Annotated in this window: 52 protein-coding genes and 2 pseudogenes (1 of these 54 running past the window's edge); 18 read left to right on the plus strand and 36 right to left on the minus strand. The window is 37.7% G+C overall.

Going from position 1 to position 57,671, the window contains the following annotated elements:
• Positions 1 to 439: 439 nt before the first annotated feature.
• Positions 440 to 2,167, minus strand: coding sequence for an ABC transporter ATP-binding protein (locus ACX5JI_RS22380; RefSeq protein WP_459503221.1), 1,728 nt, complete (start codon positions 2,165 to 2,167; stop codon positions 440 to 442).
• Positions 2,168 to 2,294: 127 nt separating this feature from the next.
• On the opposite strand from ACX5JI_RS22380, the gene ACX5JI_RS22385 reads away from it, so the two are divergent.
• Genes ACX5JI_RS22385 through ACX5JI_RS22395 form a run of 3 tightly spaced genes read left to right on the plus strand, consistent with a single transcriptional unit; the run spans position 2,295 to position 7,139 of the window.
• Complete coding sequence (locus ACX5JI_RS22385; protein ID WP_459503222.1) at positions 2,295 to 3,755, plus strand: ABC transporter permease; 1,461 nt, start codon at positions 2,295 to 2,297, stop codon at positions 3,753 to 3,755.
• Positions 3,756 to 3,777: 22 nt separating this feature from the next.
• Positions 3,778 to 5,283 (plus strand): ABC transporter permease, encoded by a 1,506-nt coding sequence (locus ACX5JI_RS22390; RefSeq protein WP_459503326.1) that lies wholly within the window; start codon positions 3,778 to 3,780, stop codon positions 5,281 to 5,283.
• Positions 5,284 to 5,315: 32 nt separating this feature from the next.
• Positions 5,316 to 7,139, plus strand: coding sequence for an ABC transporter substrate-binding protein (locus ACX5JI_RS22395; RefSeq protein ID WP_459503223.1), 1,824 nt, complete (start codon positions 5,316 to 5,318; stop codon positions 7,137 to 7,139).
• Between the two features lie 47 nt (positions 7,140 to 7,186).
• On the opposite strand, the gene ytxJ is transcribed toward ACX5JI_RS22395, so the two are convergent.
• Both ytxJ and ACX5JI_RS22405 read right to left on the minus strand, forming a co-directional pair.
• Positions 7,187 to 7,513 (minus strand): bacillithiol system redox-active protein YtxJ, encoded by a 327-nt coding sequence (ytxJ, locus tag ACX5JI_RS22400; protein WP_459503224.1) that lies wholly within the window; start codon positions 7,511 to 7,513, stop codon positions 7,187 to 7,189.
• Position 7,514: 1 nt separating this feature from the next.
• Positions 7,515 to 8,009: a DUF948 domain-containing protein gene (locus ACX5JI_RS22405; RefSeq protein ID WP_459503225.1), complete on the minus strand. Its 495-nt coding sequence runs from the start codon at positions 8,007 to 8,009 to the stop codon at positions 7,515 to 7,517.
• Positions 8,010 to 8,197: 188 nt separating this feature from the next.
• Between ACX5JI_RS22405 and ACX5JI_RS22410 the strand changes: the two genes are divergently transcribed.
• Positions 8,198 to 9,313, plus strand: coding sequence for an aminopeptidase (locus ACX5JI_RS22410; RefSeq protein WP_459503226.1), 1,116 nt, complete (start codon positions 8,198 to 8,200; stop codon positions 9,311 to 9,313).
• Between the two features lie 288 nt (positions 9,314 to 9,601).
• On the opposite strand, the gene ACX5JI_RS22415 is transcribed toward ACX5JI_RS22410, so the two are convergent.
• The 13 genes and pseudogenes from ACX5JI_RS22415 to ACX5JI_RS22475 all read right to left on the minus strand — a co-directional run bounded on the left by ACX5JI_RS22415 (position 9,602) and on the right by ACX5JI_RS22475 (position 23,993).
• Positions 9,602 to 11,272 carry an IS200/IS605 family accessory protein TnpB-related protein gene (locus ACX5JI_RS22415; protein ID WP_459503227.1) on the minus strand — a complete coding sequence of 557 codons (1,671 nt, stop codon included), beginning with the start codon at positions 11,270 to 11,272 and terminating at the stop codon, positions 9,602 to 9,604.
• Positions 11,273 to 11,425: 153 nt separating this feature from the next.
• Positions 11,426 to 11,779, minus strand: a pseudogene (locus ACX5JI_RS22420) (GNAT family N-acetyltransferase); the annotation flags it as partial.
• A complete protein-coding gene (locus tag ACX5JI_RS22425; protein ID WP_459503228.1) occupies positions 11,776 to 12,324 on the minus strand; it encodes a GNAT family N-acetyltransferase in 549 nt (182 codons plus the stop codon). The pseudogene ACX5JI_RS22420 and the gene ACX5JI_RS22425, both read right to left, overlap by 4 nt.
• A gap of 45 nt (positions 12,325 to 12,369) precedes the next feature.
• Positions 12,370 to 13,278 carry a DMT family transporter gene (locus ACX5JI_RS22430; protein ID WP_459503229.1) on the minus strand — a complete coding sequence of 303 codons (909 nt, stop codon included), beginning with the start codon at positions 13,276 to 13,278 and terminating at the stop codon, positions 12,370 to 12,372.
• Positions 13,268 to 13,681 carry a MerR family transcriptional regulator gene (locus ACX5JI_RS22435; protein ID WP_459503230.1) on the minus strand — a complete coding sequence of 138 codons (414 nt, stop codon included), beginning with the start codon at positions 13,679 to 13,681 and terminating at the stop codon, positions 13,268 to 13,270. The genes ACX5JI_RS22430 and ACX5JI_RS22435 overlap by 11 nt, the downstream gene beginning before the upstream one ends.
• Before the next feature lie 163 nt (positions 13,682 to 13,844).
• The gene (gene murC / locus ACX5JI_RS22440; RefSeq protein ID WP_459503231.1) at positions 13,845 to 15,155 is read right to left on the minus strand and encodes a UDP-N-acetylmuramate--L-alanine ligase; all 1,311 of its coding nucleotides are present in this window, start codon (positions 15,153 to 15,155) and stop codon (positions 13,845 to 13,847) included.
• 251 nt (positions 15,156 to 15,406) lie between these two features.
• Positions 15,407 to 16,525: a nicotinate phosphoribosyltransferase gene (locus ACX5JI_RS22445; protein WP_459503232.1), complete on the minus strand. Its 1,119-nt coding sequence runs from the start codon at positions 16,523 to 16,525 to the stop codon at positions 15,407 to 15,409.
• Between the two features lie 60 nt (positions 16,526 to 16,585).
• Positions 16,586 to 19,996, minus strand: a complete 3,411-nt coding sequence (locus ACX5JI_RS22450) for a DNA translocase FtsK (protein ID WP_459503233.1) — start codon at positions 19,994 to 19,996, stop codon at positions 16,586 to 16,588.
• A gap of 327 nt (positions 19,997 to 20,323) precedes the next feature.
• On the minus strand, positions 20,324 to 20,938 hold the full coding sequence (gene ytpR, locus ACX5JI_RS22455; protein ID WP_459503234.1) for a YtpR family tRNA-binding protein: 615 nt from the start codon (positions 20,936 to 20,938) through the stop codon (positions 20,324 to 20,326).
• On the minus strand, positions 20,935 to 21,747 hold the full coding sequence (locus ACX5JI_RS22460) for a DUF1444 domain-containing protein (protein ID WP_459503235.1): 813 nt from the start codon (positions 21,745 to 21,747) through the stop codon (positions 20,935 to 20,937). The genes ytpR and ACX5JI_RS22460 overlap by 4 nt, the downstream gene beginning before the upstream one ends.
• Before the next feature lie 78 nt (positions 21,748 to 21,825).
• Positions 21,826 to 22,140, minus strand: coding sequence for a thioredoxin family protein (locus ACX5JI_RS22465; protein ID WP_459503236.1), 315 nt, complete (start codon positions 22,138 to 22,140; stop codon positions 21,826 to 21,828).
• 83 nt (positions 22,141 to 22,223) lie between these two features.
• Complete coding sequence (locus ACX5JI_RS22470) at positions 22,224 to 22,733, minus strand: DUF84 family protein (RefSeq protein ID WP_459503237.1); 510 nt, start codon at positions 22,731 to 22,733, stop codon at positions 22,224 to 22,226.
• A 186-nt stretch (positions 22,734 to 22,919) separates the two neighbouring features.
• Entirely contained in the window at positions 22,920 to 23,993 is a 1,074-nt protein-coding gene (locus ACX5JI_RS22475) for a M42 family metallopeptidase (RefSeq protein ID WP_459503238.1), read from the minus strand.
• Positions 23,994 to 24,135: 142 nt separating this feature from the next.
• Between ACX5JI_RS22475 and ACX5JI_RS22480 the strand changes: the two genes are divergently transcribed.
• The gene (locus tag ACX5JI_RS22480; RefSeq protein ID WP_459503239.1) at positions 24,136 to 24,447 is read left to right on the plus strand and encodes a PepSY domain-containing protein; all 312 of its coding nucleotides are present in this window, start codon (positions 24,136 to 24,138) and stop codon (positions 24,445 to 24,447) included.
• Positions 24,448 to 24,880: 433 nt separating this feature from the next.
• Here the strand turns inward: ACX5JI_RS22480 and ACX5JI_RS22485 are convergent, their stop codons facing one another.
• Both ACX5JI_RS22485 and trmB read right to left on the minus strand, forming a co-directional pair.
• On the minus strand, positions 24,881 to 25,735 hold the full coding sequence (locus tag ACX5JI_RS22485; RefSeq protein ID WP_459503240.1) for a YtnP family quorum-quenching lactonase: 855 nt from the start codon (positions 25,733 to 25,735) through the stop codon (positions 24,881 to 24,883).
• Positions 25,736 to 25,807: 72 nt separating this feature from the next.
• Positions 25,808 to 26,461: a tRNA (guanosine(46)-N7)-methyltransferase TrmB gene (gene trmB / locus ACX5JI_RS22490; protein WP_459503241.1), complete on the minus strand. Its 654-nt coding sequence runs from the start codon at positions 26,459 to 26,461 to the stop codon at positions 25,808 to 25,810.
• Between the two features lie 275 nt (positions 26,462 to 26,736).
• Between trmB and ACX5JI_RS22495 the strand changes: the two genes are divergently transcribed.
• A complete protein-coding gene (locus ACX5JI_RS22495; protein ID WP_459503242.1) occupies positions 26,737 to 27,015 on the plus strand; it encodes a YtzH-like family protein in 279 nt (92 codons plus the stop codon).
• Positions 27,016 to 27,023: 8 nt separating this feature from the next.
• On the opposite strand, the gene ACX5JI_RS22500 is transcribed toward ACX5JI_RS22495, so the two are convergent.
• The 4 genes from ACX5JI_RS22500 to pepV all read right to left on the minus strand — a co-directional run bounded on the left by ACX5JI_RS22500 (position 27,024) and on the right by pepV (position 32,677).
• Positions 27,024 to 27,821: a phosphotransferase gene (locus ACX5JI_RS22500; RefSeq protein WP_459503243.1), complete on the minus strand. Its 798-nt coding sequence runs from the start codon at positions 27,819 to 27,821 to the stop codon at positions 27,024 to 27,026.
• 460 nt (positions 27,822 to 28,281) lie between these two features.
• Positions 28,282 to 30,423: a type I pullulanase gene (gene pulA, locus ACX5JI_RS22505; RefSeq protein ID WP_459503244.1), complete on the minus strand. Its 2,142-nt coding sequence runs from the start codon at positions 30,421 to 30,423 to the stop codon at positions 28,282 to 28,284.
• A 133-nt stretch (positions 30,424 to 30,556) separates the two neighbouring features.
• Positions 30,557 to 31,111 (minus strand): RNA 2',3'-cyclic phosphodiesterase, encoded by a 555-nt coding sequence (gene thpR, locus ACX5JI_RS22510; protein ID WP_459503245.1) that lies wholly within the window; start codon positions 31,109 to 31,111, stop codon positions 30,557 to 30,559.
• A gap of 159 nt (positions 31,112 to 31,270) precedes the next feature.
• The gene (pepV, locus tag ACX5JI_RS22515) at positions 31,271 to 32,677 is read right to left on the minus strand and encodes a dipeptidase PepV (RefSeq protein ID WP_459503246.1); all 1,407 of its coding nucleotides are present in this window, start codon (positions 32,675 to 32,677) and stop codon (positions 31,271 to 31,273) included.
• Between the two features lie 358 nt (positions 32,678 to 33,035).
• On the opposite strand from pepV, the gene ACX5JI_RS22520 reads away from it, so the two are divergent.
• Positions 33,036 to 33,257, plus strand: a complete 222-nt coding sequence (locus ACX5JI_RS22520) for a DeoR family transcriptional regulator (protein WP_459503247.1) — start codon at positions 33,036 to 33,038, stop codon at positions 33,255 to 33,257.
• Positions 33,258 to 33,339: 82 nt separating this feature from the next.
• Here the strand turns inward: ACX5JI_RS22520 and ACX5JI_RS22525 are convergent, their stop codons facing one another.
• A complete protein-coding gene (locus ACX5JI_RS22525; RefSeq protein WP_459503248.1) occupies positions 33,340 to 34,074 on the minus strand; it encodes a pseudouridine synthase in 735 nt (244 codons plus the stop codon).
• Positions 34,075 to 34,115: 41 nt separating this feature from the next.
• Positions 34,116 to 35,762, minus strand: a complete 1,647-nt coding sequence (locus tag ACX5JI_RS22530; RefSeq protein ID WP_459503249.1) for a putative polysaccharide biosynthesis protein — start codon at positions 35,760 to 35,762, stop codon at positions 34,116 to 34,118.
• A 152-nt stretch (positions 35,763 to 35,914) separates the two neighbouring features.
• Between ACX5JI_RS22530 and ACX5JI_RS22535 the strand changes: the two genes are divergently transcribed.
• The 4 genes and pseudogenes from ACX5JI_RS22535 to ACX5JI_RS22550 form a co-directional block, all read left to right on the plus strand.
• A partial coding sequence (locus tag ACX5JI_RS22535; protein ID WP_459503250.1) for an aminoacetone oxidase family FAD-binding enzyme occupies positions 35,915 to 36,823 on the plus strand: 909 nt, incomplete at its 3' end.
• Position 36,824: 1 nt separating this feature from the next.
• Positions 36,825 to 37,404 (plus strand): annotated as a pseudogene (locus ACX5JI_RS22540) (aminoacetone oxidase family FAD-binding enzyme); the annotation flags it as partial.
• Positions 37,405 to 37,510: 106 nt separating this feature from the next.
• Entirely contained in the window at positions 37,511 to 38,941 is a 1,431-nt protein-coding gene (locus ACX5JI_RS22545; RefSeq protein ID WP_459503251.1) for an MDR family MFS transporter, read from the plus strand.
• 297 nt (positions 38,942 to 39,238) lie between these two features.
• Positions 39,239 to 41,506, plus strand: coding sequence for a leucine-rich repeat domain-containing protein (locus ACX5JI_RS22550; protein ID WP_459503252.1), 2,268 nt, complete (start codon positions 39,239 to 39,241; stop codon positions 41,504 to 41,506).
• A gap of 253 nt (positions 41,507 to 41,759) precedes the next feature.
• Here ACX5JI_RS22550 and ACX5JI_RS22555 read toward each other — a convergent pair whose 3' ends face one another.
• Together ACX5JI_RS22555 and ACX5JI_RS22560 are read right to left on the minus strand one after the other, a co-directional pair.
• Entirely contained in the window at positions 41,760 to 42,083 is a 324-nt protein-coding gene (locus ACX5JI_RS22555; protein ID WP_459503253.1) for an ArsR/SmtB family transcription factor, read from the minus strand.
• Positions 42,084 to 42,515, minus strand: coding sequence for an SRPBCC family protein (locus tag ACX5JI_RS22560; protein WP_459503254.1), 432 nt, complete (start codon positions 42,513 to 42,515; stop codon positions 42,084 to 42,086).
• 367 nt (positions 42,516 to 42,882) lie between these two features.
• On the opposite strand from ACX5JI_RS22560, the gene ACX5JI_RS22565 reads away from it, so the two are divergent.
• Entirely contained in the window at positions 42,883 to 43,101 is a 219-nt protein-coding gene (locus ACX5JI_RS22565) for a DUF3973 domain-containing protein (protein ID WP_459503255.1), read from the plus strand.
• A gap of 34 nt (positions 43,102 to 43,135) precedes the next feature.
• Here ACX5JI_RS22565 and ACX5JI_RS22570 read toward each other — a convergent pair whose 3' ends face one another.
• Together ACX5JI_RS22570 and ACX5JI_RS22575 are read right to left on the minus strand one after the other, a co-directional pair.
• Positions 43,136 to 43,318: a sporulation protein Cse60 gene (locus ACX5JI_RS22570; RefSeq protein ID WP_459503256.1), complete on the minus strand. Its 183-nt coding sequence runs from the start codon at positions 43,316 to 43,318 to the stop codon at positions 43,136 to 43,138.
• A 1-nt stretch (position 43,319) separates the two neighbouring features.
• On the minus strand, positions 43,320 to 43,556 hold the full coding sequence (locus ACX5JI_RS22575) for a DUF2553 family protein (RefSeq protein ID WP_459503257.1): 237 nt from the start codon (positions 43,554 to 43,556) through the stop codon (positions 43,320 to 43,322).
• A gap of 251 nt (positions 43,557 to 43,807) precedes the next feature.
• On the opposite strand from ACX5JI_RS22575, the gene ACX5JI_RS22580 reads away from it, so the two are divergent.
• A complete protein-coding gene (locus tag ACX5JI_RS22580; protein ID WP_459503258.1) occupies positions 43,808 to 44,302 on the plus strand; it encodes a CarD family transcriptional regulator in 495 nt (164 codons plus the stop codon).
• 98 nt (positions 44,303 to 44,400) lie between these two features.
• Here the strand turns inward: ACX5JI_RS22580 and ACX5JI_RS22585 are convergent, their stop codons facing one another.
• From ACX5JI_RS22585 to ACX5JI_RS22605, 5 genes are all read right to left on the minus strand, one after another.
• A complete protein-coding gene (locus tag ACX5JI_RS22585; RefSeq protein ID WP_459503259.1) occupies positions 44,401 to 45,570 on the minus strand; it encodes a nitrate/nitrite transporter in 1,170 nt (389 codons plus the stop codon).
• Positions 45,571 to 45,661: 91 nt separating this feature from the next.
• Positions 45,662 to 45,895, minus strand: coding sequence for a molybdopterin converting factor subunit 1 (moaD, locus tag ACX5JI_RS22590; RefSeq protein WP_459503260.1), 234 nt, complete (start codon positions 45,893 to 45,895; stop codon positions 45,662 to 45,664).
• Entirely contained in the window at positions 45,892 to 46,362 is a 471-nt protein-coding gene (locus ACX5JI_RS22595) for a molybdenum cofactor biosynthesis protein MoaE (protein WP_459503261.1), read from the minus strand. The genes moaD and ACX5JI_RS22595 overlap by 4 nt, the downstream gene beginning before the upstream one ends.
• Complete coding sequence (gene mobB, locus ACX5JI_RS22600) at positions 46,359 to 46,874, minus strand: molybdopterin-guanine dinucleotide biosynthesis protein B (RefSeq protein ID WP_459503262.1); 516 nt, start codon at positions 46,872 to 46,874, stop codon at positions 46,359 to 46,361. The genes ACX5JI_RS22595 and mobB overlap by 4 nt, the downstream gene beginning before the upstream one ends.
• Entirely contained in the window at positions 46,844 to 48,133 is a 1,290-nt protein-coding gene (locus ACX5JI_RS22605; protein ID WP_459503263.1) for a molybdopterin molybdotransferase MoeA, read from the minus strand. The genes mobB and ACX5JI_RS22605 overlap by 31 nt, the downstream gene beginning before the upstream one ends.
• 95 nt (positions 48,134 to 48,228) lie before the next feature.
• Between ACX5JI_RS22605 and moaC the strand changes: the two genes are divergently transcribed.
• Complete coding sequence (gene moaC / locus ACX5JI_RS22610; protein WP_459503264.1) at positions 48,229 to 48,717, plus strand: cyclic pyranopterin monophosphate synthase MoaC; 489 nt, start codon at positions 48,229 to 48,231, stop codon at positions 48,715 to 48,717.
• 30 nt (positions 48,718 to 48,747) lie between these two features.
• Here moaC and ACX5JI_RS22615 read toward each other — a convergent pair whose 3' ends face one another.
• From ACX5JI_RS22615 to ACX5JI_RS22625, 3 genes are all read right to left on the minus strand, one after another.
• Positions 48,748 to 49,761 carry a molybdopterin-synthase adenylyltransferase MoeB gene (locus tag ACX5JI_RS22615; protein ID WP_459503265.1) on the minus strand — a complete coding sequence of 338 codons (1,014 nt, stop codon included), beginning with the start codon at positions 49,759 to 49,761 and terminating at the stop codon, positions 48,748 to 48,750.
• A gap of 16 nt (positions 49,762 to 49,777) precedes the next feature.
• On the minus strand, positions 49,778 to 50,791 hold the full coding sequence (gene moaA, locus ACX5JI_RS22620) for a GTP 3',8-cyclase MoaA (RefSeq protein ID WP_459503266.1): 1,014 nt from the start codon (positions 50,789 to 50,791) through the stop codon (positions 49,778 to 49,780).
• Between the two features lie 225 nt (positions 50,792 to 51,016).
• On the minus strand, positions 51,017 to 51,343 hold the full coding sequence (locus tag ACX5JI_RS22625) for a winged helix-turn-helix transcriptional regulator (protein WP_459503267.1): 327 nt from the start codon (positions 51,341 to 51,343) through the stop codon (positions 51,017 to 51,019).
• Positions 51,344 to 51,482: 139 nt separating this feature from the next.
• On the opposite strand from ACX5JI_RS22625, the gene ACX5JI_RS22630 reads away from it, so the two are divergent.
• The 4 genes from ACX5JI_RS22630 to narH all read left to right on the plus strand — a co-directional run.
• Positions 51,483 to 52,154 (plus strand): NAD(P)H-dependent oxidoreductase, encoded by a 672-nt coding sequence (locus ACX5JI_RS22630; RefSeq protein WP_459503268.1) that lies wholly within the window; start codon positions 51,483 to 51,485, stop codon positions 52,152 to 52,154.
• 386 nt (positions 52,155 to 52,540) lie between these two features.
• Positions 52,541 to 53,233: a Crp/Fnr family transcriptional regulator gene (locus ACX5JI_RS22635; protein WP_459503269.1), complete on the plus strand. Its 693-nt coding sequence runs from the start codon at positions 52,541 to 52,543 to the stop codon at positions 53,231 to 53,233.
• 213 nt (positions 53,234 to 53,446) lie between these two features.
• Entirely contained in the window at positions 53,447 to 57,130 is a 3,684-nt protein-coding gene (locus tag ACX5JI_RS22640; protein WP_459503270.1) for a nitrate reductase subunit alpha, read from the plus strand.
• A protein-coding gene (gene narH / locus ACX5JI_RS22645) for a nitrate reductase subunit beta (protein ID WP_459503271.1) crosses the window boundary here: on the plus strand, positions 57,120 to 57,671 show its beginning. Its footprint extends 924 nt past the window's final position; 552 of the gene's 1,476 nt are visible here — the first part of the coding sequence; it begins with the start codon at positions 57,120 to 57,122; the stop codon falls past the right edge of the window. Before ACX5JI_RS22640 ends, narH begins: the two co-directional genes overlap by 11 nt.

Here is a 57,671-nt window from a genome sequence, read left to right on the forward strand (position 1 = left end):
AGTTTGTCGTGTTGTACATATTCTTCGCGTTTTGGCAAGATTCTTGAAAATAAGAATACATACGATGTCCTTTTTTAATCCAAATTTGAAGCGTTTTATAATTCCTTTGCTTTTCCGTTGTCATTTTTTCACCTCCATGTTAAGGATATTATACCAAAACAAGAACATACGTTTCCATTGTTTTATTTGAACAGAAAATATTTTTTCGATTCACCTCACCACCTTCACATATGTTTAGAGGTAGGAGTCCTCTCGAAAGATATGATAGAAACTACAGATTCTCCATTCGTTCTAACTACATGAAAAAGGGACTATTAAGTTTTTGACTTAGCAGCTAAGAAAAAATCTCCATCACCGCCAAATTAAGACTTTATAACCAAAAAACAATATCCTTCCATCATTTTATATTTGCATTCATTCTCTTACATGTAGCCTATTTTTATTGCATTGGTACAGCAACCCAATGTCCTTTCGATACCTCTATGAGCTTGGATTCCTGCAAAGAATATTTGTCCTCTTCATGTATTTCTTCTATTGCCATTCTCTTTTTGTTTGCTTCAATTTTAGGATCCGGTATGGGAATTGCAAATAACAGGGACTTTGTATATTCATGTTTAGGATTCGTATAGAGCTCTTCACTTTCAGCAATCTCCACAATTTTCCCACCATACATGACAGCTACTCGATCACTAATGTGCTTCACCATCGATAAGTCATGTGCAATAAATAAATACGTGAGTCCTAATCGCTGTTGCAATTCCTCTAACAACTTTACAATTTGTGATTGGATTGACACATCCAGCGCAGATAGTGGTTCATCACATACGATAAACTTCGGTTCTACTGCAAGTGCACGCGCAATTCCAATACGTTGCCGCTGTCCACCAGAAAATTCATGTGGATAGCGCATTATATATGCAGGATCAAGTCCAACCATATCAAGTAGTTCTTCAACCTTTCGTGTCCTTTCTTTTTTACTCACACTCATCCTATGTACATCCAGTACTTCACCGATAATATCGATGACTTTAAAACGAGGATTAAGAGATGCATAAGGGTCTTGAAAAATCATTTGCATATGCCGGCGCATCATTTTCATTTCACTTTTGGAAAAGCGATTCACCGTCATCCCTTTATATAATATATCCCCGCCTGTTGGCTCATGAAGGCGTAGTATCGTACGTCCTGTTGTGGACTTTCCTGAACCAGATTCTCCCACAAGCCCTAGTGTCTCTCCTTCCCTAATATGAAAGCTAATATCATCTACTGCTTTTAAAGTGTTACCTTTTCCTAAATCAAAATATTGCTTCAACGATTTTACTTCAACTAAAGGTTTGTCAAGAGGCTTACTATGCAAAAATTTCGTTTTCCTTTTTTCATGTAAACGAGGCAATGCATGCAAGAGCTTTAATGTATACGGGTGCTTAGCATTTTCAAAAATCTCTTCTGTCGTTCCAGTTTCGACAATCTCTCCCTCTTTCATAACAACAACCCGATCGCACATACTTGCTACAACTCCTAGGTCATGTGTGATTAATATAATTGAAATTCCGAAACGAGCTTGCATATCTCTCATTACATTCAAAATTTGTGCCTGAATCGTCACATCAAGCGCAGTAGTTGGTTCATCAGCAATTAATAAAGTAGGACGACAAGCAAGTGCCATAGCGATCATAACACGCTGCCGCATTCCTCCAGAAAACTCATGTGGATATTGATTATAACGAATTTCGCTCTTCCTAATGCCTACAAGTTCAAGCATTTCAATCGCTTGTTCCTTAGCTGCTTTTTTCGATAAACCTTGATGTTTCATCAAAGTCTCTGATATTTGTTTCCCAATTCGAATCGTTGGATTAAGGGAAGTCATGGGGTCTTGAAAGATCATTCCAATTTCCTTGCCACGTATACTTTCCATTTCCTTTTCCGTTTTGTAAGCAAGGTTTTCTCCTAAAAAGACGATTTCGCCTTCTTTCATATGAGACGTAGCTGCTGGAAGAAGGCGCATAATAGAGCGAGCCGTTACACTTTTACCACTTCCTGATTCTCCCACAATCCCTAGTGTCTCTCCCTTTTTCACCTCAAAACTCACACCTCGAACAGCTTCAAATTCTCGATCTCTTACTTGAAAAGACACACGTAAATTTTTAACTTCCAAAATAGCTTCCATCCTCCCTAACCTCCCTTTTATATTCATTTTTAAAATAATCCGAATATTGACTTTTTAATTCCCTTAAAATAAAATATACTATACACATCGGAATAATTCAAATTAATTAAAAAGGAGGTACAATCCATTGGAAGTTACCCAAATACAAAAAACAAGTACCATCTATGGAATTTTCAATCTATCCAATATCATTAACCGTACTTATGAAAAAATGCAGCTACGTCTCCCCTACAAATATTTGATCCTTATACTTGGTTTGCCAGTTAACATCGTTGTCTTTCTTATCTATCTATATCGAAAAAGGAGAGATTCATATTTTTCTATTTTAGAAGAAACAAAGAACTCTTTACTTAAAACTGGATATCGTGAAAATGTAAGGCTCGAATTATTGGATCAAACTTTACGAAAACAAACCTTTTTTAATGAAAAGACAAGTATGCAAAAGACAAATCAATTAGTAGAAAAGTTGACAAATGAACAATTCCATAACATTTTGATTGAAACAGCGAACCAAACGCTTAAGCACCAAGGTAAACAAAGAATCACATTTGAAAATACGTTTCAATCTCTGATCTCACATCCAGTTTTTTTAACCTTATCATTCATTCCAGGTTTACTTATGTATGTACTCCTACTTCTCTATAGTAATTCCTATCTAAAATATATTTTCGAAAGACTCATTATGAGTGCATTTGTCATTTTTGGAGTTTCAATTCTCGTGTTTACCATCCTATATTTGTCACCTTTTGATCCAGCTTCAAACATCCTCGGGGAAACAGCAACAAAAGAACAGATTGCTGCATTTAATCATTTGTATGGTCTCGATCAACCATACTTTCAACAGCTTTGGGATACCCTTAAAGGCATTGCAACTTTTGACCTAGGTATATCTTTCTCAGGTAATGAAGAAGTCATTACAAGTATAGCTAAAAAATTCCCTATCACTCTCGCACTAGCCGTTATCTCATTATTTATGGCCATCATAATCGCAATCCCAATCGGTATCATTTCAGCAACAAAACCGAATTCATTTTTCGATTATACCTTTATGTTCATCGCTCTAATTGGATTATCTATTCCAAATTTTTGGCAAGGTCTCATCTTTATTTTGAATTTCTCTATCAAATTACATTGGTTACCAGCTACATTTACCCCTGAGAATTTACTTTCTATTATTATGCCCATTACTGTACTAGGAACTGGATTTACAGCCTCAATTGCCAGAATGACACGCTCAGCAACACTCGAAGTGATTCATGAAGATTACATTATGACAGCGAAAGCAAAAGGTTTAAGTCAACAGCACATTCTTTGGAAACACGCTATCGGCAACGCTATGATTCCGATTATTACTGTGATTGGTCTCTTATTCGGAGGAATGCTTGGCGGAGCTGCTGTTACTGAAAAAGTATTTAACATAAGCGGCATTGGAAGTTACATCGTTGATAAGCAATTTATCCCTGATATTCCAAGCATTATGGGCGGGGTGATCTATGTAGCGATTACAATTTCCTTAGTTAATGTATGCATTGACATCTTGTATGCATTTTTCGATCCTCGCATCCGTTCGAAAATGAAACAATATTAAAGAAGGTGTATTCATGCTCAATATGATAAAGACAATCAAAAATCAACAAAAAACAAAAGCGCTAGTTTTACTCCCAGAATATACACAAGCTAAATTCACATGTATTCTTTCTCTAGCAATCATTTTTATTCTCGGTCTAAATAGCTATGACTTTGATTCCAAAACATTAAACATATATATATTCGGGACATTTGTAGTCTACACGCTCTTTACATGCTTACAATTCATTATCACATTAAAAATGAAACGTGATCTGCTTCAGTTAGGATATGTACAAAACAAAACGAGACGACTAGGTTACATACAACTCTTAAGTATTTTTGCCGGTCATATCTTTATTACGATCTCTTCATTTCATGTAATAAAAAAGCGAAAAACACTTGAATATATATTTGCTGTATATACGCTACTTACACAGCTCCTTATTATTGTTTTATCAGCACTTAACTTGTTTAAACCTTATGTTGCAGATACCTTTCTTCCATCGATGTTTATACTACTGGCCATCTTACTATTTCAACTCATCACGCTGTTACTCATAGCAATGCATGGACAGAATAATAAAGTTGCACCTTGGTTCATATATATAGCCGTTCCTCTTTTACTGACATCTATAACAGGTAATCTGTTTGCTTTCATACTAGGGATTAATTTAATTATGAAAATTTACAGTAACAATGTAGAGATGATCATGCAATGGGATAGTATTTTGAAAAAAATTACGCAAAATACAACGGCTATGTTAGGTCTATTCTTTATCGTTTTTATATTCTCTCTTTCTATATGTAGCTATGTAACATTCGACTATAGTATGGCTGTCGAAAATAATTATAATGTCATTCTGCATGCTCCAAGTCTTGCTTATCCATTCGGAACAGATAATTTCGGAAGAGATTTGTTTTCTAGAATCATATTCGGAGCTCGCATTTCACTCGTTGTCGGTTTCATTTCTACAATAATCCCTGTCGTTATCGGTGGTATTTTAGGAGCAGTATCTGGTTATTACGGCCGTCGTACCGACAATATTATTATGAGGCTCTTAGATATCTTATATGCCATTCCAGGTATTTTATTAGCAATTGCTATCATTGCTGCCTTTGGAGCTAATACAGCAAATTTAATTGTCGCACTTAGCGCAGGGGCCATTCCCACATACGCTAGAACAATGCGGGCAAATGTGATGATGGTATCAAATTATGAATATGTACTGTCCGCACGCGCATACGGATTAAATAATTTTTCTATTATCTTCAAACATATTGTCCCAAATGCGCTTGCACCAATGATTGTTAAATCTACCCTTACGATTGGTGGTGCTGTCATCGCTACAAGTAGCCTAAGTTATCTCGGTTTAGGTGTTGAACCGCACATACCAGAATGGGGGAACATTTTGAAAATTGGAAGCACATACCTTGAATCTCATTCATACTTGGCGATATATCCTGGCCTTGCCATAATGGCCCTTGTCCTATCTTTTAACTTTTTAGGAGATGGTTTGAGAGATGCACTCGATCCAAAATTAGATTGAATCTAACATTATACTTTTAGGAGGAATGTATTGTGAAGAAACTTTTCTCATCCCTGCTGCTTATATTTGTATTATTAATAGCAGGATGCTCTGTAAACACGAAGTCAGAAGTAGCGGAAAAAACAAAGAAAAAAGCGACTGTAACCGATGATAAAAATCCAGTAGAAATTGAAATTCTTGGCCAAAGTAGTAGTGAAACTGACATTAATATCGTTCGAGATCAGCTTACCAAAAATGGATTCAAAGTGAAATTAAACCTCCAGCCCGATTATGGAGGTTTCAAAGCACAACGAAGTGCTGGTAACTATGATATCGCCTTGTCTAGTTGGACTACTGTTACGGGCAATCCAGATTACGCTGTACGTTCCATATTTAAAACCGGCGGAGACTCCAGCATCATTGCTGATCCAGAAATCGACAAGCTAATCGAGAAAGCGAGTACGCAAACTCCGAAAGAATATGTAAATACGTACAAACAATTAGAACAACTTCTTGTATTTAATAAAGCCTACATTGTACCACTTTACACATCTTTGAAAACACAAGCTATTAACAAAGACATTCTAAATAAGGATTCAGTACGATTAGCAAAATCTCGCGCTCTCGTATGGGAAACAATCGATTTCAAAGACACGAGTAAACGTGAAACAGCACCTCTTATTCTTACTCAAACCGATTCAATTCTTACATCTCTTGATCCTATTAAAGGGAATGACGGCTCTATTAATTCGATTAATACAAACATGTACGTTCGACTCATTAACCTTACAGATAATGATAAGATTACATCCGAAGGTTCTCTATCTCATAACTATAGTACAGCAGAAGGGAATTCCGAATATTATTTCCTGCTTAGAGATGATATAAACTTCTCAAAAATCTCGAATAAAAAAGCAGAAGATACTGGTGAACGTGTCGGAGCTGATGATGTTATTTTCTCACTGAATCGAGCAAAAGACAAAAACTCGGTTCCCGACCACCGTACACATAGCTTACACGAACATATTCAAAATGTAGAAGTAGTGACGGATCTTAGCACACTCGATAAAGTAAAACAATCCGGCAATAACAAATCAGTGAAAGAAGCACTCGAAAAAGACTTAACGACCAAAATCACTGAACTTGTAGCGGATAAACAACAAGCAAATAATAAGGAAGGTAAATATCAAGTTTTAAAGCTTACAACTACAACACCTTTTCCGCAAGTATTAAATTATTTAGCACACCAATCCGCGGGGATCGTCTCTAAAAAGCAAGTAGAAAGCATCAATACGTACGATGTAGCTTCTTTTGATGTGAATAAAGACGTTCCTTATGGTGATCAAAATACAGTGACAGATGGAAATAAATACAATAACACACTGTATGCAAGCGGTCCCTATATTCTTTCTTATAAAAATGATTACGAAGCAATTTTTCAAAAGAACCCAAATTACTTAAAAGGAACAAAGCATGAGCCTAAAATTTCAAATGTTACACTTCGATTCATTAAAGACACAGACAGTGCACTGTCCGCCTTGCGTAACAATGAAATTCATTTATATTCCGGTATTCCGGAAACAAAACATGATCTTATTAAAAGTGATAGCAAGTTAGCATTACAAAACATTGAGAGTAATGGTGTAAGCTACCTGCTATTTAATACAAAAAATCGTGAAGTTGCAAAAAATGAGGCCTTACGAAAAGCAGTTCTCTATTCTATCAACCAAGACGAAATTCTAAGCATTTATCAAAATAAAAAAGTGAAAGCCGTTTCTACAGTCAGTCCAATTGTAAAAACAGGAAATGAGCTAAAAGCCGATCCAGAAAAAGTACAAAAATTCTTAAACAGCTATAAAACAAACAAAAAAGAATAACAAAAGAGAGTGAACGTAAAGAAAATCTTTTCGTTCACTCTCTTTTATTATTTAATATTCTCTTCTAAAGTCTGCTTCTTAATATTCCAATGAGATGTGTGCCATACTGCCATGTCATCTTTTATGTATAATACTTGTGGTGACTCATGTTTAATGCCGAATTGGTCTGCAATACGACTCGAAACATCTCTCGCATCTTGTACGTATAAATAATAAGCAGGTACCTCTTTTGCGTCGCGACAATATGCCTCAAATTCCGCATATGCTCCTTGGCTAATTGGACATGTTGTACTATGTTTAAAAAGAATATATGGTTCCGCCGTTTCTAATACTGCTTCAAGCTCTTCCATTGTTTCAATTTTCGTCATGCTCACCTTATTCACCCCTCATACGGATTGGAAGTCTAGAACGCTTCTCTTTTTTCTCTGCCTTCTTTTCTTCTTTTTCGAGCTTCTTCTCTTGTCTAGTAGTTCGAAAGTGATTATACACTTCAATCGCAGCACTACTCCATTGCACAACTTGTGCAACTTTATCTGCATTATTTTCAATTTCATTTGTGACCGAATCTGATACATTACGAAGTTTCGTATTTAAAGAATGAATTGTCGTTCCAATTCCATCTACGCCTTCTACTACTTTATTTAATGATTGTGATTTCTTTTGAATATCATCAGCTAATGTATTCGTCTTATGCAACAATTGCTCTGTTTCTACGCTTATTCCTTGCATCTGTTTTTCTAAGCCCTCTAGTGTACTTGCAACGTTTTCTAACGTTTTTTGCAATGATAATAATGTTTTACATGCATATATTACTAAAATTGCAAAGGCAATGGCAGCTATAGCTGCACTTACGTATAAAAGAACTTGCATTTCATCACTTCCTTTATCTTATTCATACTTTCTCCTATTATACAATCATTTTCCGTTTCATTCTAATTCTTATCGTTCCCTTTAAATTTTCATACTTATTCGTCAACTACAGCATAAATGTTTAAACAAATTCCATCAAGTAGGTTACAATATAAGAGGATGCATAATGAATAAGGAGGCTTTTACATATGAAAGACCCACGTATTGAAAAACTAGCACACAATCTAATTAACTACTCAATCCGCTTACAAAAAGGTGAAAAAGTATTAATCGAAAACTTTGGCTTGCAAAAAGAACTTGTAACTGCACTTGTGAAAGAAGCATATGCAGCTGGCGGTTTCCCATTCGTTTCCTTAAAAGATCACGGGGTAGATCGTTCTTTATTAATGGGAGCTACGGAAGAACACTTCGAGCAAATCGCTGCCTATGAGGCAAGTGTTATGAAGGATATGGATGCTTACATCGGTCTTCGCTCTGGCGATAACATTAACGAACAAGCTGACGTTCCAAGCGAGCGTATGAAAATCCACGGTCAAACAGTTGGTAAAAAAGTACATAGAGACATCCGAGTTCCAAAAACACGCTGGGTTGTTCTTCGTTATCCAAACGCATCTATGGCACAACTTGCAAAAATGAGCACAGAAGCATTCGAAGACTTCTACTTCGAAGTATGTAACTTAGATTACGGTAAAATGGATAAAGCAATGGATAACCTTGTTGAACTGATGAACAAAACAGATAAAGTTCGCCTTACTGGTCCTGGAACAGACTTAACATTCTCTATTAAAGACATTCCGGCTATTAAATGCTCTGGTCATTTAAACATTCCAGACGGCGAAGTATACTCGGCACCAGTTCGCGATTCTGTTAACGGTACAGTTTCTTACAACACACCATCTCCATATAACGGCTATACATTTGAGAATGTACAACTTAAATTTGAGAATGGCCAAATCGTTGAAGCAACTGCAAACGATACAGAGCGCATTAATAAAATCTTCGATACAGACGAAGGCGCACGTTACGTTGGTGAATTTGCAATCGGCGTAAACCCATACATCTTACATCCAATGGGTGACATCCTATTTGATGAAAAAATTGATGGCAGCTTCCACTTCACACCTGGACAAGCTTATGACGATGCATGGAACGGCAACAACTCCAACATTCACTGGGATTTAGTATGCATCCAGCGCCCTGAATACGGCGGCGGCGAAATTTACTTCGATGACGTATTAATCCGTAAAGACGGACGATTCGTTGTACCAGAATTAGAAGCTTTGAATCCTGAGAATTTAAATTGAACTATCCCCCTACCTCTACAAGAGCTTGAGGTGGGGGATTCTTCTGTCTCTGTCCTCACAAAAACAGTTCCTCTCGTTCAACAAAGAGGATACAGCGATATAGAGTTCGGTAGTGTCTATATGTAATGTAAGACGACCTATTCTATCTTCCGACGAAAGGCAAACAAAATAGGTACAACTACTTTTTCTTATATCGAGGCTAGAACACTTTGTCATGCATCCAGTTCCTAGACTTGTTATCTGCTCTGGTAATAAGCGTAAAAATCTGGGACAAAGTGTTCTTTTTTATCATGCAAATAGTTTTGCAAGTTTTTTCTTTTCACGTTCAAACAAGTATAATTTTTCGATTTGCAACGATTCTTTCGGCTGATTCACATCGTATAGCTGATAGAAATGATGCGTACGAATATCCAATTGATTGTTCAATTGATGCCAATGACTCCAGTGATGTGCGTCTTTCTTTGGAATATAAGGCTGAAGCACCCGAGGTACTTTTTCTTTATATCCTAATCCCCGGCGACCAATCGTAAAAGCCGCGGATTGATGAATAGAGATACCGAACTTCCGCATGTATTTCATCTTTCCGGAGATTGAAGTGTAAGCGGGATTCACTTGAAAGACAGCCACGCCCCTTTTATTTGCACGGTTCATAATTGCACTTGTCATCTTCTCATACGCAAACATACTCTTCATCCGATTCGCTCGCTTATTCCCATATCGATTCCCTGTTTTCGATTGGGTCGTATCTAGTTTCTCTAGTACAATTGGTTTGTTATACCGCTCCGCTAAATCCACTAAGCGAATCGCTTCCACTTCGATGATTTTTGTGATTTGTCCTGTAGATTTCCCCATGATAGAAAAACGAAGGGAACCACTTCCTTTATAATTTCCATCCTTCGTTACATTCGCCCAAGCAAAATGCTCAAGATTACAATCTACACCGATTACACCATCTGATGTACTGTAATTCGTGTGTGGATTTTCCGGTACATCAACTAAACATTTCACAATATAATAGGTACCATAGTCTTCCACAGACCATGCAATCGGTTTGCCATATTTTTTCTTATTCTTACACTGTAGTTGGGTTGTGATTACTTCTTCAATCATTTCTTGCCCATACGGGAACCTAACAGCTGGAAATATAAGTGTTTTCCCAGAACTTGTCGTCATCCATAATTCATTTGTGTCAGGCACATACTGAAATACAAAATTTCCATATTTAGCATCTTTACGGCCAGAGAGTGTAAGCTGTTTATTTCGACCATGAGAAAATAATGTTTTCCATTTGTCATGGTTCCGTACAAACTCGCAGGTGGTAAATTGAGACTTAAATAGTTTTTTGCTTCCAAATACTGCGCTTGGGATATTTGTTTGATAAGATGAAAGTTTTTGTGTTAAACGGAATTGTCTGTGGGTTAGAAGGCCAATTTCCGCCTGAATCCTTTTGATTTGAACATCTAAGTACTGATGCTCAAATAGATATTCACTCAGCCAAATTAGAGTTTCTTTTTTACGAGATAAGGAGATGAGGTTGTTGTGCTTCGCGAAGCGAGTGTTTTTCGGAAACGTCAACTTTCCATTTACACAACTTTGTTTGATTTTACGAAGATTTGTTAGTTTTGTTCGTTCTTGTTTTAACTTTTTCTTGAGTTTCTTAAGCTTCTCTTGTGTTTGTTTTTCATATAATTTTTGTAACTCCATTAAACCTGTAAACAACACCTTTGCTTCTTGCATCGCACTGTTTGCATAGTAATCATTCAATTGATAGTTCCGTTTGAGAACGAGATGAAGACTGTCTGTGTACATCTTACGGTTCCAACGTTTTTCCCGGACGATTGTTTGAAATGCAAAGCGTTTCGCTCGATTAAATGTTTCGATTGTCTGTGTCAGTGCATCTATCATTTCATGCGGTAAATTGGTCTTATAGATTCGTTTCGAAAAATATGCTTTCTTCACCTGTTCTCACCCCATTTTACTTGATACGATTATTATACACCGGAACAAACGTATGTTCTATCAAGAAAAGAACATTTTCTTTAAAAAAGAAAAAAACTGATTCATCTCACGCCCTCACTTCGTTTAGAGGAAGGGGTCTTCTCAGTTAAAATGATAAATCGTTTCTAATTGCTTTTCCTTTTCCCAAGAAATTGCTGTTTGTAATAACAAACTTGCTGTCTTCCACACCTTTCCGCGAAACTCTTTCTTCACAAACATTTTCCGCAACGCAACTTGCTGATTCCCAATATCTAATAAGGCTACATTGCCAACTACTTTTCCTTCATATATTGCTACCCAAAAATTCCCGTTATCTCTTTGATAAAAATTCTCTATTTCTAATAAGTCAGGTTGCTCTTCCTTCGTAATCGGTACGTTATACTCCTTTTGCTGAATGTGCACAATAAGGTCCACTACTTCATTTTGAAACTTACTCTCATACGGAGTAATACAAATCGAATCGCTCATCGGATTTTCCTCCATTCTGAAGCTAGTAAACTATATACCGCAATATCATAAAAATGATCATATAGCCATTCTTCCTCACGCAAAATACCATCTAATTTAAAACCAAGACGCTCTGGAACCGCACGACTTTTCTTGTTTTTTACGCCGCAACGAATTTCAATTTTATTTAGTTTTAAATCTTCAAACGCATAGCGAAGCACAGCTTTTACACTTCGCGTCATAATTCCTTTTCCACCTGCTTCTTCGGCAAGGTAATATCCAAGACTCGTTGCTTTCTTAGCCCAGTTCACCTCGTGAATACCAACCATTCCAACGATAGTTTCGTTGTAACGTATCCCCGTCTCAAAACCGTTTCCATCTGCAAATCTCTTCAGCCATATTGGAAGAATTTCATCATATGCATCAGCTGATTTTGTCCCATCGACCCATGGAAGCCACTCATTTAAATGCGCTCTGTTTTGATCTACTAATTGATATAGTTCTTCTTTATGATGTTTTTCTAACAATTGAAGTTCAATTTCATCATCGACGCGAAGTGTGAACATTTCTCCATCCCCTTTTATTCTTTCTTATTATTCTAACATTTCGAACTAAAAAATGTTAGCACTTTCTTTTGCTTTCACCTTCATAATATCAGAAGAATATAGTACCCCTGTAATCACTAATACCATCCCTACACATTGTGCCATCGTTATGTTTACTCCTTCTATAAATGAAATAAGTAACGTAACAACAGGGACCAAGTTAAAAAATAAAGATGTTTTTGCCGCTCCAATTTGCGCGATTCCTTTGTTCCACCAAAGGTAACCAAGCACACTCATTCCAATTGCCATGAATAAGATAGCAAGCCATGCGAATAGAGGAATTTCTGAAATAGGTACTACCCCCTTTTGTGTGAGAGATACAATAAGGAAAGCAACCGCTCCAATGGTCATTGTATATGTCGTTGTTTGTATGGGACTTCCGTTCTTAATAAACCTTCTACCTAACACTCCATACAATGCCCAGCAAATATTCCCTAATAAAATATAGCAATCACCTTTTGAAAATGCTAAGTTTTGTATGATAGAAAATGAACCTTGCGTAATAACAAAGATAACCCCGAGTAATGCAAATCCCATTCCAATTACTTGCTGTTTCACAATTTTTTCTCGCAAGATAAAACTCGCTAATATTGTCGTCACAAGTGGATTCGTTGCCATAATAAGCGAACCATTTATCGCTTCTGTATGTTTCATTCCTAAAAAGAAAAAGAAGTTAAATCCAAATACACCTACCATACCAAGCAAAACATAGTAACCGATATTTTGTTTCCATATTTCTCTCTCAAAGTTTCTTCTTATCATTAAGATACCCAGCATTACAAAAGCAGCGATTCCAAAACGCCAAGCTGCGATATGAACCGCTGAAAAATATTGTACTGCGTATTTTGAAGCATTGAACGTTCCACCTGTAAATATCGCAAAGCCTAAAAGCTGCAGATATATTTTATTTTTCATTGTCGTCCTCCGCATCTTTGCCATCTAAAAAACCATAATAAATTTCTAATTTATCCTCTGTTAGCTTTACTACACGGTTTAATTGCTCTTGTTGCTCCTTTAAACGATCTAAATGCGCTGTTAAAATCGCAATTCGCTTTTTCACCTTTGCAGGCACTTCCTCTTTTCTTTGTCTAATCTCTTCTATAATGCACCCATCACTTGCAAACTCCGCCATCTCTTCTAGTGACATCCCCGTTTGTTTTAATGAGTACAAAAATTTCAACAAGCGTACGTCACCTTCCGTATATTGGCGAATACCACTGTTTCGCACTGGTGGTGGTAATAATCCTAACTTTTCATAATAACGTAGTGTATGAATGCTCATCCCCGTTAACTCTGCTACTTCGCCGATCTTATACATGCTATCTCCCCCTTGTTTTTCACATGTTCATCTTACAACCTAGAGTTCACTCTAGGTCAATACATAAATAAAAATCGTTGATATATATCGACCACTCGATACAATTCAATACAGAAACAAACCAAAAAGACGCACAGCCACCGCTGTACGTCTTTTTACTTTATTACTTCTCCGCAACTTGCACTTCTTTCACGTAAGCTGCTTCAAATTTTTGGATGTCACCTGCGCCCATGAAAATAAGAACGCCGTTTTTATGTTTCTTTAATACATCCGTTGTTGTATCTGTAATTAATTCCGCACCATCAATGCGTTGTTGCAGGTCTTGAATTGTTAAACCACCTTGTTTTTCACGTGCTGATCCGAAAATATCACATAAGTATACTTGATCAGCTTTGCTTAGGCTTTCTGCAAACTCATTTAAGAACTTTTCTGTACGTGAGAATGTATGTGGCTGGAATACAGCGACAACTTCACGCTCAGGATGCTTTTGACGAGCTGCTTCAATCGTTGCATTAATTTCTGTTGGATGGTGTGCATAATCATCAATGATGACTTGTTCTCCCATCGGTTTTTCATTAAAGCGACGTTTTACGCCTTCAAATGTTGTTAATTGATGTTTTACCGCTTCTACATCAACATTTTCATAATGGCAAAGCGCAATAACTGCTAATGCATTTAAGACGCTATGATCGCCGTACCCTGTAATTTTGAATGTTTCATAATACGTATTACGAACGAACACATCAAATACAGTGCCATCTGTTCTCTTTTGAATATTACGAGCTTGGAAATCATTGTCTTCCCCAAATCCATAGAAAATAACAGGTACTTTCGCTTGAATTTTTTGCAGCTCTTCGTCATCACCACATGCAATAATTCCCTTTTTCACTTGAAGCGCCATCTCTTGGAATGCACTAAATACATCATTCACATCTGTAAAGTAATCCGGATGATCAAAATCAATATTTGTCATAATTGCATAGTCTGGATAGTAAGACAAGAAGTGACGACGATACTCACATGCCTCAAACACAAAATACTTACTATTTTCTACCCCATGCCCTGTTCCATCTCCAATAAGATACGATGTTGGGTGTGCACCTTGCATAACATGGGCTAATAAACCTGTTGTCGATGTTTTTCCATGTGCACCTGTTACCGCAACACTTGTATACTTATTCATAAGTTCCCCTAAAAAGTGATGGTAACGGTGTACAGGGATATTTAATTCTTTCGCTGCTACAATCTCTTCATGCGTATCAGGGAACGCATTTCCTGCGATAATCACTTGTCCTTCTTTGACATTATCTTTATCAAAAGGAAGGATGGAGATATCACGCTTTTCCAAAGCTACTTGTGTAAAGAAACGTTTTTCAAAATCAGAACCTTGAACAGTATGCTTCATGTCATGAAGAATTTGTGCTAACGAACTCATTCCTGTTCCTTTAATTCCTACAAAATGGTAAACTGTCATCTTAAAGAACCTCCAACATTTCGAACTAATACAACGTCCTATCTATAAGACAGTATATGAATCTTTTCTTGTTTTAGTAATCATCATACATTTTCGATACAGCGGAACTTTTATGAGCTCTCGCCAATCGTGATAAACACGTACGTACTTTTTATATGTCCACAACAAACTTATTATAGCAAAAAACAATCCGTTATACTATGATAACAGAAAAACCGATAGGGTCAATCACCTATCAGTTTCTCCGCCTCTTACATATCTTCTCTTTTTTCTAATTGAACACGCTCTAAGCGTGGATTTGGGCGATATTTACGGCCAGCCTTCGCTTCTGGTTTTCCATTTAATTCTACATTATCACCTGTAAAACCAATGTTCATCTTTAATAAGCTGCTTCCTACTCCGTATAGATCTACAGGAACATTTTGCGCTTCAAATTCACGAATGCGTTTTTCATCAAACCCACCAGTTACAACAATATTAACATGCTGGAACCCTTCTTTATCAAGTGCTTTACGAAGAGCGAAAACAAGAGATGGATTGACACCACGCGGATCAAATGTTCCAAGCACTTCTGGATGACGAATGAAATATTGATCAATCATTGTACGTGAAGTATCAATACGTACACCTTTTAATTCTGAACCAAATTCCCGCGCAACGCGAAGCCCGTCTGTGATGACATCGTTATTGTAGTCAATTAATACAACTAAATCATCTTCTGGGAATTTTTTATGGTATGCTTTCGCAGCTTCTACAACATCGCCATTAAACATTTGAATTAATGCGTGAGGCATTGTCCCCATTCCACTTTTGCCCCACCATTCATTCATTGCATGCGTTGCTTGTGCGCTCATGCCGCCAGTATACGCAGCATATCCATCACCAGCTTGCTGTGTATAATGATCATCACGGTCTCCCATGAAAATAACGGGTTTTTCTTTTTCACCGCTGCGAGCAGCTTGTACAACATTATATACATTTGTTGCAACAGATGTACGACGAGCTAAAATCCCATCGATTACACCTTCTAAAAACCCGAAATATTCATAAGGACCTGTAATTGTTAAAACTGTTTCAAATGGATTAATTTTGTCCCCATCCTTTAAAGAATGAATTTCAAGTTCTTCAGGATGTGCAGCAAACGTTTGTAACAACGCGATTACTTCATCTGTTCCGCAAAGTACCGCATGCTCTTTTTGGAAAAATTGCATTGTCACAACACTTTTCGGGCGAAATTCTTGAATAATGTCTCGTGTTTTTAAAAAGTAAACGGCAGAGAACCAGCCTTCTCCAACTCGTTCATCAAATTTAAATGTTTTATTTGTTAGTCGATTCATTTCACCTTTTAATTTTAATTCAATTTCTTTCATGTCGTTTACTCCCTACTTTACTATCCAACATTTTCTCTTAGTATACAGCAAAACCGATTCCTATACATTCGTTTCCTGCATCGCAGCAAACTCATCTTCTGAAATAAGGACATCCCTCGGTTTTGTTCCCCTTGCTTCAGAAATAATTCCTTGTGCTTCCATCTCTTCAATAAGACGTGCTGCACGATTATAACCGATGCGGAATTTTCTCTGTACAGAAGATGTGGACGCTCCCCCTTGGTCTACAACAAATTGACATGCATCAAAAAACAACTCATCTTCTGCTTCATGTTGCTCTGTTTTCGCCAATAAATCCTCTTGCTGAAATAAATAGTGTGGCTTCATTTGCTTTTTCACATGGTCAACTGTTTTTTCAATTTCATCATCTGATACGTATACGCCTTGCACACGAACTGGTTTTGACGTACCGTTTCCTAGAAATAGCATATCACCGCGGCCAAGTAATTTTTCCGCTCCTCCAATATCAATGATTGTACGTGAGTCAACTTGAGATGATACGGTAAACGCAATACGCGTTGGAATATTTGATTTAATTAGCCCTGTAATAACATCCACAGACGGACGCTGCGTTGCAACTAATAGGTGAATACCACAAGCACGTGCTTTTTGAGCAATGCGGCAAATCGCTTCCTCAACATCACCAGGAGCAACCATCATTAAATCGGCTAACTCATCAATAACAATGACCATATACGGCAATGTTTCGCCTGGAATCTCTCGGCTACTTACAATTGTATTATAACGATTCAAATCACGAGCTCCAGCATGCGCAAATAATTCATAACGACGTTCCATCTCTTCTACAGCCCATTTCAACGCCGCTGTAGCTGCTTTCACATCTGTAATAACAGGTGATACAAGATGTGGCACAGAGTTATATGGCGCAAGCTCAACCATTTTTGGATCAATTAGCATTAACTTAACTTCATGCGGTTTCGCTTTATATAAAATACTAGTTAAAATCGCATTAATACACACACTTTTCCCTGAACCAGTCGCACCAGCAATTAGTCCATGTGGCATTTTCCTTATATCCGTTACAATTGGCGCACCAGAAATATCAAGTCCAAGTGCAACTGTAAGCGGCGATTCACTCTTCGTGAACACAGGACTTCTCAATATTTCTCTTAGAAATACTGGCTTACTTTCTTTATTCGGAACCTCAATTCCAATTGCACTTTTCCCTGGGATTGGTGCCTCAATTCGAATATCTTTTGCAGCTAAACTTAACTTAATATCATCGCTTAAGTTTGTAATTTTATTTACTTTCACACCCGGGTCTGGTTGTACTTCAAAGCGAGTTACAGCTGGCCCTTGCGAAACATTGATAACATGAGCTCCAACATGGAAATTATTAAACGTCGTATCTAATAATTCTTTCTGCTCTTCTAACCATCCGGTATTATCCAATGCCGTTTGAGTTGGAATTGTTAGCAGTGTTAACGGTGGCATTGTATATTCAGGCGGGGTTTTCAATACATTACGCATATCATTTTCTCTTTTCGCAACAACATATGCCTTTTCTTGTACTCCCGCATCTTTAGCAGGTGCCTTCACCTCTGCTACCTGAACTGATACTGGCGCCTCCACTATTACTTGCTGCGCTGGCTTCTCTTCTTCTTGAGCTGCCACTACTACTTGCTGCGCTGGCTTCTCTTCTTCTTGATTTGCCACTACTACTTGCTGCGCTGGCTTCTCTTCTTCTTGATTTGCCACTACTACTTGCTGCGCTGGCTTCTCTTCTTCTTGATTTGCCACTACTACTTGCTGCGCTAGCTTCTCTTCTTCTTGATTTGCCACTACTACTTGCTGCGCTGGCTTCTCTTCTTCTTGATTTGCCACTACTACTTGCTGCGCTAGCTTCTTTTCTTCTGGAGCTTCTACTATAACTTGCTGTACAGTTTGCCCGTTTCCTTTTGATACTTCTTCAGCTTGTCTTACAGGAGTGGTCTGCGATGTTTGTATTCTATCTGCATATCTCTCCATTAACTTTCTTCTATCTTGTTTTAGCATCACAACATTAAACGGTACATGACGCTTCTTCTCGCGCTTCGGTTCTTCTTTTGGCTTAACAGACTGCTCCAAAGTAACGTTTTGCTTTTCATCATTCTCTTCAATTAATACATTTGCAAAGTTTTGAACCGCTTCCTTCGTGTGCTCGTCTGCTGAAGATGTTTCTACAACATCTTTTTCCGCTTTAGAAACAAAATTCTCTTGTTCTGTCGTTTCTTCAATTACTATTTGAGCCGGTGCTTCTGTAGACTCCTTCGCTGTTTCAGCAATCAGTATTTCTTCAATTACCTCCACTGCTGCCAGCGTTTCTTCTACTTCTTTCTCTATTTCTGCTGCCGGTGCTTCTTCTACTTCTTCCTCTATTTCTGCTGCCGGTGCTTCCTCTACTTCTTCCTCTATTTCTGCTGCCGGTGCTTCTTCTACTTCTTCCTCTATTTCTGCTGCCGGTGCTTCTTCTACTTCTTTCTTATATTCATTTTCTTCCACTGACGTTGTATCGCTATCTTCTACAGCAGAACCTAGTAATTCATCTTGTAATATTGCTTCCTTCGCTACGTTGTCGTATTGTGATAGCACCACTACATCCGGTTCTTGCTCCAATACCTGTACGGTTTCGGCAGTATGTTCCTCTTTCTGAGCATTCTGGCCAACTGATTTATATAACGGGTCATCCGTTGCAAATGGATGAGAATCAGCTACCTTTTCTTGCTCCTCTAAGTCAGTAATAGAACCGGCGGAATTGTAGCCATTTTTCTCTAACCACTGATCAACAACTGATTTTTCTTCTTTTGGACTTTCTTGTTGTTCAATATGCTCTAGGCTTTCCTCCTGTTTCTTAGAAGGACTAAAGATTTCGTCTGAGAAATTTGAAAAAGAGTATCCTTTTTTCTCCAACCAAGCATCAACAACAGGTTTTCCTTCAACGGATATTTCAAGGTCTTCCTGTCCTTTCTCTTCCGTCTGAACTTCTGGCTGCAGAGCAGACGGACGTTTATACCCAAAGATAGGTGAAATCATTTCGGTTGGACGAAATGGTCTTCGCTTACTTTCTTGTACTGGCACAGATTGTTTTGGTACGACAGGATCTGGCTCAATTTCTCGCTCAGCTTTTTGAGGGACAAATATATGGACGGGTTCTTCCTCTACATATGTAGACCTGCGTCTCTCCACGGTTGTTACTTTTGGCAGCGGCGGCTGCTCAACATAGGTAGGTTCTTCCACATTCTCCTCATCAAATCCATCGTCAGGTACTAACGGAAAGCGGCATTTCACCCCTACATTCCGACTAGCCATTTGTGCTTCTCTTGCTTCGGTGTAGTGGTTTACACGAGGACGTTTCGGCTTACTTTCAGTGTTTTTCGGTACTGCTTTATTCATCGCTGTTTCTTCTTCGAGGTGTTCCTCTTTGTTAAACAGCTTTTTCATCCAATCTAACATGTTTACCACTCTTTCTACTAAATAGTAACATCCTTTATTGTATCAGCATTCGGCAAAAAGTGCAGGTAAAATTACGTTCTTGTATTTTGTCCAATATGTTCAATTTTTCAGTAAGTACAATATAAAGTGAAACTTTAATCAGTCCTCACCACTCGGGCATAAAAGGGGCCTGGACTTGTGTGCTCTGTGCCTTCACTCGGCACAGAGCTAAAAGGCTCTATCCATAGGCCGACACTCTGTCCAAACCGAAAAGAATGCTTTCATAACACTTTGTATTAATATAGAAAAGCAGCCTCATTTTATCATGAGGCTGCTTTTCTATATCAACTAAAATTTAAACTCTTGTCCAACTTCATAGCTGTCTTCTAACACAAGAATCCCTTTTTCCTGCGGAGCATCTGGAAGCTCTAATTCACGCGCAGAGCAAATCATTCCAGAAGATGGAACGCCGCGAAGTTCAGCTGGTTTAATTAACATACCACTTGGCATTACTGCACCGATTTTTGCGACAACAACTTTTTGTCCCGCATCAACGTTTGGTGCACCACATACGATTTGTAATGTATCTGTACCGATTTCGACTTTACAAATGTTTAGTTTATCTGCATTTGGGTGTTTTTCTTTTTCAGCTACGTAACCAACAACGAATTTTGGCGACAAGTCTGCTTCTACTTTTTCTTCAAAGCCATTCTTCGCTAAAATATCATTGATTTTTTCTACAAGTTCTTTTGTTAACGTAATGTTTCCTGTTTCTTTCACTTCTACATAAGAAGACGCATTGAAGATGTTAAATCCTGCTGTTACATTACTTTCACGGTCATAAACACGCGTAACATCTCCTTTGCGGTCAAATGTACGATTTTCTAATGTAATATCTTGTAAGGCGACGATTAAAGTGTCACCAATTCCTTCAAGGTTGTAAAAAACGTTCACTATGTTCATCCTTTCTCTTTTCCATTTGTCTTCTTCCGATTCTTCGCTAAAATAAAGATTGGTTCAAAGTCACCATCTTCATATACGAATGAAAGTGATGTAATCGGAACATGACCTTCGGCAAAAAACTTCATTGTCATTTGTGCAATAATATCATAACCGATTTCGTTCACGATATCAGCAACAATTAATACATCTTGGTGTGGAACAGCTACTACCATGTCGCCTGAAATCTTCTCACGCATCGATTGTAATAGCGATTCATTTAAAATACGACTCGCATCATAGCCATCATTTGTGTTTAAAAAATAAAATGTATTCCCAGCTACTTCATCTTGTTTAAAAGCATAGCCTAATGAACGAACATTAAACAATGCCATTTCACGTACTTGTTGCTCGGTAAGCCCTAACTTTTGTAACAAACGCTCATCAATTAATCGATATGTTTTATTAGAATCTAACGCATAATAAATGCGTGTCTCCGCTGTATGATCCGTCATAACAAATAGATTTCCTTCTTCTGCGTGTTTCGGAAAAGAAGTAGAGCGAATGACTGGTAGAATTTTTGCTGCGCTACTTTCTTTTTTATGCATCGCAACTAACGCTTCTTGCACGTAATACACAACATCTTCAATCGCGGCTTCTTTTTTCACTTCCCATTTCGCAACAATTCCTGGAAGCGATACGTTAATTCCTTTTTTCGTGTCCGTTTGTTCAATGCGAAGTACCTCTTTTTCACTATCATAGTGAAAGTCCCATTCTGGGCGAGATAGTTTTTTCATTAACTCTTCTTTCATCTTTTTACTCGTCATTTTCATTTTTTTGCCTCCCTTCCAAAAAAATAACCTCCCCCGCGAAGGTAGAGGTTGTTTTTACAATTCAATTGGCTAGTTGCCTTATTTTAAACCTTCAATAAACTCTTCGATTTGTTCTTGTGTTTTACGGTCTTTGTTTACATAGCGTCCCGTTTCTTCCCCTTTATTGTACGCTACAAAGCTAGGAATGCCAAATACGTCTAATTTTACACATAGATCAATAAATTCATCTCGATCTACATAGTAAAATGAGAAATTGCTATATTTCTCTTCTACTTCTGGCATAAACGGGTCAACAAAACGGCAATCAGGGCACCACTCTGCTGAGAACATAAAAATAACGTTCTCTTCATTTTTTAATTCTTGAAATTGCTCCATGCTTTCTAATGATTTCATCTATATTTCCTCCTCTAACGAAGTGTATCTTTTCATGTATAATCTTTCTTTTATACTACCATACATCACGTATGCTGCAAGATTTATGCTTGTTTTTCGTCGTACTTATATTGCCCAACTAACAGCTTCATAACATGGACAAATAACGCTGTACGATCCACATGATGATCTGTGAAGATTCCGATTGCCCCTTCATGACTGCGAATATCTTTTCTCTCCACAAATTCCTCCATGACTTCACTTAGCTCTTTCCCGCTTTCAAGAGGAGTAAGAAAATCATCAGGCAACTTAATACGTGCCCCGCCTGCGACAAATATTTTCCCTGTACTTGTTGCTAAAGCACCCCAGTTACACATAAATAATCCCTGCTCTGTTCTCATGACGCCGCCTTCTAGTCCAATTCCAATGTCAGCTTGCTCTTTTTCCAACGCTCGCTTCGCCCTATTGATTGCACCTTGCATCGTTTCTTCATCAGAAAACGGTTGCGCGGCTACTCCTGAAGGAACCGAGGTAGCCGTAATAATCGCTTCTTTCCATACTTCTTGAACTGCCCCTACTTTTGTTTGATTTTTTGATCCGACTGCTACTTTCATATTACTCACCTCTCTGTAAATTCGTAAGAAAAAATCAACAGGTAATTGACACTCTCTTCCTTCTAACAAAAGAGTGATTTTATCTCTCTCTGACTGCTTCTTTCCATGGGCGGATGCTCTCTTCCACCTTAAAAGAAGTGGTTTTTTTCGTATACGAAAAGAAAAGGCCTCATCCGGCCCTTTCTTTTAAGCATTATTTTTAATCGTTTCTAATGTCGTCTTGTCTGTTGCTTTCACAAGCTTTGTAATCAACTCTTTTGCTGCCGCATAATCATCAACATGTAAAATAGAAGCGTGTGTATGAATATAACGAGCGCAAACACCAATTACTGCTGATGGAATACCAGAATTGCTTGTATGTACACGACCAGCATCTGTACCACCTTGTGAAATAAAGTATTGGTACGGAATATTATGTGTTTCTGCTGTATCTAAAATAAATTCACGCATTCCTCTATGCGTGACCATTGTACGATCATAAATACGAAGAAGCGCTCCTTTTCCTAATTGCCCAAACTGTGTTTTATCTCCAGATGCATCATTTGCTGGACTTGCATCAAGCGCATAGAAAATATCTGGCTGAATCATATTTGCTGCTGTTTGTGCCCCGCGAAGACCAACTTCTTCTTGCACGGTTGCCCCAGAATATAATGTATTTGGTAATTTTTCATCTTTTAATTCTTTTAATAATTCGATCGCAAGACCACAGCCGTAACGGTTGTCCCAAGCTTTCGCCATAATTTTCTTTTCGTTTGCCATTGGTGTAAACGGACAAATCGGAACAATCTGCTGCCCTGGTTTCACACCAATTTCAAGTGCATCTTCATAACTATCTGCACCAATATCAATTAACATATTTTTTATATCCATCGGTTTCGCACGTTGCGCGTCACTTAATAAGTGAGGTGGAATAGAACCAACAACACCAACAATCGGGCCGTTTTTCGTCATAATTTGTACACGCTGCGCTAGTAATACTTGACTCCACCAACCGCCTAGCGTTTGAAAACGAATCATCCCGTTTTTCGTAATTTGCGTTACCATAAAACCAACTTCATCCATATGACCAGCTACAAGGACACGCGGGCCATTTTCATCCCCTTTTTTAAGACCGAACACGCTACCTAAACCGTCTTGAACAATTTCATCGGCATATTTACTTAGCTCTTGTTTCATAAAACGGCGTACATCATGTTCAAATCCTGATGTACCTTGTAATTCTGTTAACGTACGAAATAATTGTAATGTCTCTTTATTCACGAAGTCCCCTTCTTTCAAACCTTAGTAGCATACCTCTTTTATTGTAGCGAAATTTTCGAAATGTTTCTAGTTTCTTCTTTTTTGGTTAAAATTGCATTATAATTATTGTCGATACACTATTTTATAGAAGTGAGGTGAATATATGAACTGGAAAGGTTTACTAGCTGGTGCTAGCATTGGTTTTGCAGCTGGTTATCTTGTTGCAAACAAAGTTCAAGAACAATCCCATATTTCTTCAGAAAAAGCATTGAAAATGGTGAAACAAGCATTAAGTCATAAAGGCGAAGTTACTGGCTCTTGGGTACATATGGTTCCAGAGACGTTTGAAAAATACGATGTTGCGTACGAAGTATACCGTGGTGGTCTTACAACACTTTTAAATGATATACAAGAACGATTTGAATTTTTAGTAGATGCAAAAACAGGTACTGTTTTAGAAGTAAAGGCTGCATAAAAAAGCTAGTTTTCACTAGCTTTTTTTCAGTTTGTTGAGAAGCAGGAGCTAGGGGCTCCTGTTTTTTGTCATTTTTTGTTGGTTAGTCGATATTCTTTGTCGAACCGCTGATATATTTCAATTTGCGCTGATATAATTAGAGTTACGATCGATATATTTGAAAAATCGCTGATATAATTTCATTTACTATTAATTACTCACAAATTCTATAAAAAGCTAGTTTTCCATAACTTCTATATAAATCCATTTTGATTTTTTCGATACATAACCCGCTGCTATGAAGAATAAAAAGTGAACTACACTCATTTTCTCTCTTTGTTTTCACTTGGCATGGGGCAGGGAGAGGGGCTGACCGCTTCTATGCATGGCCGGATGCTCTCTTCCATCTAAAAAGAATGGTTTTATGTCATTTTTCCCAATTTGTATTTATATATTATGATTCTACCTTTTCTTTTCTCTCTAATTTTTCAATTATACGTCCTTCTGCATCCCACTTCATAGCGCGATAATAAGCATCATGGTAAAAAGTGAACCACGCTTTCTTTTCCGTTCCATACTTCATCCACTTTTGTTTCTGTTCAATCGATGTCATTGGATAGTCATCATATGCCATGACCCATAGTACATTTTGATGGGCATGCGTCGGCAAGAGATCCGCCAAATGCAGCATCGTCTCCCCTTTACTTTCAAGAACAATTACAGCATGTCCATCGCTATGTCCACCTGTATGTACCATTTTGACCTCATCTGAAATTTGTATTTCTTCTTTGAAAGTGACAACTTGTTCTACAATCGGCTCCCAATTTTCTTTCCAGTATGTATTACGAGAGCGAATATTAGGTGTTCTCATTTCATTCCACTCTATTTCCGACACATATACTTTTGCATTCGGAAAAGCCGAAACAAGTTCACCATCTTCCCATTTTGTTAATCCTGATGCATGATCAAAGTGAAGATGGGTCATTAATATGTAATGAATATCTGCACAGGCAAGACCAAGGTTCATTAACGATTCATGAACCACCGATTCCTCTGTTACACCTTGATTCCGCTTCATTTTTTCGTTCATTTTATGATTTCCAATTCCTGAATCAATCAGCATATTGCCTTCTTTTGTCTGTACAAGAAGAGGATCAGTTCGTAAATAAATATGATTTGTCTCATTATGTTTATATTTGCGCGACCACAAAACTTTCGGTACGACGCCAAACATCGCTCCCCCATCTAAATGAGTGTTCCCGCCGCTTAGCCACGTTACTTTCATTTCCCCGATTTTTAAAGATTCCATTCCACATTCCTCCTTTTCTATTTCATTCTAACACAAAATTCAGATTATTTTACTTATACAAAAACCTGCGCATTACTGCGCAGGTTCTGTTCGATATTTCGCTTCAACGCGATAAATACGATGTCCTTTACTAGAAAACTTCTCTTCATATTCTGTCATAATATTACCTTCGAAATCACTATTATGAAGATCGAGGCTCAGGAATGTAAGCAGCATACCATACTCAGCCATGCTCATAAGAGAGTATTCAAATAAACTTTGGTTATCTGTTTTAAAATGAATCTCTCCACCCGTTACTAACACTTCTTCATAATTACGTAAAAACGTTTTATACGTTAAACGACGCTTCTCGTGACGATTTTTTGGCCATGGATCTGAGAAGTTTAAATAGACGCGGTCAATTTCGCCTTCTGCAAAGAAAACTGTTAAATCTTCAGCATCTTTATTAATCAATTTTAAGTTTGGTATTTCTTCTTCGATTAACTTATCAAGCGCATCTACGACAACACTTGTGAATTTTTCAATTCCGATATAGTTAATATGCGGATTCGCTTTCGCCATCTCATAAACGAAACGCCCGCGACCTGTTCCTACTTCAATGTGGATTGGATTTTCATTTCCAAACACTTCTGTCCAGTTTCCACGACGCTCCTCTGGGTTTCCAATTACAAACTGTGAATACTCATTAATTCGATCCATTGCATATGGTTTATGTCTTAAACGCATAGATGTCTTCCTCTCTTTACTAGACTATTTTTTAGAAGGTTCCTTCTTTCTTTTTTAATCATTCTATCAAACAAAAAACCAAGTACGTACGAGCACTCGGTCCGTTTCTTTCAAGTATAAAGTGTATCATTTTGATACAAACTACAAAGAGCATAGAACGAAACTTTCACTTCCTTAGAAACGTTTCGTTAGCCACTGATTAGCTCCTCCATGACGAAATAGAAAATTTCTCTTACTTGTTCAAAGCGAACAACAATCGAAAGGATGATTCAGTCATGCCGATTAATCAACAACATCAATTAGAAATTTTAAAAGATATTCTAGTCAATCATCAAAGTGATTGCTGCGGGACAGTTTCTGAGTGCGAACAATTAGAACGCCTCATTCAATCATTACTTGCAAATGATAGTGTAAATAGCGATGTAAAAGCAATGCTAAACGATGTATATCACTATAGTCAATCGGGTAAATATTCTTCTGATTTAGACAACCATATTTCTAGTAATCAAGAGCAACTTACCGAGTGGATTTCTGGAATGGACAATTTTTCTTAAATTATTTATTACTCTGAAGCAAGGAGTCGCTGTAAATATTGATGCCAATATTCAGCTTCTGCTTGCTGTTTTTTTGTTGTATGCCATTGGACAGATAAAATCGTTTGTGCCACTACATACCACTTCATCCGATGAAGCAATGACTCATTTATTTCAACTTCATAATACGCTAACCATTCATCCCATTCGTGACGCGGAACATACCAATATAATAACATGCCAAGATCAAGAGCAGGATCCGCAATCACTGCCCCGTCCCAATCAATTAAAAATAATTCATCTTCATCCGATAATAACCAATTGTTATGATTCACATCACAATGGCACACGACAAACTCATTATATTCAGCATCTTTCAGTGTAGCTTTTAAATACCCTAGCCCTGTCTGAATTGTTTCATCCGTTTTTAAGTCTCCTCTTAAAACGAAATACAATTGCTCTAATAACTCCTGTGCATGAAGCGGCTGTTTTCCAAGCCTTTGAATCATTTGCACAAGCGCTTTAGACGAATGTATTTTTTTTAAAAGCTTTGCAACACGTTCAAGCTTCATATCCTCTGGCTCTAACTTTTGTCCTGGAAGCCACTTTTGAGCCGAAATCACATCACCGTTTGTCAGCCTTCTTGTCCAAAGTAATTTTGGAACAATGCCTTCTGCTGATAACACGGCTAAAAAAGGCGATGTATTCCGCTTTAAAAATAGCTTTTGTTGTCCATTTTCCGCAATATATGCATCGCCTGTTGCTCCACCAGCCGGTATAAGACTCCACTCTTCTCCTAATAATTGTTCCAACCATTCCATATTCATTACCCGTTAACAAATCCTTATCTTTTATAGTTATGAAAAGAAAAACCGCAACACTTTTTGAACATGTTGTGGATTCATATAAAAACTCCTACCACTTAGCTCTTAAAGTGGCGGTTTCTCGTGACCTCTACACGAGTGGAGTTGAAATAGTACCTAATCGTACAACCCCTCTATTCCAGTAGCAAACGCCTTTGGAACTACTTTTTAATATATTATAATAAAGACAGTTACTAATAATTCGGCTTCATCCTCAAACACTATACTCAGCATATTCCTTGAGGGCAAAGCGCTCTTGCTTATTTTTCATAAAAGAAAACTTGGCATGGGCCAAGAAATCAAAGCAAACGAACCGTCTATTCTTTTATATTTTACAAAACCAATAATACAATGACAACTTATCAAAATCGTCACCTTTGTCAATTCTACATTTATTATATTCGCATCGTCAAGTAGCGATTTGTCACATTACCGTCAATATATACGAGCTAATAGGAGCCAACTGAAGTTCATTCCCTTCAAATGAAGCAATCGGCTGTACTTTCGCATTTGCACTATCTACTAATACGTACCACATTTCATATTTCGGCAGCGAAATTGTTTTTATTTGCGTACCGTTATGAAATACCACCACAATCTCTTTCCAAGTACCGAACTCCCCCACATTTTGTAAATGATATGCAACCACGTTACAATCAACCTGTAAAAATGTCATATGTTTCTTAATTAGATACGCTGATTGAAAGCGGAATGCTCTATGTGCTTTACGAATCGCAATCAATCCTTGTATATAAGTAATCGTTTTCATTTCTTTCTCTTTTTGATCCCAATCAAGTTGATTAATTTCATCAAGCGCATTATAACTATTTTCATTTCCTTTCTTCGAACGATAAAACTCTTGTCCTGCATGTAAAAATGGGATTCCTTGCGCAAATAATGTCATCGCTGTCGCTAAGCGATGGCGCCTTTTTTGTATCTCTTCTGTTTCTTGATTACTGCACACGATTTTATCCCACATTGTCATATTGTCATGACATTCCACATAGTTAATACTTTGGAGCGGTTCTAAAAATAATCCGTCTCCTTTTTCATTTATAAGACTACCTGTTAACACATATTGCAAATGCAGGGGGTCTACACTTCCTCCGAATGCAAAACCACGTTTACTTACATCAAACGTACTGCCTTTTACTACATCACGAAATTGATCGTTAAATTGTGCGATTCGCGGCATTTTGTTTGCATTATGAAGCGTTGCCTTCTCTTCTAATGGAAGCGGTGTTTGTAAGTCCCAGCCTTCTCCTAATAATAGTGCATCCTGTTTTATTTTCCTTACTTCCTTCTCTAGCTCATTCATCGTATCTACATCTAAAATCCCCATTAAATCAAATCGGAAGCCGTCAACGTTATATTCAGTAAGCCAATATAATGCAGAATCTATTATAAATTTCCGCATCATTTTCCGTTCAGATGCTAGATCATTTCCCACGCCCGTTCCATTTGATGGCATCCCATTTTCATCATGTCTAAAGTAGTAACCTGGTACAAGCTTTTCAAACGATGACGTTTCTCGCTCATATACATGATTGTATACAACATCCAAAATCACGCGAAGTCCGTGCTCATGAAATGTTCTAATCAGCTGTTTACATTCCTTAATTCGGTTATAAGGATCAGAAGGATCACTCGCATATACTCCCGTTGGAACGTTGTAATATAATGGGTTATAGCCCCAGTTATACGTTGCAAAAGGCTTCGTTTCATCTACCCCAGCATAATGATGAAGAGGTAAAATTTCAACATGTGTAACTCCTAGATCTTTTATATAAGAAAGAGCCGTTTTCGTGCCCAACTGCCCCTTCGTATTGTCTTCTGTTAACCCCTTATATGTTCCCTTTTTCTCTACACCACTATTTTCATGTATAGTAGCATCACGAATATGCAATTCATAAAGGATTGCATCCGTAACAAATTCTAGTTTAGGTAATGTAATTTGTTCTTTGACATATGTCTTTAGAAGATCGATAACAATTCCGTACTTACCATTTACTGATACAGATTTTGCATATGGATCTACAGCCTCATTCCATATTAAATTAATACAGACGAGAAATGTGTACCTTGCTAGTTCAAAGTCTCCTTGTAAAATATGAGACCAAACACCATTCTCTTCTCTTTGCATGTCGTAATCTGTATACTCTTTATCGCTCGTATAAATTCTTATTTTTGCAAGTCTTGCAGTTGGTGCCCACATTTTAAAAGTCGTTTTTTCCCTTTCATAACGGGCTCCTAAATCGCTACCATCATAATAGTATTTTTCATCAAATATAGCTGTTCGAATAACCGCTCCAATTTGTAAGTCTGTTTCTTCATTTCGTTCATCACGCACTGTATAATATTTCCCCACATCAAGTGGGTCTTCTACATAACATTCATACTTTGTTGCAGCTGGAAGCATGGTCGTTTTAGTAATATCCAGCGGACTTATACGATGTCCTTCCTGCATAAAAAATGTCCGACTTGTTCCATACGTATGCGGAAGCAAAATTGTAATTTTATTCACTTCATCTAAATAGGCTTCAAATGGACGCTTTACTTTCAGCATAAAAAATCACCATCATTCTCGAAATTAAAGTGAGACTTCCTAAAAAATAAGTATCCCGGTCTTTCAAACCGTATTTCTATACAAACAAACTTATTATTTTCTATAGTATATTCACAGTCATAAGAAACGTTTTTTACACTTTTGATTTCTGTAATTTTATTTCAGCAATCGATTTATATTTTGGAGTTTCTTTAACATTCGATTCATACAATGTCACAGTATCAGCTTGAAACGCTACCCGTTGTAACGGTTTTACATTATTTAAATGAAACTCTTTCTCTCCCACCCATTTGCGCGCTACTGTAATATGAGGGTGATAAGGGCGTGTTTCAAGAGAAAAACCGTTTCTTTCACAAATCGCTTGCACCTGTTTTTGTAAATCAAATAACGCTTGATTTTCTTGTAATCCAGCCCAAAATATACGCGGGCTTTCTACTAGGCCGAATGTAGAAACATGTTGCACCGTAAGATTTAATTCCGGTGTATGCACAAGAGATTGTAACTCTTTCTCTATCCCTTGCAATTGCTCCTTTTCAGCACTCCCTAAAAAAGCAAGGGTAATATGGTAGTCTTCCTTATGTACCCATGACCGAAATGATAACGTATCCTTCATTTCCTCTTTGTAACTTGCAAACATTTCTTTTATATGAGGCGGCAAGGTAACCGCTAAAAAATAGTGTGGAACCATTTATCTCTTCTCCTTTTTTATTATTGTTTCTGTTCTTCTCGATCTCATTCAATAGAACAAGAAAAGGATAAAGTGAAACTTTAATCAGCCCTCACAAATCAGGGTAAAAGAAATCCGCCCTCTAAATAGAGAGCGGTCATATATCACGTTAAAATCGGCCTATTTTGCTAATTCATAAATTGCTTGTGCATAAATTGCTGTCGCTTTTAGTAAATCTTCTATTTCAATATACTCATCCTTTTGGTGAGCAAGTTCTTCTTTTCCAGGGAATAACGGACCGAATGCAACACCAGCTTTTAAAGAACGAGCATATGTACCGCCGCCAATTGCTAATAACTCTGCTTTCTCTCCTGTTTGTTCTTCATAGACACGTTTTAATGTACGAATTAACACGTGATCTTTATCAACGTGATGTGGACGTGAGTTAGAGTAATCAGCTACTTGGAAGTCTTTTTTCTCGGCATAATCTTTTAATTTCTGCACGGTCTCTTCAAAATTCGTTGTTACTGGGTAGCGCACATTTAACCCTAAGTTTCCTCCTTCTTCTTTCGTATAAGAAAGGCGACCTACGTTGACTGTTAACGGTCCACTAATTTCATCTTTATAAGCGATTCCTGCTTTTTCTCCAAGCGTATCATTCGTAAATGTCTCGCTAACAAATGCAATAAATGAAGCACCCTTCGCGTCAAGAGCAATCGTCTTTAAAAAGTTCGCTAACAATAGCCCTGCATTTTCACCTTTTTCAGGAGTCGAGCCATGAGCTGAGATTCCCTCCACTTGTAACGTAATCGTATTTCCTTCGGCAGTTACTTTTCCTGTTTTCTTACCAGTTTGTAAATAGTGTTCATACGCACTTCTAAGTTCCGCTGCTCGTTCAGTCGTAATCACTGCTTCGGCAAAATCAGGAACCATATTTAAACGACGGCCTGAAGAAAACGTAACAAGCTTATATTCTCCGCCTTCTGTTTCTTTATTTTTTTGCATCACTTGTATATCAGAAATTCCTTTTTCCGCATTAATAATTGGGAAATCTGCATCCGGTGCAAAACCAATTGTTGGCATTTCTTCATGTTTGAAATAATGCTCCACACACTTCCAGTTGCTTTCTTCATCTGTTCCTAAAATCATGCGCACACGCTTTGAAAGTGGCAAACCTAATTCTTTTACAATTTTCATTGCATAGTAAGCAGCCATTGTCGGCCCTTTATCATCAATCGCACCGCGTGCAAAAATCTTCCCATCACGAATATCAGCGCTATATGCAGGTGTTGTCCATCCGTCGCCTTCTGGAACAACATCAACATGACAAAGAATACCAACTAATTCCTCTCCTTGTCCCATTTCAAGATGCCCTGCATAACCTTCTAAATTTTTAGAAGTAAACCCTTCCGTTTCCCCTTTATGTAACATAAAAGATAGTGCTTTCGCTACACCTTCTCCAAACGGTGCACCTTCTGTTGCTGTTTCTTCTTCCCAAACACTTTTAATTTGCAGAAATTGCTGTACGTCACGAATTAACTCATCTTTTCTTTTTTCAACTTCTTCTGTCCAATTTATTACTGTCATCACGTATTCACCTTCTTCTCTATTCTCTCTTTCATCATAGCAAACGAAAATCGAATCTGCCAATAAGAGAAAATGTAATAACGAAAAATTTCAACATTTCGGATATTTCTAATTAGTTTTTCTTTTATTTTTCTAAAAAAATTTGCAGGAATTTGACGGTTTACGTAGAAATTTATGCTGTAGTTGATAGAAGAGACATAGAATATCAACTACCAATATTTTTCTATTTTATTATTTGTTAAACTTTTGTAAAATTTAACTAGGTTAAAGCATGAAATTTGTCAAGTGGAGTACAATGAAAGTAACGACCTTCTTTCCTGAATGGGGTCAAAAAAACTGGTAGAGGAGTGGTTTTCTCTTGAAACCTACGACTACTCGTATGCTAACACGCATTAAATCAATTTATATGTACATCAATGAAAATGGTACGGTAACGACGCAAGACCTTGTAGATGAGTTCGGGATCACACCGCGAACGATACAACGTGATCTGAATGTGTTGCAGTTTAATGAACTCGTGTATAGCCCTTGCCGCGGCAAGTGGACAACAACAGGAAAGAAAGTGAGAATGACCTCATAACAAAAACAATTGTATATCAAATATAATACATACCCCTTTCTGTAAGATCAGAAAGGGGCTCTTTCTATTTTTGGAATCGGTCTCAATCTTGCATCTCTGTTTGAACTTGATACGTTTTTAACATTTCTACTTCTTCATCCGTCAATTCACGATATTGACCAAGCTCTAACTCTTCATCTAATACTAAAGGTCCCATCTCTGTTCTCTTTAAGTAGACGACTTTTTTTCCAACAGCTTCAAACATACGCTTCACTTGATGGAATTTCCCTTCTGTAATGACAAGCTCGATTTCAGAAACATCATCACTTTTTAGAATGGTAAGAGCGCCTGGCTTCGTTTCATAACCATCGTCTAAAATAACACCTTTTGCAAATTCTTCTATATCATTTTCCGTTACTACTCCAGCGACGTGCGCATAGTATTTTTTCGGCACATGCTTTTTCGGGGATAATAGCTGATGCGCCAGTTTCCCGTCATTTGTTAACAATAGAAAGCCTTCTGTATCAATATCAAGTCTTCCAACTGGAAATGGATCAAAAATGGCATCCTCGAGTTCTAATAAATCGACAACTGTTTCATGGTTGTCATCTTCTGTTGCGGAAATGACACCTTGTGGTTTATGCATCATTAAATAGACAAATTCTTTATACTCAACAACCTCACCGTGAATCGTAACTTCTTGTTCTTCCACATTCACATGAAACTTCGCATCTTTCACTGGCGTTCCATCTATTTTAACAACGCCGTCCTTTAATAATTTCTTTACTTCTTTTCTACTTCCATATCCCATGTTTGCTAATAATTTATCTAATCTCACTCTTTCACCTTCTTATATTTATCATAGAAAAGGGGACGTATTTACGCCCCTTTCTTTTTAATCTTTAATTTACTTCCAAGCTTACGCTGTATCTTCTCTAAAGCTTCTCCGCCAAATACTCTTTCTAGTACTCCTGTGCGGATTGCTAAATATCCGTAGACAAGACCGCCAATTCCTGCACAAATTGCGACTGTCATAAGTGCACCAAAACGGCTTCCAGGAGAAATTGCAAATGACAGAAGCCCCTCGGATAGCTTTACTACAACTACCATCGCAAGTGTTAACATGGCAATTTGGAACGTTCTCTTATATACAACACCAAATGAATAGTGTGCATATTTACGAATTTGTTTATTCGTATACCAAACGGAAGCTAAGAAACCGATAGCAGTTGCTAAAATAGCCCCAATTGTACCGAAGTAACGAATCAATATTACGTTACCTAACAGCTTCAAAATAACGCCCATGCCAAGCGCGATAATTGCATGTTTCTGTTGGTTGATTCCTTGCAAAATAGCTGCCGTTACTGTAAATAAAGCAAATAACAATGCAACTGGTGCATACCACATTAGTATTTGTCCACCTAATGGATCCTTTTCATAAAAACCTGTATAAATCGGATACGCAAGTGTAGAAATACCAACAACCGCAGGTAATGTTAAAAACATGTTTGTTTGGAATGTTTGCGTAATTTGTAGTTTTAAATAACGAAATTGTTTTTCTGTAAATGATTTTGTTATTGCTGGTACAAGCGTTAAACTAAACGCCGTTGCAAGCGAGACTGGAATCATAATTAACTTATGCGTCCACATCGTAAAAATACCAAGTGCCCGCTCGGCAATGTCACCTTGTCCAATTGCTTGCATAATCGAGTTAAATGTTAACGTATCAATTTGTTGATATAACGGAATTGTTAATCCAATAACAACATAAGGAATCGCATATGCAAATAATTCTTTAAATAATTGACCCGTACTTACTGTTGATTCTGGTACAGTTTGTTCTATTAAGTATTGATCGAGATATTTTTTCCGTCTTAACCAATACCAAATCAACACACCGAGCGCTCCGACAGCTGAAACAAATGCTGCAAAAGTCGCCACACCAACAGCAGTTGCTACCGATCCGCCGATTACTTTAATAACAATAAAACTACCCGCTAATAAAAAGACAATGCGAATAATTTGTTCAATAATTTGAGAAACTGTCGTCGGTCCCATTGATTGGTGACCTTGGAAGAAACCACGAATTAAACTTGCTGCTGGTACGACAATAAGCGCAAAACTTACGAGACGAATGATCATTGTAACGTCTGCTACATTACTGTGTACACTTTGTTTCCCGAGCATTGCATGCGCAAATAATGGCGCCGTCATGTAAAGCACTAAGAAGGAAATAATCCCTGTTGCAATCATCATAACCATTCCCGATCGGAACATTCTCCGGCTCGTTTTATAATCTCCAAGCGCATTATATTTGGAAACAAATTTTGAAACAGCAAGCGGTACTCCCGCCGTTGCAATACTTAAAAAGATTGTATATGGAATGTATCCATACGTATAGAGCGTCCCGCCTTCTGTGCCAACTAATTCATGAAATGGAAAGACATAAATCATACCTAAGAACTTAACTAAAAAAGTTCCTAACGTCACAATAAGCGTTCCGCGCAGAAATTTTGAATCGGACATAAGATAAATCCTCCTACATATATAACGCTGAACTCTAACCTTTGTATTGTACCACACTTTCTTACTCAAGCATCATATCACCGTATTTTTCTTTTAGGTGAAAACATGCTATTCTTTTAGGCAGGAAATGTAGAAAATGAGGTCGATATACTATGCATTATGATGTAATTGTCATCGGAGGAGGCCCTTCAGGTTTAATGGCCGCAATCGGTGCTGCTGAAGAAGGCGCACGCGTCTTACTTCTTGATAAAGGAAATAAATTAGGGCGTAAACTTGCAATTTCTGGCGGGGGGCGCTGCAACGTAACAAACCGCTTACCACTAGATGAAATCGTCAAACATATACCAGGAAATGGTCGCTTTTTATATAGTGCCTTTTCTATCTTTAATAATGAAGATATTATTACATTCTTCGAAAACCTTGGTGTCAAACTAAAAGAAGAAGACCACGGCCGCATGTTCCCTGTATCCAATAAAGCACAATCTGTTGTAGATGCTTTATTAACAAGACTACAAGAACTAGGCGTTAAGATGCGTACCAATACACCTGTTGAAACGGTAGAATATGAAAATGGACAAACACAATCTGTTGTTCTGCAAACAGGTGAAGTTTTGGAAACAAACCATGTTGTCATCGCTGTTGGCGGGAAATCAGTTCCTCATACTGGCTCAACTGGAGACGGTTACGCTTGGGCTGAGAAGGCTGGGCATACCATTACTGAGTTGTTCCCAACTGAAGTACCAATCACTTCAAATGAACCATTCATTCGCGATCGCACCCTACAAGGTCTCGCTTTACGCGATGTAAATTTAAGCGTATTAAATCCAAAAGGAAAAGTTGTCATTTCTCATAAAATGGACATGCTCTTTACCCACTTTGGTATTTCTGGTCCAGCTGCTCTTCGCTGTAGCCAATTCGTCGTAAAAACGATGAAAAAATTTAAAATGCGCGCCATCGAAATGAGCATCGATGCACTGCCAGAAGAAAATAGCGAACAGCTCTTCCAGCGCATGATGAAACAAATGAAAGAAGAGCCGAAAAAAGGAATTAAAAATGTGTTANTTCTCATAAAATGGACATGCTCTTTACCCACTTTGGTATTTCTGGTCCAGCTGCTCTTCGCTGTAGCCAATTCGTCGTAAAAACGATGAAAAAATTTAAAATGCGCGCCATCGAAATGAGCATCGATGCACTGCCAGAAGAAAATAGCGAACAGCTCTTCCAGCGCATGATGAAACAAATGAAAGAAGAGCCGAAAAAAGGAATTAAAAATGTGTTAAAAGGATATGTTCCGGAACGTTATTTCCTATTCTTATTAGAAAGAAACGGAATTGACGGTAGCGAGCAAGCTGGACAAGTTTCTCACGAAAAAATCCGCGCCCTTGTGAAAGACTTCAAAGAGTTTAAAGTAACAGTAAACGGCACGCAGCCACTTGAAAAAGCATTCGTAACAGGCGGCGGCGTTTCTGTTAAAGAAATTTATCCGAAAGAAATGGCTTCTAAATGTATGAATGGCCTATACTTCTGCGGTGAAGTTCTTGATATTCACGGCTATACAGGTGGATACAACATCACTTCTGCTCTTGTTACAGGCCGAATTGCCGGAACAACTGCAGGACAAAATGCGAAAGTACAGTACTAAAAAAGAAACACGGGGTGTTCCACTCCTGTTTCTTTTTTGTTGCTTTCTATAGCTTATTAGCTTTATATTTTATAATGTTGAATAATTGAAACAAAGGGGAAAACATATGCGAAAAAAAGTCATGATATCTTTAATGTTAATGACGTTTCTTTCCGCTGTGGAAGGAACGATTGTTAGTACAGCAATTCCTCGTATAACGAGCGATTTATCAGGCGTTGAACTTGTTAGTTGGGTGTATGCGATTTATATGCTCGCAACCGCTGTCTCGACTCCAATTTACGGGAAATTAGCCGATTTATTCGGACGTAAAAAAGTGCTGCTCATCGGTGCAGCCATCTTTTTAATCGGTTCTGCACTATGCGGAGTCGTAACATCGATGGAACAATTAATCGTCTTTCGTGCTCTTCAAGGGGTAGGTGCCGGGGCTGTTATGCCGATTACAATGACGATTATCGGCGATTTATATAGCGAGGCGAAAGATCGTGCAAAAGCACAAGGCTGGATGAGTGCCGTTTGGGGCGTTTCTGGTGTTGTAGGGCCACTAGTAGGTGGATTTTTAGTAGATTCTCTTTCTTGGCGCTACATCTTTTTCTTAAACGTGCCATTTGGAATTCTTGCTTGTGTAATGATTGCCCTTTCGTATAAAGAGTCGATTAAACCAGCGAAACACCATATTGATTATCCTGGTGCTATTATTTTCTCATTAAGTACAATCGCGTTACTTTATGCACTCTTAACAGGAAGCAGCAAGCAAAACTGGGGTGATCTTACAATTATTGGCCTCTTAATCTTTGCGGCTGTTTCATTCCTTATTTTCTTATTCGTTGAGAAAAAATCTCCGGAGCCATTAATTCCGTTAGCACTTTTCTCTAACCGCACGTTATCAACGATAAACATATTAACCCTTATTGCTGGTGCGATGATTATTAGCATTACAATGTACTTACCAATTTGGAGCCAAGGTGTATTAGGGAAAAACGCGACAGAAGCGGGACTGATTCTAATGCCAATCCCTGTTATGTGGACATTCGGTGCCATTTTTTCTGGAAATTTAGTTGGCAAGTTACAAACGAAACAAATCATTTTACTTGGAGCTAGCATTTTATCCATTTCTACCTTCTTATTATTTACATTATCAACTCATTCACCAGCATTTCTAATTTACGTTGCGGTTGGATTATTCGGCTTAGGAATGGGTCTGATCACACCAATTTATATGGTGACAATTCAAGCAGCTGTTCCTGCCCATACACGCGGAACAGCAGTCGGCTTAAACACATTTATTAATACATTTAGCCAAACATTAGGTGCGGCTATCTTCGGAACCATTTTTAACACAATGATTCACGCGCAAGGCATGCAAAATGTTGATCTTGTCTCAGGTGGACATGGCGCAGCAAATGTCGTAACAAAATCTCAAGAAGCATTAGCTTCAAGCGTACACATCATTTATATGAGTACATTTATTCTCGCGCTTCTTACACTATTTATCGGTTGGCTTCTATTAAAGCCAGCAGCGCAAACAACTGAACAGTAAAACACACACTAAGATTAGTAGCACAGACCACAGCCATGGTCTGTGCTACTATTTTTTTATACTAGAAATGAAGAATAGGTCAGGGCAGTCCCTTCTTACGATTAGTCAAGTGGTTTTCTAAGAAGTGATTAGAAGCACGAATCCATTGAAAATATGAATTCTAATGTATTTCTGATGTTACTTTATTAAAATCACATTGACAATGATAATGATTTTCATTATCATTTTATCAGTAGACAAATTATAGTATAAAAGGGAGATATTACTTTGAAAAGAAAGAATATTAAATCGTTAGTAATGGCTACAACATTGGCGATTCCATTTGCTGTTTATGCTAGTCCAGCGCAAGCAGCAGTAGCAATTGAAGCCAATAATAAGGCAGGGTTAGTAGCAACAGATCGTGTATATGATACGGAAATTAAAATATATAAAGATCAAAAAAATGAACCATCTATGGTGTCTCAATATATAAAAAATCCAAAAGTTAAGATTGAAAATGAAAGAAAAGTTGTTACGGCAACCGTACAAGATAGCGATTATTTTCAATATCTTAGAATAGAAGATGAGAATCAACCAGGTATATTCCACGATGTAAAAGTATTATCAGAAGATAAGAGAAAGAATGGGACAAAGATCGTTCAATTTGAGATAGGAGAATTTTCGAAGAAATATAATATGCAAATGCATATACTTATTCCGGCACTTGGATATGATCATAAGTATCAAGTTCAATTTGAAATGATAGATCCTACTATAAAGGATATGGAAACTGAAAAACAGGGTGAGGATTCCACTTCAAATAATACAGAAACGGATCATCCAGTTGATAGTAACAATATGATAACAGATAAAAAATTGAGAGAACTCGTTAATAAAAAAGCGTTACATAAAAAAGATTTAGATACACCAATTACAAAAGAAGAGTTATTACAAGTAAAAGACTTGTTTTTAAATACGAATGAGATTCTTGATTATAGTGGATTGAAATACATGCCAAATTTAGAGTCCTTAACAGTTGCTAATGCGAAGATAAAAGATCCATCATTCTTTGCGAATTTAAAACAAGTGAAAAAATTAGCACTACGTGGTAATGAATTTGCAGATGTAACACCGCTCGTTAAGATGGATCATTTAGAATCTCTTGATTTAAGTAATAATAAAATTACTAACGTGGCACCACTAGCTGAAATGAAGAATGTTACAAGTTTATCTTTAACCGGCAACCAAATTGAAGATGTAACGGCACTAGCTAAAATGGAACAATTAGATTATTTGAATGTAGCAAACAATAAAATTACTAACATTGCACCATTAAGTCAGTTAAAAAACGTCACATATTTATCTTTAGCTGGTAACGAAATTGAAGATATTACTCCATTGTATACATTACCTTTACATCATTTAGTATTAACACGTAATAAAGTGAAAGATTTGTCTGGAATCCATCAGCTGAATCAATTAGAAGAACTATGGATAGGGAAAAATCAAATTGAAGATGTAACACCTCTTACTAAAATGTCACAACTTAAAGTATTAGATTTACCTAATAATGAATTAAAGGATATTACTCCATTATCAACTCTAGTAAACTTGCAAAAACTTGATTTAGAGGCAAATTATATTACGGACCTATCACCAATTAGTCAGTTGAAAAAGTTAACGTTTGTAAGCTTTATTGCCAATGAGATTCGCGACGTTAGACCAGTTATAGAATTAAGTAAGCAGGCATATATCGATGTTCAAAATCAAAAAATCTTTTTAGAGGATACGGAAGTAAATAAAGAAGTACAAGTACCTATTTATGAGAAAGATGGAGAAATTTCTACAAAAATCCGCCTAAAAAGTGATGGCGGCACATACAATAATGGTGTAATTACATGGAATACGCTAGGTGAGCAAGTATATGAATTTGGAGTGAAAGATCCATTTGCCGATACAGGAATCTTTTTCACTGGTACAGTAATACAAAATATTGTGGAAAAAGTATCGGGGGACGACTCTGGCTCTAAAGATAACAGCTCTGACTCTAAAGACAACAGCTCTGACTCTAAAGACAACAGCTCTGACTCTAAAGACAACAGCTCTGGCTCTAAAGACAACACCTCTGACTCTAAAGACAGCAGCTCTGACTCTAAAGACAACAGCTCTGACTCTAAAGACAACACCTCTGCCCCTAATGGTGACAGCTCAGGTTCTAAAGGCGAAGCTACTGACTCTAATGGCGACAGCTCTGACACTAATGGTGACAGCTCTAATTCTAAAGACAACATCACTAATCCTAATGGTGACAGCTCTAATTCTAAAGACAACATCACTAATCCTAATGGTGACAGCTCTAATTCTAAAGACAACATCACTAATCCTAATGGTGACAGCTCTGACTCTAAAGACGAAGGCACTGATCGAATGAATCCACAAGTTTCTAATAAATCAGCGAATAAACAAACTTTTACAAATGGGCAGATGTTACCTGCTACAGGGCATGCTACGAATTGGTTGTCCGTTTTTGGTGGGGGATTAATATTATTAGGGATTCATTTATATAGGAAATTAAAAAAGATTTAACGAAAGTAAAAATCGTTTTAGTAACCTGAGATCAAACTCTTTCCGATAATCAATATATTATTAGGTAGATTAGAACGGTATTTCCAATTAATCAGAAATACCGTTCTAATTATAAACCGAAAAAATAATAAAACCCGTGGAGAAAATAAACTTTCCCACGGGTTTTATTCATGAAAAGGAGCTTTTAACTCCTCTTTCTATATTTCGGCGATTCAACATAGGACATCGACCGTTCAACAATATATGAAGGCCCTTACTCCTCATTTTCGACTACATATTTCAGCATGGACAATTTATTATTCCAAAACTGTTCATAATACGAAAGCCACTCTTGTAATTCAGCCAAAGGCTCAGGGTGTAGACAATATATCTTTTCTCTCCCTACCTTTCTTCCGCTTACTAATTTTGCTTCAGAAAGAATATGAAGATGTTTCGCTACAGCTGTACGGCTCATTGGAAAATGATCTGTTATTTTAGAAATTGGTAATTCTTGTTTCGTTAATAACCGGAGTACTTCTCTACGGGTTGGATCAGCAATCGCTTGAAAAACATCATATTTCGCCGCTGCTGAAGACACTTATCCTTCCACAACCTTTTTCAGTTTTTCATTGACAATCGCAACCCAGCCGCCTGCCATTCTATCGCGAATAATAGAACTTTTCTCGTTCGGTTTCGGAAGAATTGTATCAGGCTGCTTCCATCCACCATGAATAAGAGTAAACTCCGTTTTATCCCCTAAATCTTTTAAAACAAATGAAACGATCCAACCATCTGTATCCCATGAAAAAGATAGACGATGAGGCTCATCAATTTCTAACACCTTACACGGAGATGGGCCAAATGGTGATTGGACATGAAATTCGTGCCCTACCTCAGGTTCAAAATCATTTGGCATAAACCAAGATGCAATTCCTTCTGCAGTAGATACTACATTCCATACCTTTTGAATAGGCGCTTCAAAAATAACCGTTTGTTTAATATCTTGTAATGTATTTTGACTTGTTTCCATATACTTTCTCCTTTATAAGGCTTCAAAATATAACACCTTTTAGTTTCGCTTCTTAAAATTATAACACCTTTTGGTTTCACGTCAACATATTTCTATTTTTACAATTTCTCAAAAAAACGTTGAGAAATTCTCAACATTTTTTGAGACGGGACAAACACAGGATTCCACATTCCCTCATAACCTACTCACAAAAGCAACTCAAAAAAGCATAATTCGCTCTCTATCTTCTCCTCCTTCCCTTGGATGTAAAAAGCACGTCAGTATGAGCGAGTATGTAAATGTAATGAGAGCAGGTGACAAATTTCAAAACATAAACGAACTACCTGCTCACTTTTTTAATAGCTAACAATAAAAGGAGATGAAAGATATGTACTACTGTATTCACTGTTCTGAAATTCATCATGAAGAAAGCACGACTGATCGTGTATTTAAAAACGGGTTTTATATTGACCCATTCCTAGGTGAGCGCTACCACCTCGGTATGTGTACAGATGCTCCTACTGGCGAAAAAGTTTTATCTACAAAAGAAAGTCTCGCACCACAATCTATTATGAATATTTTACCAGTTCACACAATTTCTACTTAAAAACATAAAAAAGAGCTGGCTCCCCAGCTCTTTTTTATGTTTTATATACAACCATCGCCGAAAAACAATAAATTTGATTTTCATCGTCATTAATAGAGACTCCCACTTGATATTTAATATCTACAAGCTGTTCTTCATTTAACTTCTTCAAAAACACATTTACGGCGTCTTCCAAATCCTTTTCATGACTTTCATCAAACACCTTCACGCGAATCATGTTAACACCATCCTAGATCGCAGCCCTCCGCCGCTCGATTATTGCCACGGTGCGTATCTATGATGCGATAAAACTTTCCATCTTCATATATATATCCGTCTGCTAACACATATTGCTTATCTTCATTATAGACATAAAACTTACCTATCATAAATTTACTTGTATACAATTCTAAATAATTTGATTTAAATTTTGCTGTTACTTTATTTGTAATATCAATTTTAAGTGTGTGTCCCACCTCTCTCCCCTCCTTTAAAAAGAACGGATTTAGGTATATTGTATTAGGGATTTTACATTTTATGATTAAAAACAAGTGGATATGCCTCCTATTTTTCTTCGAACATTTCTTGAAATCTTACTCATCTTACTTATAAATTTCCCAACAAAAAAGCTACCTTAAAACTATTGACACACAAATATAACGTATGTTATTATAATAAATTTGATATTTTTATACATATGTGTTATCATTACATATAGTTACCACATATGGAGGTGGATAGTTTGTTTCAAATCGGTGATAAAATCGTTTACCCTATGCACGGAGCCGGAATAATCGAAGCCATTGAGGATAAAGAAGTGTTAGGAAAAACACGTCAATATTGTGTGATACACATGGTTATTAGTGATATGCAAGTAATGATTCCGATGGATAAAGTAGAAGGTTCAGGCATACGTTATGTTGTCGACAAAAATACATTAAACGATGTATTAATTGATATGCATAATGGAGAATCGGACCACACGCTCTCCTGGAAACAAAGATATACCATGAATATGGAAAAAATGAAAAACGGGAATCTCTCAGACGGCGCTGAAGTTGTTCGTGATTTAATTCGCCGCAATAAAGAAAGAGCATTAAATACGAGTGAAAAACAAATGCTCGATAACGCGCGCAGAATTTTAATTAGTGAAGTAGCACTTGTGCGGAATGTATCAGAAAATCAAGCAACCCATTTCCTGCAAGATACAATTAATCATTAATATGAAAAAGATGTTCAACTTTAAAATAGCTGATTGCTATTTTTTTTTTGCTTAAATAGAGAAAAAAGATGTCTGCTTATAGACATCTTTTTCTTATATTACTTATTATTCAGCATCACTAACAGCTTTTCTTGACTATACATCCAAACTGTAAGAATTAAACAAGCAATCGCTACTTCTGACAGTGCCATAAACCCAATTGCATAATGACCCGTTAATTGGAAGAGCAATGTTAAAATTAACGGCGGGAAAAAGCCTCCTAAGCCTCCTAGAGCTGCAACAAGTCCATTCACAACCCCAGCTTGTTCAGAAAAGTACATCGGTACAAGTTTAAAAATCGTTCCATTTCCAATTCCTGCACAAAATGCGACAAGCAGGCAGCCAAATGTATATACGTTCATACTTGGCGTAAACGATAAAATAATGCCAGATAGTGTTAAACCGATGAATACAAAGATTAATATTTTAAACGGATTAAATTTATCACCGAGCCAACCACCAATTGGACGCATAATTGTTGCTAAGACGATAAATCCAGCTGTTCGCATCCCTGCATCTACTTTTTCCAATCCAAAGTGAGATACTAAAAAGTTCGGTAAGTATACTGTAAAGGCGACAAATGATCCGAAAGTTAAGAAATAGAAAATACATAAGAACCATAGTTTTTCGTTTTTATATACTCCTTTTAACTGTTCCATTAATGGTGTATGTACTTTTCTTTCATTACGATCACCTAATAAAAAGTTCAAAAGTGCGAAAATGGCAAGTAAGATTAAAAAAGATTGGACAGTTGCTCTCCAGCCAAATGAAGTTGCAATGACAGGTGCTAAAAATGATGTAACCGCTGTTCCTGCGTTACCTGCACCGTAAATCCCATTTACAAAACCATGACGCTCTTTCGGATAATACTTCGGCAAGGACGTTACACCTACAGAAAATACAGCTCCGCCAATCCCTGCAAATAAACCACCAATTATCAAATCCATCATCGAATTTGCAATGCTAATATAAAAAACAGGGAATAATAAAATAATAAAACTTATAAAAAATAATTTTCTTGCGCCGTAACGATTGGTCCAATAACCAATTGGAATTCGAAGTACTGATCCTAAAATAACAGGTACTGCTGTAACAAGGGAGATTTGTCCCACTGTTAATGCAATGTCTACTTTAATAAATGGCATTAACGAAGATAAAATCACCCATACCATAAAACCAATAACAAGATTAGAAGTTTGTAAACCTAATTGAAAATTCGGACTTCTCATCTTTCTCGCCTCCTATTTTGTTCATCATTTCACAATGTATATTAATTCCCTCCAGTCTAATCACAGATTTCCGTGATTAGACTGGAAAAAATCAACCACCGCTCACCGGCGGAATCAATGCAACAACATCACCAGATTGTATGTTGTCATCTTCATTTGCATACTCTTCGTTAATAGCCACCATAATTTGCTCAGAAATTGTTATATGATGTTCTTTCGTAATCATATCCTTTAATTGTGCAACAGTAATATTTTCACAGTCTAGTTTCAGCTCGTTTTTCCCTGCTTCTTCTTGTAAATGCGCAAACAATAATACTTGAATCATTTTCCCAGCCCCTTTCCAGGTTCACCATTTGGATATGGTATTTTTTCTAATTGATCACCAATCCATGAATCGCCATCTTCCCAAAATTCTTTTTTCCAAATCGGAACAATTTGTTTAATGCGTTCCATAATATATTCGTTTGCTTCATACGCTTCTTTTCGGTGCGGCGTTGATACAGCAACAATAACGGCAATATCAGAAATTTGAAGTATGCCGATGCGATGTGTAATCGCAACATGCGTTCCAGGCCATTTTTCTTTCACTTCGTCGCCAATTTTCGCTAGCATTTTTTCAGCCATCGCTTTATAGGCAGCGTACTCTAAATGTAACGTGCGGCGCCCTTTCGTAAATTCTCTTACAGTACCAGTAAAAGTTGTCACAGCACCGCATTCGCGGCGAATGACTTTATTTGTAACCTCTTCAATTGAAAGTGGTGTATCGATTACTTCATAATACGTATGTGTCATTGTGCACCCCTTATTGTTTGTACAAGCCATTTCATATAGGTTTCTGCCTCTGTTATATGAAATGTTCTATATGTTTCTCGTAAACTTTGCGTAGCATCATCCCAAGTGATGACGGCCAGCACATTCTCCACTTTATTTAGTAAAGCAATATCTTCATTTGTCCGAAGTAAAACTACTTTTGGATAATTTTCTGCTTTGTATCCTTCAATTAAAATAAGGTCCACTTCAAAAAAATGATATAATTGTATAATTTCTTGTAAGGACCATTCAGCCCGAAGAGAAGAAAGCGATAGCAACCCTGCTCCTTCCACAGCACTCACAACAGCACCGGCTCTTCTATGGCGCTCACTATCTTTTTGCGGTACTTCTGGGTAGCCACCATGCCCGTGATGCTTAATTGTAGCAACTTTCATACCTGTATCTGAAAAAGCTTGAATCAATTTCTCAGCGAGCGTCGTTTTTCCGCTATTTTGATAGCCAACTATTTGTAAGATTGGAGCGGTTCTGCCCACGGCGACTCACTTCCTTGACTTGATTCTAGTAATAATACCGAAACTTTCATACCAGCTTCAAATCCCCTCGTTCCTCCTGGCAGTACAATGAAAGCATTACTATTTGCAAGAGAAGAAATGGCACTCGATTTATCAAGCCCTACCGGTGTAACCTGCAGCTCACCATGTATAAACTCTGCTTTCCCTCTTACAAAGCGTGTAAATGGATTGGCCTTTGGAAAGTCTTTTTGTAAGATTGCATCCGTTCGATATACATGGGGCGCGGCTGTATGAAGGTATGTCTGAATAACTGGACGAACGAGTAATTCAAAGCCGACATAGCAGGCAGACGGGTTACCAGATAATCCGAATAGCAATTTTCCGTTCACCTCAGCTACCGTTGTGACACTCCCTGGCCTCATCGCAATTTTATTAAATAAAACATGCGCATGTAACTTTTCGTAAATCGCAGGCAAATAATCGTAATCTCCTACCGAAACACCACCTGTTGTGATGAGAATATCCACTTCATTCATCGCCGATTTCACTGCTTCGTAGCAAGCTTCTAAATCGTCAGCAAGTTGTCCATAATATCGTACTTTCCCGCCAATCCTCGCAATTTGAGCTGCAATCATATACGAATTACTATTTCTAATTTTTCCTGATTGAAGCGGCTCGTGTACTTCTAACAATTCACTTCCCGTTGTGATAATTCCAACTACAGGCTGTTTTACAACATGTACTGAACTATATCCAAACGTTGCTAAAAGCGCCGCTACACCAGGATTGATCTCCGTACCTTTTTTCACAAGGATTTGATTTTGTTTTACATCTTCACCTTTGAATGAAACATTATCACCTGCTTGGAAAGAACGTTTTAACTTCATATATGTTTTGCCGTTTTTTTCAAATCCTTCTGTAAGTTCTAACATGACAACGGCATCACAATCTTTTGGAACCTGAGCTCCTGTCATAATGCGAACTGTCTCAAAGGCCTTTACTTCATCCGTAAACACTGAGCCAGCTCCAATTTCTCCGACTACTTCAAATTCAATTGGACAGCTTTGACTCGCCTCTTTCGTATCTTCAGCCCGAATCGCAAATCCGTCATATGGAGAACGATCAAAATGCGGCACATCATGATCTGCTACCACATCTTCTCCTAGCATTCTTCCGTAGCTTTCGGTAATAGAAACTGACTCTATTTCACCGTACTGAGCATATTTCATAACCCTTGCTACTGCTTCAGCAACTGGAATTGGCATTCGTTTTTCTAACATTGTTATCACCCCATATTTGCAAAATATCACATCTTGATTACACTTTATATTGTACAATGCTAATCATACTAGCAATTACTTCAAGGAGGAATTCCATGTCTTCATTCACTCACTTTAATGACCAAGGCCGTGCAAAAATGGTCGATATTAGCGATAAAAAAGTAACTGTGCGAACAGCAATTGCTCGCTCTAGCATCTTAGTTACGAAAGAAATTTATGATAAAATCTCTCAAAATGAAATTGGGAAAGGCGATGTATTAGCCGTCGCACAAATCGCCGGTATTATGGCTGCCAAACGTACTTCTGATATTATTCCAATGTGCCACCCTTTACTTCTAAAAGGAGTAGATGTTTCCTTTCATTGGGAAACAACTACAGAATATCGTTTACTCATTGAAGTAAAAGTTAAAACAGAAGGTAGCACTGGCGTTGAAATGGAAGCTTTAACAGCAGCTTCTGCGACTGCTCTTACTGTATATGATATGTGTAAAGCTGTTGATAAAGGTATGATCATTGGCGAAACGTATTTACTTGAAAAAACGGGCGGAAAAAGTGGAGACTACATTAGAAATTCACATTCCTAATTCTTTGAACCTAAAGGTTTTCCTTTAGGTTCATCCTATATATCTCGCATACAACCCTTTCGCCACCGTCATATCATTCGTCCCGTGAATAAATGCTCTGCCATCTGTAAATAACACAAAACGATATTCATCAATAAGAAATGATAATAAATATGGTGTTGTTTTCACATCCACACTTTTTTGTAAGCGCTTTTTAATTTCTTCTAAATTAAGAAGTTTCGTCACACCTGGACGGATTTGAACTGTATTTCTTCCACATAATACCTCTGTTTTCATCTGTGACTCAAACGATAAACTCGGGTACGTTCGCAATTTCCCGCAAGATGGACACGTATCTTTTTTCTGTCTATTTACTTTAAAAGCCATATGCTGATTGTTCCAAAGGTCAAATGACAGCATCGTTTCACGAAGCGCCCCAAAATCTTCCACTAATATTTTAAGAGCTTCTGTTACTTGGTGGCTGACGACCAATTGTACAGCTGGCTGTATAATTCCCGCTGTATCACACGTTACACCACTAGTCGGATGCTCCATCAAACAACGGAAACACGGTGTTTTTCCCGGAATAATTGTATATGTAACGCCGTAGCTTCCAACGCATCCTCCATATATCCAAGGAATATTATATTTTTGCGACATATCATTAATAAGAAGACGCGTCTCAAAATTGTCAGTTGCATCTAATATTAAATCGACATTCTGAATTAACTCTTCCATTTCTTGTACCGCTACATCTGTTACGACTGGTACAATCTCTACTTCAGAATTAATCTGTTTTAAGCGTTCGAATGCTGCAACTGCTTTTGGCTTATACCCTTTTGCATCTTCTTCTGTATATAATTGCTGCCTTTGTAAATTACTCCATTCAACATAATCACGGTCCGCAATCGTCAACTTTCCAATTCCTGCTCTAACAATTGCCTCCGCACTTGCTGCTCCTAGTGCACCAGCACCAATTATAAGTACATGCTTTTCTCTTATTTTCCTTTGTCCTGCCTCTCCAACCCCAGAAAATAACATTTGTCTTGAATAACGCTCCTGCACGCGGCCTCCCCCTTTCTTATCCTCCGATATAAGACATTTCAATTTTCGGACGATTCTTCGCGCTTTCTTCAGTCCGCTCATCAGAATACCGATCCTTCCGGTATTCCCATACATCTTGCACTACCTTTAATAAATCAAAATCAGTAATATTTGTTCGAAGGAGCGTCCGTAAGTCCATTCCTTTCGTTGCAAACAAACAAGTATAAAATTTACCATCTGCTGAAATCCGTGCTCTCGTACAAGAAGAACAGAAAGATTCAGAAACTGAAGTGATAAAACCAACTTCCGCACGACTGTCCACGTAACGATAACGCTTCGCAACTTCTCCAAAATAATGGGGTTCTACAGGTTCCATTGGATATACCTGACTGATTTTCTCAATCAATTCTTGTTTCGTAATGACCTGTTCAAAATTCCATCCGTTCGTACTGCCAACGTCCATAAATTCAATAAAACGGAGCGAAATTTCCTGTTCTTTAAAATAAGCGGCCATCGGAAGAATTTGACTATCATTCATTCCTTTTTTCACGACCATATTCACTTTCACATCGAGTCCCGCTTCTTTTGCAGCCATAATCCCTTTTAACACAGGTTTTGTACTAATATTTCGGCCATTAATTTTCCGAAATACATCGTCCTCTATCGCATCTAAACTCACATTCACTCGGTGTAGTCCAGCTTCCTTTAACGCCTTTGCTTGCTTCGTTAAGTGAATGCCGTTTGTTGTAAGTCCAATGTCCGTTAAACCATCAAGTTTTACAAGTCGTTCAATGAGCTTTGGTAAATTCTTTCTGAGCAGCGGTTCACCGCCTGTTAATCTAATCTTCTTTACTCCCATACCAACAAATAATTTTGCTAATCGTTCAATTTCATCAAATGTGAGCAAAAATTCTTCTTGTAAAAATGCATAATCAGGACCGAACACTTCAGCTGGCATGCAATAAGTACACCTGAAATTACAACGATCAATGACTGAGATACGTAAATCTTGAAGCGGCCGCCCTAAAGAATCTGTAATCTTCTCGCGCATCGTCACCCCTCCTTTTCTGCTACATTCTATCTATCTTCATTCTATTATAATATATTTTTAAACCGCGATGTTTTTGCTCAAGTTCTTTATTCACTTTCTATGTTTTTTAGTTGCTTTCATCATAAAAAAGAAGAAGAAAGTACGTTGTGATATTTCTCACATCGCCTTCTTCATTCAAAAATTCTTCACAAATCCGTTCAAATTTTATTCACATTTCAGTTGCAGTTACTTTATTTTCGTACGGTATTCCTCTCCCCACTCGCGCATAAGTTTGATAATGGGTGTAAGGGATTTTCCGAATTTCGTTAAAGAATATTCCACCTTTGGCGGAACTTCTTTATACACTTCGCGATGAATTACTCCAGTTGCCTCAAGTTCTCGAAGCTGCCTCGTTAGCATACGCTGTGTGATGCCAGGCATCAATCGTATAAATTCATTAAAACGAATCACTTTGGTATTCATTAAGTGAAATAGAATAACCCCTTTCCATTTTCCACCGATTACATCTAACGTTACTTCTACCGAACAACGATTTATATGTTTCTGTTCCATTTTGTCACTCTCCATTAGTATACAAATTGATACTATATGCTAAAAATGTGCGTACTTACATTATTCATTGTACTATTGTAGAATCAATTTTGTAATCAACTTACAAAGAAAAAGTAAATTATTAAAGGTGGTTGTTAAAATGAAACATACAAAAGAAGAAATTTTACAAGCGTATCAATTTAGACATGCATGCAAAGAATTTGATGTAAATAAAAAAATCTCTGATGAAGATTTTCATTTTATTTTAGAAACAGGTCGCCTGTCTCCAAGTTCATTCGGTTTTGAACCTTGGAAATTTGTTGTGATTCAAAATCAAGATATTCGTAGCAAACTTCTCCCTGTCGCATGGGGTGCTCAAAAACAATTACAAACAGCAAGCCACTTTGTCGTTATATTAGCTCGTAAAAAAGAAGAAATGATGTATAACTCTTCCTATATTTCTAACTTTATGAAAAATATTCAGCAGCTCCCCGAGGAAGTCATAACAATGAAACGTGGTTTTTATAAGGAATTTCAACAATCCGATTTCCAATTACTTGAAAACGATCGTGCTATGTTTGATTGGGCTTCTAAACAAACATACATCGCTCTCGGTAATATGATGACTGCTGCTGCCCAAATTGGCATTGATTCTTGCCCAATTGAAGGGTTCCATCAAGAAAAAGTAGATGCGATTTTAAAAGAAGAAGGAATTATCTCTAATGATACATTTGGTGTGTCTATGTTAGTTGCTTTCGGTTATCGCGCGGAAGAACCAAAACGGGATAAAACTCGTCAAACAATGGATATGGTTGTGGAATGGATTAAATAAAGTAACAGGGTGTCTACAAAAGACATCCTTTTTCAGGTCGTGAAGAAAGGGAAATGCTACAAAATTATAAAAGAAAAATGGTGAATGAAATTTTATCAGCGATCTTTCAAATATAACAACCATTTCTCACAATATATCAGCGCAAATTTGAATATATCGACCATTTGGCAAAGGCTATCGACGAACAAACGACAAAAAAACAGGTCCCCCTTAGCTCCTGTTTCCCAATAAACTGCTAAAAGACATCCTTTTTTCATTGGTAATAATGCGCTTGCTCACAGCTAAAAATAAAATTATCACTTATAGTAAAAAGATATTTCTTGCATTTTCATCATGCTTACACCCAAAATAAGAAGTAGACTGCTTGAAAAAGAAAGGTGATTGCTGTGACAAATCGTACGGCATTATCAAATGACTTAAAGGAATTACTTGCATCTGTTGAATATAAAATACAGATTAGTAAAGGAAGTTATATTTTCCAAGAGGGGATAGAGGCAAAAGAACTTTATATCGTTCGCTCTGGAAAAGTACAGATTAGTAAAATTAGCGCTGACGGACAAGAGTTAACGCTTCGCATTTGTTCAAAGGACGATATTATTGGGGAATTAACATTATTTACAGACAATGCAAAGTATTTATTAAATGCAAAATGCCTTGAAACTGTTGAAGTTGGAGTCATTAAACGGGATGCTTTAGAAAAGGCATTACTGCAAAAACCAGCTCTTGCATTTGAATTTATGAAATGGATTAGCGAACACTTAAGAAGAATGCAAACAAAATTTCGTGATTTAGTATTACACGGAAAAAAAGGTGCCCTTTATTCCACACTCATTCGTATGACAAACAGTTATGGCATATTAAAAGAAAATGGCATCCTTATCGATCTACCTTTAACGAATCAAGAGCTTGCGAATTTCTGTGCAACCTCACGTGAAAGTGTAAACCGTATGTTAAATGATTTAAAAAAACAAGGAATTCTTTCTATTCATAAAGGAAAAATCACAATTCATGATCTACAATTTTTAAAATGCGAAATTGCTTGTGAAGATTGTCCTACCTCTATTTGTAGTATTGAGTAGCCTCTCTATTTGAGATGCTACTCTTTTTTCTTTCTCCCTTACTCTACAAAAAAAGAATCACTCTTCGATGTGAAAAATGTCACAACTTCTCAAAAAGTGTTACAAATCTGATTTTTGACAATCTGTTGAACTGTGATAGATATCACATCTCTATTTTGCATGCTCTCTTATAGTGAAAATAAGAAAGAGAGACGCAATAAAGGAGTGAACAGTATGAAAAAGAAACCTTCAGCATTAATGAAACGTTTAAAATATTTTTCCCCAATAGATCGCTATAACGACAATCATACACAAGAAACATATGAAGATCGTGAATGGGAAAACGTCTATCGAAAAAGGTGGCAACACGATAAAGTAATCCGTTCTACACACGGTGTAAACTGCACTGGCTCTTGCAGCTGGAATATTTACGTAAAGGATGGAATTGTAACTTGGGAAGGTCAAGAACTGAACTACCCATCTACTGGCCCTGATATGCCAGACTTTGAACCACGAGGATGTCCGCGCGGGGCAAGTTTTTCTTGGTACATTTATAGTCCTCTTCGCGTGAAATATCCATATGTACGCGGTGTACTTTGGAATATGTGGAAAGAGGAACTACAAAATCACAATTCACCATTAGACGCTTGGAAAAGCATCGTAGAAAATCCTGAAAAAGCACGTACGTATAAAGGGGCACGCGGTAAAGGCGGATTCATTCGTGCTAGTTGGGATGAAGTATTACAACTTGTTGCTGCTTCTTTACTATATACAGTGATCAAATACGGTCCAGACCGCAATGTTGGTTTCTCACCAATCCCGGCCATGTCCATGTTAAGTCATGCCGCTGGTAGCCGCTTTATGCAACTCATGGGCGGGCCGATGCTGAGCTTCTACGATTGGTATGCTGACTTACCACCAGCTTCTCCGCAAATTTGGGGCGATCAGACAGACGTACCAGAAAGTAGCGACTGGTATAACGCTGGTTACATTATGACATGGGGGTCAAACGTACCGATGACAAGAACACCAGACGCTCACTTCTTAGCGGAAGTGCGCTATAAAGGAACAAAAGTTGTTTCTGTAAGTCCTGACTTCGCTGAATCCACTAAGTTTGCTGATGAATGGATGAGCGTAAAACAAGGTACAGATGGTGCACTTGCAATGGCAATGGGGCACGTCATTTTACAAGAATTTTACGTAGACAAACAAGTGGAATACTTCACAAATTATGCGAAGCAATATACGGATTTCCCATTCTTTGTCACGTTACAACAACAAGGGGACCAATTCGTTGCCGATCGCTTCTTAAACGCAAATGATATCGGCCGTGAAACAAAGCTAGGTGAATGGAAACCTGTCCTTTGGAACGATAACACGAACGATTTCGCTACCCCACATGGCACGATGGGTTCACGCTGGGATAACGAAAAGAAATGGAACTTGCGTTTAGAAGATGAACAAACAGGTGAAACAATTGATCCACGCCTTTCCTTACTTGGTATGGAAGATACTGTTGGAACTGTACAAATCCCCTACTTCTCTGATGATGGAAACAAAATATTAGAACGTACCATTCCAGTGAAAAAGATCAGAACAGAAGAAGGCGACATTTTCGTTACAACTGTATATGACTTAACATTAGCAAATTACGGCGTTAACCGCGGACTTGGCGGGCAAGAACCGAAAGACTTCAATGATGATGTTCCATTTACCCCAGCATGGCAAGAGAAAATGACCGGAGTAAAACGTGAACTAATTATTCAAATTGCTCGTGAGTTTGCACAAAATGCCGTTGATACAAACGGCCGCTCCATGATTATTGTCGGCGCTGGTATTAACCATTGGTTTAACTCTGATACGATTTATCGCGCCGTTCTAAATCTCGTTCTTCTCGTTGGTGCACAAGGTGTAAACGGCGGTGGTTGGGCACATTATGTTGGGCAAGAAAAATTACGACCAGCAGAAGGTTGGCAAACCATTGCAATGGCAAAAGACTGGCAAGGTCCACCGAAACTGCAGAACGGTACATCTTTCTTCTATTTTGTAACAGATCAATGGCGCTATGAAGATACACCAGTTGGGCACTTAGCATCGCCGATTGCCAAAAACTCACGCTATCAACATCACGGTGATTACAACGTGTTAGCTGCTCGCCTTGGCTGGTTACCTTCTTATCCAACATTCGAGAAAAACGGAATTGAAATATATAAAGAAGCGGTCGCTAGTGGTGCAACAACGAAAGAAGAAATCGGTAAATATGTTGCGCAACAACTAAAAGAAAAAAGACTTAAATTTGCAATTGAAGACCCAGATAACAAAAATAACTTCCCGCGCAATTTATTCGTATGGCGCGCAAATTTAATTTCAAGTTCTGGTAAAGGGCACGAGTATTTCTTAAAACATCTACTCGGTACAACAAACGGATTAATGAATGACGATAGCGATTCATTACGCCCTGAAGAAATTAAGTGGCACGAAGATGCACCTGAAGGAAAGCTTGATTTACTCATTAACTTAGATTTCCGTATGGCTGGAACAGCACTGTATTCTGATATCGTTTTACCTGCTTCTACTTGGTATGAAAAACACGATTTAAGTAGTACAGATATGCATCCATTTGTACATCCTTTCAACCCAGCAATCGGTTCACCGTGGGAAGCACGCTCTGATTGGGATATTTTCACTTCCCTTTCTAAAGCTGTTTCCGATTTAGCTACAGAGATTGACCTTGAGCCAATGAAAGAAGTCGTCGCAACACCGCTTCTTCACGATACACCGCAAGAATTAGCACAACCGCTTGGCAAAATTAAAGATTGGAGCAAAGGTGAGTGTGAACCAATTCCAGGAAAAACAATGCCGCAAATTCATGTTGTAGAGCACGATTATAAAACGATCTATGACAAGATGACCGCACTTGGACCAAACGCTGGAAAACAGCCAATTGGTACGAAAGGGATTTCCTGGTCAGCAGAAAAAGAATATGAACAATTAAAGAGTAAATTAGGCGTTATTCGCACTGACTCTATCGCAAAAGGATGTCCTGACATAACAGAAGCAATCAATGCTGCTGAAGCAGTGTTAACTCTTTCATCTACAACAAACGGTCATATGGCTGTAAAAGCATGGGAAGCTCTTGAAAAACAAACAGACTTAAAACTTCGTGATTTAGCAGAAGAACGTGAAGAGGAATGCTTCACATTCGAACAAATTACCGCGCAGCCAAAAACGGTAATTACCTCTCCTGCCTTTACAGGTTCTGAAAAAGGGGGACGTCGTTACTCACCATTTACAACAAATGTCGAGCGTCTTATCCCTTGGAGAACGATAACTGGACGCCAATCGTTCTACTTAGATCACGACATGATGAAGGAATTCGGTGAAACGATGGCAACATTTAAACCAATCTTGCAGCATAAACCGTTCCGTAAATCACGTCCTGAAGTAGAAGGAAAAGAAATTACCTTGAACTATTTAACACCGCATAATAAGTGGTCAATTCATAGTATGTACTTCGACTCCTTACCGATGTTAACGCTATTTAGAGGTGGGCCAACTGTTTGGATGAACAAAGATGACGCAGCAGAAGCTGGCGTGGCTGATAATGATTGGATCGAATGCTTTAACCGCAACGGCGTTGTCGTGGCGCGCGCCGTTGTAACGCACCGCATACCAAGAGGAATGGCCTTTATGCACCACGCACAAGACCGTCATATTAACGTGCCTGGTACGAAATTAACGAGCAACCGCGGCGGAACGCATAATAGTCCAACCCGCATTCATGTCAAACCGACACATATGATTGGTGGATACGGACAATTAAGCTATGGATTTAACTACTACGGCCCAACTGGTAACCAGCGTGACTTAAACGTCGTAATTCGCAAACTGAAGGAGGTAGATTGGCTTGAAGATTAAAGCGCAGGTCGGAATGGTAATGAACCTAGATAAATGCATCGGCTGCCACACTTGTAGCGTAACATGCAAAAACACCTGGACGAATCGTCCAGGTGCTGAATATATGTATTTCAACAACGTGGAAACAAAACCAGGTATCGGTTATCCGAAACAATGGGAAGATCAAGAAAAATATAACGGCGGTTGGGAATTAAAAAATGGTGAAATCCAGCTAAAATCCGGTTCAAAAATGAAACGTCTGATGAACATTTTTCATAATCCAGATCAACCAACAATCGATGATTACTTTGAACCTTGGAACTATGATTATGAAACATTAACAAACAGCCCACAGCGAAAACATCAACCGGTAGCTCGCCCGAAATCAGCAATTACAGGCGAGTTTATCGACAAAATTGAATGGGGCCCAAACTGGGAAGATGATTTAGCAGGCGGACATATAACTGGCTTACAAGATCCGAACGTGAAGAAAATGGAGGAAGATATAAAAACAGACTTTGAAAATGTCTTTATGATGTATTTACCTCGCATTTGCGAACAT

The sequence above is a fragment of the Bacillus sp. C1 genome, assembly GCF_054570475.1.

Coding starts and splice junctions, on each gene's coding strand:
- ACX5JI_RS22380 (WP_459503221.1), bottom strand. CDS start 2,167: ATGGAAGCTATTTTGGAAGTTAAAAATTTACGTGTGTCTTTTCAAGTA.
- ACX5JI_RS22390 (WP_459503326.1), top strand. CDS start 3,778: ATGATAAAGACAATCAAAAATCAACAAAAAACAAAAGCGCTAGTTTTA.
- ACX5JI_RS22405 (WP_459503225.1), bottom strand. CDS start 8,009: ATGCAAGTTCTTTTATACGTAAGTGCAGCTATAGCTGCCATTGCCTTT.
- ACX5JI_RS22410 (WP_459503226.1), top strand. CDS start 8,198: ATGAAAGACCCACGTATTGAAAAACTAGCACACAATCTAATTAACTAC.
- ACX5JI_RS22425 (WP_459503228.1), bottom strand. CDS start 12,324: ATGTTCACACTTCGCGTCGATGATGAAATTGAACTTCAATTGTTAGAA.
- ACX5JI_RS22430 (WP_459503229.1), bottom strand. CDS start 13,278: ATGAAAAATAAAATATATCTGCAGCTTTTAGGCTTTGCGATATTTACA.
- ACX5JI_RS22435 (WP_459503230.1), bottom strand. CDS start 13,681: ATGTATAAGATCGGCGAAGTAGCAGAGTTAACGGGGATGAGCATTCAT.
- murC (WP_459503231.1), bottom strand. CDS start 15,155: ATGACAGTTTACCATTTTGTAGGAATTAAAGGAACAGGAATGAGTTCG.
- ACX5JI_RS22445 (WP_459503232.1), bottom strand. CDS start 16,525: ATGAAAGAAATTGAATTAAAATTAAAAGGTGAAATGAATCGACTAACA.
- ACX5JI_RS22450 (WP_459503233.1), bottom strand. CDS start 19,996: ATGTTAGATTGGATGAAAAAGCTGTTTAACAAAGAGGAACACCTCGAA.
- ytpR (WP_459503234.1), bottom strand. CDS start 20,938: ATGAACATAGTGAACGTTTTTTACAACCTTGAAGGAATTGGTGACACT.
- ACX5JI_RS22460 (WP_459503235.1), bottom strand. CDS start 21,747: ATGAAAATGACGAGTAAAAAGATGAAAGAAGAGTTAATGAAAAAACTA.
- ACX5JI_RS22465 (WP_459503236.1), bottom strand. CDS start 22,140: ATGAAATCATTAGAAAGCATGGAGCAATTTCAAGAATTAAAAAATGAA.
- ACX5JI_RS22470 (WP_459503237.1), bottom strand. CDS start 22,733: ATGAAAGTAGCAGTCGGATCAAAAAATCAAACAAAAGTAGGGGCAGTT.
- ACX5JI_RS22480 (WP_459503239.1), top strand. CDS start 24,136: ATGAACTGGAAAGGTTTACTAGCTGGTGCTAGCATTGGTTTTGCAGCT.
- ACX5JI_RS22485 (WP_459503240.1), bottom strand. CDS start 25,735: ATGGAATCTTTAAAAATCGGGGAAATGAAAGTAACGTGGCTAAGCGGC.
- trmB (WP_459503241.1), bottom strand. CDS start 26,461: ATGCGTTTAAGACATAAACCATATGCAATGGATCGAATTAATGAGTAT.
- ACX5JI_RS22495 (WP_459503242.1), top strand. CDS start 26,737: ATGCCGATTAATCAACAACATCAATTAGAAATTTTAAAAGATATTCTA.
- ACX5JI_RS22500 (WP_459503243.1), bottom strand. CDS start 27,821: ATGAATATGGAATGGTTGGAACAATTATTAGGAGAAGAGTGGAGTCTT.
- pulA (WP_459503244.1), bottom strand. CDS start 30,423: ATGCTGAAAGTAAAGCGTCCATTTGAAGCCTATTTAGATGAAGTGAAT.
- thpR (WP_459503245.1), bottom strand. CDS start 31,111: ATGGTTCCACACTATTTTTTAGCGGTTACCTTGCCGCCTCATATAAAA.
- pepV (WP_459503246.1), bottom strand. CDS start 32,677: ATGACAGTAATAAATTGGACAGAAGAAGTTGAAAAAAGAAAAGATGAG.
- ACX5JI_RS22530 (WP_459503249.1), bottom strand. CDS start 35,762: ATGTCCGATTCAAAATTTCTGCGCGGAACGCTTATTGTGACGTTAGGA.
- ACX5JI_RS22545 (WP_459503251.1), top strand. CDS start 37,511: ATGCGAAAAAAAGTCATGATATCTTTAATGTTAATGACGTTTCTTTCC.
- ACX5JI_RS22550 (WP_459503252.1), top strand. CDS start 39,239: ATGGCTACAACATTGGCGATTCCATTTGCTGTTTATGCTAGTCCAGCG.
- ACX5JI_RS22560 (WP_459503254.1), bottom strand. CDS start 42,515: ATGGAAACAAGTCAAAATACATTACAAGATATTAAACAAACGGTTATT.
- ACX5JI_RS22565 (WP_459503255.1), top strand. CDS start 42,883: ATGTACTACTGTATTCACTGTTCTGAAATTCATCATGAAGAAAGCACG.
- ACX5JI_RS22570 (WP_459503256.1), bottom strand. CDS start 43,318: ATGATTCGCGTGAAGGTGTTTGATGAAAGTCATGAAAAGGATTTGGAA.
- ACX5JI_RS22580 (WP_459503258.1), top strand. CDS start 43,808: ATGGAGGTGGATAGTTTGTTTCAAATCGGTGATAAAATCGTTTACCCT.
- ACX5JI_RS22585 (WP_459503259.1), bottom strand. CDS start 45,570: ATGAGAAGTCCGAATTTTCAATTAGGTTTACAAACTTCTAATCTTGTT.
- moaD (WP_459503260.1), bottom strand. CDS start 45,895: ATGATTCAAGTATTATTGTTTGCGCATTTACAAGAAGAAGCAGGGAAA.
- ACX5JI_RS22595 (WP_459503261.1), bottom strand. CDS start 46,362: ATGACACATACGTATTATGAAGTAATCGATACACCACTTTCAATTGAA.
- ACX5JI_RS22605 (WP_459503263.1), bottom strand. CDS start 48,133: ATGTTAGAAAAACGAATGCCAATTCCAGTTGCTGAAGCAGTAGCAAGG.
- moaC (WP_459503264.1), top strand. CDS start 48,229: ATGTCTTCATTCACTCACTTTAATGACCAAGGCCGTGCAAAAATGGTC.
- moaA (WP_459503266.1), bottom strand. CDS start 50,791: ATGCGCGAGAAGATTACAGATTCTTTAGGGCGGCCGCTTCAAGATTTA.
- ACX5JI_RS22625 (WP_459503267.1), bottom strand. CDS start 51,343: ATGGAACAGAAACATATAAATCGTTGTTCGGTAGAAGTAACGTTAGAT.
- ACX5JI_RS22630 (WP_459503268.1), top strand. CDS start 51,483: ATGAAACATACAAAAGAAGAAATTTTACAAGCGTATCAATTTAGACAT.
- ACX5JI_RS22640 (WP_459503270.1), top strand. CDS start 53,447: ATGAAAAAGAAACCTTCAGCATTAATGAAACGTTTAAAATATTTTTCC.